The sequence below is a fragment of the Myxococcales bacterium genome, from assembly GCA_016706225.1.
Classification (GTDB): Bacteria; Myxococcota_A; Polyangia; order Polyangiales; family Polyangiaceae; genus JADJKB01.
The window spans coordinates 1,208,831-1,265,143 of record JADJKB010000003.1; the positions used below are offsets into that span (position 1 = coordinate 1,208,831).

The 56,313-nt window shown below is 67.1% G+C and carries 54 protein-coding genes (2 of these 54 only partly in view); 31 read left to right on the forward strand and 23 right to left on the reverse strand.

All coding sequences use genetic code 11. The features are described from left to right. Positions 1–116: the final stretch of an SRPBCC domain-containing protein gene (locus tag IPI67_06960; GenBank protein ID MBK7579931.1), read on the forward strand. 346 nt of this gene lie to the left of the window's left edge; 116 of the gene's 462 nt are visible here — the last part of the coding sequence; its start codon lies off the left edge, out of view; it ends in the stop codon at positions 114–116. A gap of 98 nt (positions 117–214) precedes the next feature. After that, on the forward strand, positions 215–715 hold the full coding sequence (locus IPI67_06965; protein ID MBK7579932.1) for a hypothetical protein: 501 nt from the start codon (positions 215–217) through the stop codon (positions 713–715). A 3-nt stretch (positions 716–718) separates the two neighbouring features. On the opposite strand, the gene IPI67_06970 is transcribed toward IPI67_06965, so the two are convergent. After that, on the reverse strand, positions 719–1,843 hold the full coding sequence (locus IPI67_06970) for a hypothetical protein (GenBank protein ID MBK7579933.1): 1,125 nt from the start codon (positions 1,841–1,843) through the stop codon (positions 719–721). A gap of 84 nt (positions 1,844–1,927) precedes the next feature. Here IPI67_06970 and IPI67_06975 point away from each other — a divergent pair, with 84 nt between their 5' ends. The 3 genes from IPI67_06975 (at position 1,928) to IPI67_06985 (ending at position 4,743) form a co-directional block, all read left to right on the forward strand. Further along, positions 1,928–2,440: a hypothetical protein gene (locus IPI67_06975; protein MBK7579934.1), complete on the forward strand. Its 513-nt coding sequence runs from the start codon at positions 1,928–1,930 to the stop codon at positions 2,438–2,440. A gap of 82 nt (positions 2,441–2,522) precedes the next feature. Next, on the forward strand, positions 2,523–2,984 hold the full coding sequence (locus IPI67_06980) for a hypothetical protein (protein ID MBK7579935.1): 462 nt from the start codon (positions 2,523–2,525) through the stop codon (positions 2,982–2,984). A gap of 13 nt (positions 2,985–2,997) precedes the next feature. After that, positions 2,998–4,743 (forward strand): YhfC family intramembrane metalloprotease, encoded by a 1,746-nt coding sequence (locus IPI67_06985; protein ID MBK7579936.1) that lies wholly within the window; start codon positions 2,998–3,000, stop codon positions 4,741–4,743. A 45-nt stretch (positions 4,744–4,788) separates the two neighbouring features. Here the strand turns inward: IPI67_06985 and IPI67_06990 are convergent, their stop codons facing one another. Next, positions 4,789–7,317, reverse strand: a complete 2,529-nt coding sequence (locus tag IPI67_06990) for an alpha-galactosidase (GenBank protein MBK7579937.1) — start codon at positions 7,315–7,317, stop codon at positions 4,789–4,791. A 150-nt stretch (positions 7,318–7,467) separates the two neighbouring features. Here IPI67_06990 and IPI67_06995 point away from each other — a divergent pair, with 150 nt between their 5' ends. Beyond that, positions 7,468–8,211, forward strand: a complete 744-nt coding sequence (locus IPI67_06995; GenBank protein ID MBK7579938.1) for a hypothetical protein — start codon at positions 7,468–7,470, stop codon at positions 8,209–8,211. 13 nt (positions 8,212–8,224) lie between these two features. Here IPI67_06995 and IPI67_07000 read toward each other — a convergent pair whose 3' ends face one another. The 4 genes from IPI67_07000 to IPI67_07015 form a co-directional block, all read right to left on the reverse strand. Then, complete coding sequence (locus tag IPI67_07000; protein ID MBK7579939.1) at positions 8,225–8,773, reverse strand: hypothetical protein; 549 nt, start codon at positions 8,771–8,773, stop codon at positions 8,225–8,227. 336 nt (positions 8,774–9,109) lie between these two features. After that, on the reverse strand, positions 9,110–10,393 hold the full coding sequence (gene preA / locus IPI67_07005; protein MBK7579940.1) for an NAD-dependent dihydropyrimidine dehydrogenase subunit PreA: 1,284 nt from the start codon (positions 10,391–10,393) through the stop codon (positions 9,110–9,112). Beyond that, positions 10,381–11,694, reverse strand: coding sequence for an FAD-dependent oxidoreductase (locus IPI67_07010; GenBank protein ID MBK7579941.1), 1,314 nt, complete (start codon positions 11,692–11,694; stop codon positions 10,381–10,383). The genes preA and IPI67_07010 overlap by 13 nt, the downstream gene beginning before the upstream one ends. Before the next feature lie 53 nt (positions 11,695–11,747). After that, positions 11,748–12,011, reverse strand: coding sequence for a hypothetical protein (locus IPI67_07015; protein MBK7579942.1), 264 nt, complete (start codon positions 12,009–12,011; stop codon positions 11,748–11,750). A 283-nt stretch (positions 12,012–12,294) separates the two neighbouring features. Between IPI67_07015 and IPI67_07020 the strand changes: the two genes are divergently transcribed. The 3 genes from IPI67_07020 (at position 12,295) to IPI67_07030 (ending at position 16,541) form a co-directional block, all read left to right on the forward strand. Then, positions 12,295–12,693, forward strand: coding sequence for an SEC-C domain-containing protein (locus tag IPI67_07020; GenBank protein MBK7579943.1), 399 nt, complete (start codon positions 12,295–12,297; stop codon positions 12,691–12,693). After that, positions 12,672–13,469, forward strand: a complete 798-nt coding sequence (locus tag IPI67_07025; protein ID MBK7579944.1) for an inositol monophosphatase — start codon at positions 12,672–12,674, stop codon at positions 13,467–13,469. The genes IPI67_07020 and IPI67_07025 overlap by 22 nt, the downstream gene beginning before the upstream one ends. A 105-nt stretch (positions 13,470–13,574) precedes the next feature. Then, complete coding sequence (locus IPI67_07030) at positions 13,575–16,541, forward strand: tetratricopeptide repeat protein (GenBank protein ID MBK7579945.1); 2,967 nt, start codon at positions 13,575–13,577, stop codon at positions 16,539–16,541. Between the two features lie 32 nt (positions 16,542–16,573). Here the strand turns inward: IPI67_07030 and IPI67_07035 are convergent, their stop codons facing one another. Beyond that, positions 16,574–17,314: a M15 family metallopeptidase gene (locus IPI67_07035; protein ID MBK7579946.1), complete on the reverse strand. Its 741-nt coding sequence runs from the start codon at positions 17,312–17,314 to the stop codon at positions 16,574–16,576. A 131-nt stretch (positions 17,315–17,445) separates the two neighbouring features. Here IPI67_07035 and IPI67_07040 point away from each other — a divergent pair, with 131 nt between their 5' ends. After that, positions 17,446–17,883, forward strand: a complete 438-nt coding sequence (locus tag IPI67_07040) for a group 1 truncated hemoglobin (GenBank protein MBK7579947.1) — start codon at positions 17,446–17,448, stop codon at positions 17,881–17,883. Then, entirely contained in the window at positions 17,880–18,830 is a 951-nt protein-coding gene (locus tag IPI67_07045; GenBank protein ID MBK7579948.1) for a hypothetical protein, read from the forward strand. The genes IPI67_07040 and IPI67_07045 overlap by 4 nt, the downstream gene beginning before the upstream one ends. A gap of 2 nt (positions 18,831–18,832) precedes the next feature. Here IPI67_07045 and IPI67_07050 read toward each other — a convergent pair whose 3' ends face one another. Next, positions 18,833–19,189: a PilZ domain-containing protein gene (locus tag IPI67_07050; protein MBK7579949.1), complete on the reverse strand. Its 357-nt coding sequence runs from the start codon at positions 19,187–19,189 to the stop codon at positions 18,833–18,835. A 32-nt stretch (positions 19,190–19,221) separates the two neighbouring features. Next, the gene (locus IPI67_07055) at positions 19,222–20,202 is read right to left on the reverse strand and encodes an alpha/beta fold hydrolase (protein MBK7579950.1); all 981 of its coding nucleotides are present in this window, start codon (positions 20,200–20,202) and stop codon (positions 19,222–19,224) included. A gap of 138 nt (positions 20,203–20,340) precedes the next feature. Here IPI67_07055 and IPI67_07060 point away from each other — a divergent pair, with 138 nt between their 5' ends. Both IPI67_07060 and IPI67_07065 read left to right on the forward strand, forming a co-directional pair. Beyond that, a complete protein-coding gene (locus IPI67_07060) occupies positions 20,341–21,573 on the forward strand; it encodes a hypothetical protein (protein MBK7579951.1) in 1,233 nt (410 codons plus the stop codon). A gap of 83 nt (positions 21,574–21,656) precedes the next feature. Beyond that, positions 21,657–22,688, forward strand: coding sequence for a hypothetical protein (locus IPI67_07065; protein MBK7579952.1), 1,032 nt, complete (start codon positions 21,657–21,659; stop codon positions 22,686–22,688). Between the two features lie 6 nt (positions 22,689–22,694). Here IPI67_07065 and IPI67_07070 read toward each other — a convergent pair whose 3' ends face one another. Together IPI67_07070 and IPI67_07075 are read right to left on the reverse strand one after the other, a co-directional pair. Continuing rightward, positions 22,695–22,886: a hypothetical protein gene (locus tag IPI67_07070; protein MBK7579953.1), complete on the reverse strand. Its 192-nt coding sequence runs from the start codon at positions 22,884–22,886 to the stop codon at positions 22,695–22,697. Positions 22,887–22,949: 63 nt separating this feature from the next. Continuing rightward, positions 22,950–24,005 (reverse strand): hypothetical protein, encoded by a 1,056-nt coding sequence (locus tag IPI67_07075; protein MBK7579954.1) that lies wholly within the window; start codon positions 24,003–24,005, stop codon positions 22,950–22,952. A 201-nt stretch (positions 24,006–24,206) separates the two neighbouring features. Here IPI67_07075 and IPI67_07080 point away from each other — a divergent pair, with 201 nt between their 5' ends. Beyond that, complete coding sequence (locus IPI67_07080) at positions 24,207–24,401, forward strand: hypothetical protein (GenBank protein ID MBK7579955.1); 195 nt, start codon at positions 24,207–24,209, stop codon at positions 24,399–24,401. Positions 24,402–24,410: 9 nt separating this feature from the next. On the opposite strand, the gene IPI67_07085 is transcribed toward IPI67_07080, so the two are convergent. From IPI67_07085 to IPI67_07105, 5 genes are all read right to left on the reverse strand, one after another. Further along, positions 24,411–25,607, reverse strand: coding sequence for an ABC transporter permease (locus tag IPI67_07085; GenBank protein MBK7579956.1), 1,197 nt, complete (start codon positions 25,605–25,607; stop codon positions 24,411–24,413). A gap of 3 nt (positions 25,608–25,610) precedes the next feature. Next, complete coding sequence (locus IPI67_07090; protein MBK7579957.1) at positions 25,611–26,456, reverse strand: ABC transporter ATP-binding protein; 846 nt, start codon at positions 26,454–26,456, stop codon at positions 25,611–25,613. After that, entirely contained in the window at positions 26,453–26,776 is a 324-nt protein-coding gene (gene tatA, locus IPI67_07095) for a twin-arginine translocase TatA/TatE family subunit (protein ID MBK7579958.1), read from the reverse strand. Before tatA ends, IPI67_07090 begins: the two co-directional genes overlap by 4 nt. A gap of 76 nt (positions 26,777–26,852) precedes the next feature. Then, positions 26,853–27,902, reverse strand: a complete 1,050-nt coding sequence (locus tag IPI67_07100; GenBank protein ID MBK7579959.1) for an amino acid dehydrogenase — start codon at positions 27,900–27,902, stop codon at positions 26,853–26,855. A gap of 210 nt (positions 27,903–28,112) precedes the next feature. Next, the gene (locus tag IPI67_07105) at positions 28,113–29,123 is read right to left on the reverse strand and encodes a hypothetical protein (GenBank protein MBK7579960.1); all 1,011 of its coding nucleotides are present in this window, start codon (positions 29,121–29,123) and stop codon (positions 28,113–28,115) included. Between the two features lie 62 nt (positions 29,124–29,185). Here IPI67_07105 and IPI67_07110 point away from each other — a divergent pair, with 62 nt between their 5' ends. Continuing rightward, on the forward strand, positions 29,186–30,712 hold the full coding sequence (locus IPI67_07110; protein MBK7579961.1) for a serine/threonine protein kinase: 1,527 nt from the start codon (positions 29,186–29,188) through the stop codon (positions 30,710–30,712). A 14-nt stretch (positions 30,713–30,726) separates the two neighbouring features. Here the strand turns inward: IPI67_07110 and IPI67_07115 are convergent, their stop codons facing one another. Next, positions 30,727–32,226: an AMP-binding protein gene (locus tag IPI67_07115; GenBank protein ID MBK7579962.1), complete on the reverse strand. Its 1,500-nt coding sequence runs from the start codon at positions 32,224–32,226 to the stop codon at positions 30,727–30,729. Between the two features lie 238 nt (positions 32,227–32,464). Here IPI67_07115 and IPI67_07120 point away from each other — a divergent pair, with 238 nt between their 5' ends. Continuing rightward, positions 32,465–33,841, forward strand: coding sequence for a hypothetical protein (locus tag IPI67_07120; GenBank protein ID MBK7579963.1), 1,377 nt, complete (start codon positions 32,465–32,467; stop codon positions 33,839–33,841). A 110-nt stretch (positions 33,842–33,951) separates the two neighbouring features. Here the strand turns inward: IPI67_07120 and IPI67_07125 are convergent, their stop codons facing one another. Next, entirely contained in the window at positions 33,952–34,323 is a 372-nt protein-coding gene (locus IPI67_07125; GenBank protein MBK7579964.1) for a hypothetical protein, read from the reverse strand. On the opposite strand from IPI67_07125, the gene IPI67_07130 reads away from it, so the two are divergent. Together IPI67_07130 and IPI67_07135 are read left to right on the forward strand one after the other, a co-directional pair. Continuing rightward, a complete protein-coding gene (locus tag IPI67_07130; GenBank protein ID MBK7579965.1) occupies positions 34,313–35,833 on the forward strand; it encodes a L,D-transpeptidase in 1,521 nt (506 codons plus the stop codon). The genes IPI67_07125 and IPI67_07130 overlap by 11 nt on opposite strands. 67 nt (positions 35,834–35,900) lie before the next feature. Beyond that, positions 35,901–37,130, forward strand: coding sequence for a hypothetical protein (locus IPI67_07135; protein ID MBK7579966.1), 1,230 nt, complete (start codon positions 35,901–35,903; stop codon positions 37,128–37,130). A 33-nt stretch (positions 37,131–37,163) separates the two neighbouring features. Here the strand turns inward: IPI67_07135 and IPI67_07140 are convergent, their stop codons facing one another. Next, positions 37,164–37,913 carry a hypothetical protein gene (locus IPI67_07140; GenBank protein ID MBK7579967.1) on the reverse strand — a complete coding sequence of 250 codons (750 nt, stop codon included), beginning with the start codon at positions 37,911–37,913 and terminating at the stop codon, positions 37,164–37,166. Between the two features lie 438 nt (positions 37,914–38,351). Between IPI67_07140 and IPI67_07145 the strand changes: the two genes are divergently transcribed. Beyond that, a complete protein-coding gene (locus IPI67_07145; protein ID MBK7579968.1) occupies positions 38,352–39,014 on the forward strand; it encodes a hypothetical protein in 663 nt (220 codons plus the stop codon). A 22-nt stretch (positions 39,015–39,036) separates the two neighbouring features. On the opposite strand, the gene IPI67_07150 is transcribed toward IPI67_07145, so the two are convergent. Further along, positions 39,037–39,936 carry a hypothetical protein gene (locus tag IPI67_07150; GenBank protein ID MBK7579969.1) on the reverse strand — a complete coding sequence of 300 codons (900 nt, stop codon included), beginning with the start codon at positions 39,934–39,936 and terminating at the stop codon, positions 39,037–39,039. Positions 39,937–40,080: 144 nt separating this feature from the next. Between IPI67_07150 and IPI67_07155 the strand changes: the two genes are divergently transcribed. Together IPI67_07155 and IPI67_07160 are read left to right on the forward strand one after the other, a co-directional pair. Beyond that, a complete protein-coding gene (locus tag IPI67_07155) occupies positions 40,081–40,881 on the forward strand; it encodes a hypothetical protein (protein ID MBK7579970.1) in 801 nt (266 codons plus the stop codon). Between the two features lie 43 nt (positions 40,882–40,924). After that, positions 40,925–42,019, forward strand: a complete 1,095-nt coding sequence (locus IPI67_07160) for a HupE/UreJ family protein (GenBank protein ID MBK7579971.1) — start codon at positions 40,925–40,927, stop codon at positions 42,017–42,019. 82 nt (positions 42,020–42,101) lie between these two features. On the opposite strand, the gene IPI67_07165 is transcribed toward IPI67_07160, so the two are convergent. Next, entirely contained in the window at positions 42,102–42,509 is a 408-nt protein-coding gene (locus IPI67_07165; GenBank protein ID MBK7579972.1) for a DoxX family protein, read from the reverse strand. Between the two features lie 22 nt (positions 42,510–42,531). Then, positions 42,532–43,500 (reverse strand): CPBP family intramembrane metalloprotease, encoded by a 969-nt coding sequence (locus IPI67_07170; GenBank protein MBK7579973.1) that lies wholly within the window; start codon positions 43,498–43,500, stop codon positions 42,532–42,534. A gap of 86 nt (positions 43,501–43,586) precedes the next feature. Here IPI67_07170 and IPI67_07175 point away from each other — a divergent pair, with 86 nt between their 5' ends. The 10 genes from IPI67_07175 to IPI67_07220 all read left to right on the forward strand — a co-directional run bounded on the left by IPI67_07175 (position 43,587) and on the right by IPI67_07220 (position 55,584). Further along, positions 43,587–44,375, forward strand: a complete 789-nt coding sequence (locus IPI67_07175; GenBank protein ID MBK7579974.1) for a hypothetical protein — start codon at positions 43,587–43,589, stop codon at positions 44,373–44,375. Positions 44,376–44,436: 61 nt separating this feature from the next. Then, positions 44,437–45,198 carry a biopolymer transporter ExbD gene (locus IPI67_07180; GenBank protein MBK7579975.1) on the forward strand — a complete coding sequence of 254 codons (762 nt, stop codon included), beginning with the start codon at positions 44,437–44,439 and terminating at the stop codon, positions 45,196–45,198. Positions 45,199–45,205: 7 nt separating this feature from the next. Continuing rightward, entirely contained in the window at positions 45,206–45,805 is a 600-nt protein-coding gene (locus tag IPI67_07185) for a hypothetical protein (protein ID MBK7579976.1), read from the forward strand. Between the two features lie 113 nt (positions 45,806–45,918). Further along, complete coding sequence (locus IPI67_07190; GenBank protein MBK7579977.1) at positions 45,919–48,090, forward strand: protein kinase; 2,172 nt, start codon at positions 45,919–45,921, stop codon at positions 48,088–48,090. Positions 48,091–48,117: 27 nt separating this feature from the next. Further along, positions 48,118–49,179 (forward strand): hypothetical protein, encoded by a 1,062-nt coding sequence (locus IPI67_07195; GenBank protein MBK7579978.1) that lies wholly within the window; start codon positions 48,118–48,120, stop codon positions 49,177–49,179. A gap of 134 nt (positions 49,180–49,313) precedes the next feature. Then, the gene (locus tag IPI67_07200) at positions 49,314–50,426 is read left to right on the forward strand and encodes an RNA polymerase factor sigma-32 (GenBank protein MBK7579979.1); all 1,113 of its coding nucleotides are present in this window, start codon (positions 49,314–49,316) and stop codon (positions 50,424–50,426) included. A gap of 10 nt (positions 50,427–50,436) precedes the next feature. Beyond that, positions 50,437–51,285: a 16S rRNA (cytidine(1402)-2'-O)-methyltransferase gene (rsmI, locus tag IPI67_07205; protein ID MBK7579980.1), complete on the forward strand. Its 849-nt coding sequence runs from the start codon at positions 50,437–50,439 to the stop codon at positions 51,283–51,285. 546 nt (positions 51,286–51,831) lie between these two features. Next, positions 51,832–53,439: a signal recognition particle protein gene (gene ffh / locus IPI67_07210; GenBank protein MBK7579981.1), complete on the forward strand. Its 1,608-nt coding sequence runs from the start codon at positions 51,832–51,834 to the stop codon at positions 53,437–53,439. Beyond that, entirely contained in the window at positions 53,439–54,083 is a 645-nt protein-coding gene (locus IPI67_07215; GenBank protein MBK7579982.1) for a hypothetical protein, read from the forward strand. The genes ffh and IPI67_07215 overlap by 1 nt, the downstream gene beginning before the upstream one ends. Before the next feature lie 16 nt (positions 54,084–54,099). Continuing rightward, complete coding sequence (locus IPI67_07220) at positions 54,100–55,584, forward strand: carbohydrate-binding family 9-like protein (GenBank protein ID MBK7579983.1); 1,485 nt, start codon at positions 54,100–54,102, stop codon at positions 55,582–55,584. 4 nt (positions 55,585–55,588) lie between these two features. Here IPI67_07220 and IPI67_07225 read toward each other — a convergent pair whose 3' ends face one another. Continuing rightward, positions 55,589–56,313, reverse strand: the 3' portion of a protein-coding gene (locus tag IPI67_07225) for a hypothetical protein (protein MBK7579984.1). 307 nt of this gene lie beyond the right edge of the window; only the last 725 of its 1,032 coding nucleotides appear in the window; its start codon lies off the right edge, out of view; its stop codon occupies positions 55,589–55,591.

Genomic DNA, 56,313 nt, shown 5'->3' on the forward strand with positions numbered 1-56,313 from the left:
GTACCGAGGTGATCATCACTCACGAACGCATCACCAGCCACGAAGCGCGGGTGCAGCATGAGCACGGGTGGTTCGGCTGTCTGGACGGTTTGGAGACGCTGGTCGGCGGGGGCTGACGCATTTCTGACTCGACCCACCGATTCGTTTGGGCTCTGCTGAGTTGAATCTGTGCCGCGGAGTCGACGACACCGCCGCACTGGGTCGGAGCCTAGTCATGGAAGACAGCTGCAAGGTCTGCGGGTCCGAAGCGCGGGGGCGGATCTGTCACTTCTGCGGGACGCTGGTCGGACGCCTCGAGTCGCCCGAGGCGGAGGCGGAAGTGATCGCGGAGCTGCATGTCGCCATCAGTGCGGCGAAGGACGACCCGGCGCGCGCCCGATTGCTCGCCAATGGTCCGCTTCCCGACGACCGGGACGTCCTGATCGACGCCGCGCTCCGAGCCAGCCATCTCGCCGACCCCAAGAGCTACGCCGACCAGACACCCCACGCGGCCGTCCGGCGCATCGAGGCCGTACGCATGAAGCTGCGTGTGCTTGCGCCCGGCGATCCGGTCGCGGAGCGGGCGGTCGCGGAGCTGGGCAAAAAGCTGGAGGCGTTCGAGGCGGATGAGGCGCGGGAACAGAGCGAGGGCAGCAAGTCCGTCCTGGTGTTCTTGGCTGTCGCCGTGGTGCTCTTCACCGGCGCTGGCGTCGTAGTTTGGCAGCTCTTGCGCTGAGCCTCAGGGCGGAGAGACACCCTTCGCCTGGTTCACGGCCTTGCGCGCGGCCACGCCGTTGGCCGCGCCCTGCGACGAAACGACGTCGAAGCCACCCTTGAACAGAGCCTCGAGCTCCGCCACCGAGGGCGCCGCAGCCTTGGTGTAGGTGAACGAGCGGACACCGGCTGGGTGCAGCTTGGAAGGTGTGAGCGTCGAGACGTCGACCGTCGGATCGAATTCGTACATGAACGCGCGGGGGTTCTTGATGGTGTTGATCAACGTGTCGACCTCGGTGAGGTTCGAGCCGATCTCGATCAAGTAGTAAATGCTGTCCGCGCCGGGGATGGTGGGGATCAACGTCTGGAGGTCGGACGTCGAGATCTCGAGGAACGCGTAGTCCTCGGCGCCCTGCGTGTGCACTTCGGTGATGGTGCGTGCGTAGTCCTTGCTCAGCTTCACGGTGAGCTGAACCACCATCTTGCCTTTCAGGTATTTCAGCACGTCGTCGAGACGCTGGAAGGTCTCGGTCGTCGACGGTAGGCGGTGACACCCGGTGATCTGAGCGGCGGTCATTTCCTCGATCTTCTTGCCGTAGCAGTCGATGGACTCGAAGATCTCGATCGGGCTCGAGTGGGCGATCACCGGCACGTTGTCCTTGCTGACCCGCACGTCGATCTTCACACCGTCCACGTCGGCCGCGTACGCGGCGGCGATGGCGGCGTTCGAGTCGTAGGGAGCACCGGTCAGGCTCCACGCGCCGCCGTGCGCGATCGCGAACACCCGCGGGCAGGTGGGATCCGTCCAGCAGATCTTGAGTGAGGTCTTGTGCGTGGCGGAGCCGCCGCCGGTACCGCCGCTGCCCGCTGCTCCACCCCCGGTGCCGCCCGTCGCGGAGCTGCCACCGCTCCCAGCGCCGCCCCCGGTGCCGCCGCCCACCGAGGCGTCGGGAGTCGAGCCTGCACTACCGCCGCTGCCCGAAGCGCCACCACTGGGGGTGCCCGCACTGCCTCCGCCACCCGCCGAGACGCCGCCGATGCCCGCGCTTCCTCCGCTCGCTGCGCCGCCAGTGCCGGGCGCAGTGTCTTCGTCCGCCGAGCCGCAGGCGGTGGCACACAGGATCAAACAAAACACGAGGGAGGGGCGCACGGCCCAAGGGTACCACGCACACGTGCACAGGCGACTCACGGCTCGCTGGCGAAAAACCGGACCGCGAACTATCCTGCTCGTCCGATGAGGGTGCTCGGGTCGGTGTTGGTTCTTGCGGCCGCGCTCGCGTATGGCTGCGGTGGCGACAGTGAAGGCGGCGGCAGCGGTGGCACCTCGACCGGCGGCAGCTCGACCGGCGGCAGCTCGACCGGTGGCAGCTCGACCGGCGGCAGCTCGACCGGCGGCGCCGCGGGCAGCGGCGGAGGCGCGAGCACGACCCCGTGTGGCACGTCGCTCGAGTGCAACGCGACGTCGGTCTGCATCGTGGACGAAATCGCGCCCGCTTGCACCGCGAAGCAGGGGGATGGTGGCGACGCTTGCCCACCAGGGCAGACCGAGAGCCAGTGCGGTGGCATCGGCTATCCGTGTTGTTGTGAGCCCCCACCTGCGCCCACGTATCACTGCGAAGACGCAGGCGGTTGCAGCTCGAAACCCGAGTGCGGCTGCCTGGGCTCCGTGTGTGTCAACGGTCAGATGTGTATTGGCATTGGCGGCAAGGAGCGCGAGTTCCACTGCATCGACCCGCCCGCGGCGTGAGGTCGATCGCATGTTGTCGGTCGTTGTTGGGTTCGTTTGGCGTCGCCGGCGTCCGGGCAGGCAGCGTATGAAAAGGAAACTCATGCTCCACTCCATCCGCCTCCGCGCGTCGACCCTGGGCTTGGTGCTCGCAGCCGCTCTCTTCAGCGCCGGCTGCGGCAAACGCGGCTTCGACAAACTCCCGGAGGAGCAGGTCGACGCAGCGCGGAAACACAGCGCCGAGGAAATGGGCACCAAGATCCTGAGCGCCTGGGCCAAGGACGAATACCCGCTGCTCGGCGAAGAGGCCGCGCCCGGTTTCCGCAGGGCCCACAACGAAGAGGACGCGCAGCGGGTGTCGGACAAGGCGCTCGAGAAGGACCTCGGCAACTTCAAGTCGATGACCTACGTCGAGACGGTCCGCTCGAAGGACGGAAAGTTCGAGGTCTACCGCTTCAAGGGCAGCTTCGAAAAATCCGAAGCGCCCAACGAAGTGCGGGTCGTGCTCGACACCCAGGGCAAACTCACGGGCTTCTGGATCAAACCCTGGAAAGATCAGATCTAGAAGCGAGGTGGAGGTGGGGAGTCCATTGACTGCGGCGCCGATCCAGATCGCGTACACGAATCTGTTTGCGGCGCTGCTGGTGCAGTACCCGCTGATGCTGCTCTTCCCGCTGGTGCTCGGCTTCCAGCTTCGAAAGCGCGTCGGCCCACGCCTGGCTCTGTTCTGGATCGGCGGCGCCACGTTCGTGGCGTCTCAGCTCGTGCATCTGCCGTTGAACTTCGCGCTCGGACTGCTCGGCCCGCCGCGCGGGGTGGCCCTCCTGCCGCTGCCGATCGTGGGGCTCACCGCCGGTCTGTCGGCGGGCTTGTGTGAAGAGCTCGCTCGCTACGCGGCGCTGCGCTGGGTGGTGAAGGACCGCGGCTGGCCCAGCGCTCTGCAGCTCGGTGCCGGCCACGGCGGGGTCGAATCCATCATCTTCGGCCTGCTCGCCCTCACCACCTTGCTCAACGTCCTGATCGCGCCCTACGCGGCCGCCCTCGGCTTGCCAGTGGACGATCAGGCGGTCTTGCGTCACGCGGCTCGCACCTACTGGGCGGCACCTTGGTTTCACCCGGTCCTGGCTGGCTGGGAACGGGTGTGTGCGATCACGTTCCACATCGGTGCCAACGTGCTGGTGATGCGCGCCGTGACCCGGCGACGCCTCGGTTACCTCGCCTTGGCGATCGTGCTGCACGCAGCCCTCGATGCGCCCGTGGTCTACGCGGGCGAGATGGGACTCTTCTGGCTCTACGCCCTGATCACGGCCGCGGCTGCGGGCATGTTGATGGTGAGCATCACGTTGCGAGACGACGGCGAGCACGGGCGCGCCCACGGCGGGAGCTTGAAACACCCGAAGAAGGCGCTTGCCCTGACCTTGACGGTCGTGGTTGCACTGCTTTTCGCCAACACCTTTCGCGCCGCGCCCCTGCCCGTCCCTGCGCCGCTGACTGGCCCCGCGCCGCCCGCGTCGCCGCCGGTGGGCATGACCATCCACCAACTGCCTACCGGGACCACACATCGTAACGCCGCGTTCGCCTATCGCGGCGGGTCCTTCGGCGACAAACGCGAGTTCGCGATGACCGCGGTGCTGGTCAAACATCCGCGCGGCGATCTGCTCGTCGACACGGGACTCGGGCGTAACGCCGACGCGCACCTTCGCACGATGCCGGCCTGGTTCCGGGCGATCACGCTTCATGTGCGCGAGCGCCCCGCCGCCGACCAACTCGCCGACGCGGGCTACGACAAGAAATCTCTGCGTGCGATCCTCATCACCCACGCGCACTGGGATCACGTGAGTGGCATCCCGGACTTTCCGGGCACACCCGTGTGGGTCACCGCGGAGGAGCGGCGATTCATCCAAGAGGGAGGCTGGATCTCCGCGCTCGCGCGCAGCTTCAGCGGGGTCCGGTACGAGGAGTATGACTTCGAGCGCGGCGCCTACCTGGGCTTTCCCCGCAGCCACGATGTCTACGGCGACGGCGCCATCGTGGTGGTGCCCGCACCGGGTCATACGCCGGGCTCAGTGATTGTGTTCCTGACGCTGCCTGAGGGCAGGCGCTACGCGCTGGTTGGGGATCTGGTGTGGCAGCTCGAGGGGATCTCGCTGCGTGAGGAACGACCCTGGCTCCAGCGGACGCTCGCGGACTCCGACGCAAGCCGCGTCCGCGAAACCCTGTCCAGAATGTCGGCGATCGCGGCGCGCTTCCCCGAGCTCGTGCTCGTGCCCGCGCACGACCAGCGCGGCTTTGCCGGGATGCCCAGGCTCGACAGCGCCAAGTGATGTGAACCAGCGGGCGTGACTCTGAGCCCCGGGCCCGCGATCCCATCAAGCAAAAAACAGCTTCAGGCTGACACGCTGTGACTTCTTCGGGGTGAGCCGGATGGTCAGCACTTCTCCGGCTCGGGTGACGACGGCATCACCGACCTCCGACTGGGTCAGGACGTCGCCGGTCGGCGCAAACACCCGGAACCGGTACTCGAACGGCACCGCGCCCGCCTCACCCTGATCCACATCGAAGACCAAGGTCAGGCTGCGCTCCGATGCGTCCCAGCTCTCCGAGACCAGATCCGTCGCGCCCTGAGTGAAGTGCCGGTTGTGTCCGAGAAACTGAGGGTGACCCGTCTTCTCTCGAAGGGCGACCAGCGCGTGTCCGTGTGCAGCGACCTCGACTTGAAGCGTGCCCTTCACCGTGCCCAGGAACTTCTCTCCCCAGAACTCGCTGGCGAGATACTCGCGCTCGGGTGACAGCCCGAGGTTCGTGAGGGGAACGCTGTTCGGTCGCGCGGCGTCCGGCATCTTCGTGGGTGTGCCGTCGCTCGTGTAATCGAAATTTCTTCCCCAGTTCAGGAGACCCAGTACCCACCAGCGGGCATCGGAGCCGGCCAGTGTGCCCTCGACAGGGAGCAACCACTGTTCCGGGTACATCCGCGTGAACAGGTCGAGCGGACGCGCTGAGGCCGGGTAGATGGGCAGCAGCTTGCGCCACACCTGGATCTGTTCCGGTGAGAGCCCGCGCAGATCCTCGCCGAACTTCACAATGGAGCCCGTGAGCCCGATGAACGAGCTGAGCGTGATGGCTTCGTCGAGCGTCACGAGCGGCTCCGGGTGGCCCGTGTCGGTCCGGAAGAACAGCAGGTCGTTGTGGGTGACCCAGACGCGATTGTGCAACCAGTAACGCCGCGCCGCGCTCTTCACCGACGACTTGAAATTGCCACCATCACCCAGCAGCGCAAACGGATCGCTCTCTTCCCAGCTTGGACCGGTATCCAGGGTCACCCGCATCGAGTCGACCACTCCGTAGTTCACCCCCATCAGTGCGATGCCCATGTAAAAGACGTCGTCACCGAGCACCTCGCGCACCTCGCGGATGGCGCGTTTGTACACCTCGATGCTGGTCAGCTTCGGGCTGTTGCGGGGGACGTAGGGCAGCGCTTGATAAGCAAAGTCGAGCTTCACCCAGCCCATGCCCCAGTCGTCTTTGTAACGGTGCAGGGTCTGGTTGAGCCACTCGACGCTGGCCGGGTTCGAGAGATCGAGCACGCGTTTGCCGGAACCCGGCGAGAGCAGCGCACCCACCACGTTGTCCTCGGGTTTGGCCAGCAGCTCCGGGCGCTCGGCGGCGAGGGTCGAGTCGAGAGCCACAGTGAACGCGCTGATCCAGAGCCCTGGGATCAGCCCCTTGCTCTTCACGCGCGCGGACCACGCGGGCATGCCCGAGGGGAAACGATCTGTGCGTGGGAACCAGTCACCGTCCGCGAGCTGATAACCGTCATCGACCTGGAAGTAGTCGACACCGAAGGGCGCAAACTCCCGGGCCATCACCTCGAGATTTTCGCCCATGCTGGTCTCGTCGATGTTGGTCCCGAGACCCCCGGTGCCGCTGGAGCCGGTCCAGCTGTTCCAGCCATTCGGGACACGGCGCCCCGCGCCGCGCTGGGTCCAGACCGTGAAACCCTGCCACGCAGCGATGGCATCGGCGTAGCGCTCGAGGCCGGTCTGTGGATCCGCCGCAAACGCGTCCAGGTAGAGCGGCTCGGAATCGACGGACTCTCCGGAGGACAGGAGCTTGCCGGTGAACTCGAGGGCGTTGTCGGCCCAGAGCTCGAGGCCTGCGCGCCCCTCGAACCTCGGCGCGTCGTCTTCGGTGTAACGCGTGCCCAGGGTCGGAAATGAACGCTCGACGCCGAGCGCCCCGGCAACGAACGAACGCCCGCTGTCGAGATCCAAGACCGCGTGGTTCCAGTTACTGACGACGTTCCCGCGGGACTCGATGGGGATGACGGCCGCAACCAGCGAGTTGCGATCCTCGTCCGGGTAGTGAAGCTTGACGTCGACGTCCGCCGCGACGTTCGCTCCATTGTCGAGGATGCGCAGGCGCGCCGGGTTGGCGCCGACGAAGAGCCCCGCGTCGGGCCCCGCGCTGACCAGCGGAGACAGCCGCAAGACCCGCAGCTCCGCGCCGGTTTCGTTGGTCAGTCGCAGCAGACTGAGGGCGATGTCACGCTCGGCGTCGAAGCCGAGGCGCCATTCCAGCACCACCCCCGAGTCCGCACAGCGGCGGCGAAACCCGCGCAGGTGAGCGAACTCGGGCGCGGTGCCGAACGCAGCCTCGTCGACCGCCCATTCCCCAGCGCAGCCCTGCGTCGTGACGGTGTGCTCTGCTCCACCGAGCTCGACCTGAGCCTCGGCCACCGCGCCGCGCAGGAGCATCGCGCCGCCCGACTCTCGCAGATCGAATGTGCCGTTGTGCCGTGGCCGCAAATCGAGGCGGCCTGAAGGCACGCCCACGTCGAGCCGCTCGTCTTCCCCGCAACCAGCCAGAGCCAGCGTGAAGATCAGGGCCGCGCGGCGCATGGGCATCCTCTCTCGGAGCAAGCGTGAGGGCTCGCCCGGTTTTGGCTTCCGCGAATCTACGCGAGATCGCCGAGCAGGTTCAACCGAGCCCCAGAGATACGCGCGTCTTTTCCCGGGCGATGAGCGGCGAGACATGCTGAGCTTCTCCCGATGAGACGACGACGTTTCCTGCTGCGAGCGGCGCTGACCGCCCTGCCGGCCCTGCTCGTCACCGCGTGCCCGACTACGGAACCGCAGAGCCCGCGCACGGTGAGTGGGGAGGCCGGCGTCGCGCCGACCCACACGGCCAGTGAACATCCATCCGAGCTCGACGCCTCGGGGTCGCCCGACGCCGACCCATCCGACGCGGGACTGTCCAAGTTGCCCGCGGCTTTCGCCAAGCTCGGCGGCAGCTGCTCGGTCAGCGACGCGGGCGGAAGCTCCGTCGAGCTGTGTGACGCTTCAGGTCAGGTCGTGGGGATCTCGGCCATGGTCGACACCGTCGATGGTGTGCCACCCGCAGGCGCCGAGGTGATCCGGGTGGAGCCGGAGCGCGAAATGAACCCAGGCCGCTCGCTAGTCGTCGCCCTCGAGCAGGATCGACTCTGGTTCCGCCTGGTCTCGTGCGGAGCGTGTCGCCGCATCATGGGCTGGTCATTCGTGGGTGAGCTGGCCAGGCTCTCCGACGCCCAGCTGCGGGACATCCAGCAACGCCTCGGGTTGCCGCTGAACGTCCCGGCGCTGCGCACGAGCCAGGCCTGGCGGGATGTTTATCGAGACCGTCCGCTGCCGGCCGTGCCGGACGGCTCCGCGCCGCACGCCAAACCCCTTTCGGCACCACCCGGCGTGCCGGGCGAATGCATGAATCCGCCACCTCACGTGCCTACGCCGGTGAAGTGCAAGAACCTGAAATGAAATGCAGTTGAGCCTAGCGCCCAAGACCCGTACCGGTGCGCCTCGCGATTGGCGGCCGAGCATCAACCACTGAACCACGTGGAGCGATCCGGCGCAGACCCGACTCGGGCATTGACCCGACCTCGAACTCTGCGAGTCGCCCCGCTGCGAACTCCAGATGTTTTGCGTGAGTGCCGAGGATCAAGAATCGTTGCTCGGAGCTGGTGGTCCAGATCGGCCCGTGTTCGTAGGCAACGTCGAAGGAACCCAGCTCGGATGCGGCGCCGACGAAGAAGGGATCGGCCTGCTCGTCATGGAAGATGATCCACGACGCTCTTGCCAGCCCGGGCACCGCCTCCTCGAGCACTCGCCGGGTTTGCAGGACGGCCAGCGCAAGGGGATTGGTTCGTGTCAACAGGACGAGCGGCGCGATCCCGTTGCCGGCCACCGCCGGCATGCGGCGGATGTGGTTCGTGAACCGTTCGACGGTCCAGTCTCGACCTTCGGTAATGCGTTGCAGATCTGCGCCGCAGCGGAGCAGGAGGTCCGTGCAGCGCTCGAGCACCGCGGAATGCGCAGGCAAACCGTGCGGGCACAGCGTGAGCCGAATTCGAGGCAGGGTCAGGCTTCAAGTATGTCGCAAAGCGGAGCAAGGTGAGCTGATGGGGATCAACTGGGTCCAGCAAAATTCGCGCCCGAGCGGCTCGCTCAGGGGCTCCTTGGGTCGGGTCTTCCGTCTGCAGCAACGGATCGAATCCGCAGTACTACCGCGCGCGTCGGAGTGGTAGGGGCCGCGCCGATCGAGTGCGACCCGATGTCACCGGCGAACTTCCGCAGCTATTTCAAAGTCTACCAGCGCTCCAGTGGCAAGGGCGCCAGGTGTCCGTGAGCGCGCCCTCGCAGCCCCGGACCACGAAGCTCAGTGCGCGCCCTTTTTTGGCCGCAGCGGCAACCCCTCGGTGACGTGCTGGTTCCAGGTCGCCGGGGCGAAGCCGTTGTCGACCGGCACCATGCTGATGCAGTCGGGCACCGGGCACACGATCTTGCACAGGTTGCAGCCCACACACTCACTCTCGTCGATGACCGGCACTCGCGTGGCGTCGCCGTTCGTCTCTTTGGACTGGTGAATGCACTGATGCGCGCCGTCGTGACACGCCACCACACACAGCTGGCAGCCGATGCACTTCTTGGCGTCGATCTTGGCGATGGTCTCGTAGTTGAGGTCCAGATCTCCCCACTCCGAGAAGGCCGGCACAGCTTTCCCCACCAGCTGATCCAGCGTGTCGAAGCCGTGGCTGGCCATGTACTCGTCGAGGCCTTCGATCATGTCCTCGACGATGCGGTAGCCCTTGAGCATGACCTCGGTGCAGACCTGCACGCTCGAGGCGCCGAGCAGCATGAACTCGACCGCGTCCCGCCAGTTGGTGATGCCGCCGATGCCGCTGACCGGGATCTTGAACTCGCCGGAGCGGGTGAGGCGCGCGAGCATGTGGAGTGCGATGGGTTTGACCGCAGCGCCACAGTAGCCGCCGTTGGTGCTGAGGGAGCCGACGCGCGGCTCCGGCACGAAGCGGTCGATGTCGACGGCGATGATGCTCTTGATGGTGTTGATCAGAGAGACGCCGTGCGCGCCGCCCTTCTGGGCCGCCAGGCCGTGGGGCAAGACATCCGAGACGTTGGGCGTCAGCTTCACGAGCACCGGCACCGTCGAGTACTCGACGGCCCAGGAGGTGATGCGCTCGTTGACCAGTGGTTCCTGGCCGACTGCGGAGCCCATGCCGCGCTCACACATGCCATGGGGGCAGCCAAAGTTGAGCTCGAGGCCGTCGGCGCCGGCGTCGATCGAGCGCTTGATGATGTCCTTCCACTCTTCCTGCGTCTCGACCATCAGCGAGACGACCACGGCGTGTTTCGGGAACTTCTTCTTGGTCTCGTAGATCTCGCGGAAGTTCACCTCCAACGAACGGTCGGTGATGAGCTCGATGTTGTTGAAACCGATGGCCCGCGTGCCCGAGTAGTTGATGGCACCGAAGCGGCTCGACACGTTCTGAATCGGCTGCCCCAGCGTCTTCCACACCGCGCCGCCCCAGCCCGCGTCGAACGCACGCTGCACCTGGCCGCCGGAGTTGGCTGGCGGCGCCGAGGCGAGCCAGAACGGATTCGGCGAGCGGATGCCCGCGCAGTTCGTGGTCAGATCAGGCATTTTTGCCTCCCAAGTGCGAGTGAATGGCCTGCGCCGCGGCCTTGCCTTCGGCCGCGGCGTTCACGACTTCTTTGCCACCGTTGCGACAGTCGCCGCCGGCGTACCAGCCCTTGCGCCCGGTGGCACCGTGTTCGTCGGTGACGACCCGACCCTTTTTGATCTCGATGCCCGAGTGAGGCAAGCTGCTCACCGAGCGTGGACTGACCGATGGCCATCAGCACGAGCTCCGCAGCCACGTTGAACTCACTGCCCGCGATTGGCTTCTTGTTTTCGTCCATGCGCACACACCGCGCGCGCTCGACCTTGCCGCTGCCCTCGAAGGCGACGGGCACGGCCTGGAACAACGCGGAGACCCCTGCCTCCCGCGCCGCGCTCCACTCGTGGCGGTACCCCGGCATCTTCGGCTCTTGTCCACGGTAGACGAGAGTGACGTTCGGCACACCGAGCACCATCAGCTCGCGCACACCATCGATTGCAGTATTGCCGCCGCCGATCACGAGCGCGTGTTTCACGCCTTGCAGCGGCAGCTTGCCGAGTTTCATGCGTTCGATCAGCTCGACGGCGCCGTGGATACCCGGCAGCTCTTCGCCTGGCACCCCGAGGCGGGTGTCCGGACCGAGCCCGACACCCACGAAGACGGCGTCGTGTTTCTTCTCGAGCTCTTCGAACGCGTGCGACTTGCCGATTTCGACGCCGGTTTTCACGTCGATGCCCCCGATGGCGAGCACCCACTCGGCCTCGTCGACCGAGCGATCTGCGCGCATTTTGTAGGGGGCGACACCGGTGGTGTTGAGGCCACCGATGACCTCTCGCTTTTCGTAGATGGTGCAGGCATGGCCCATACGCCGAAGCTCGTGGGCCGCCGCGAGGGAGGCCGGGCCTGCGCCGATCAGCCCCACACTCTTGCCGGTCGGCTTGCCAGCTTCGAAGAAGCGCCAGCCCTTCTCGTAGGCCTGGTCGGTGGCGTACCGCTGCAGCTTGCCGATCTGGATCGGCGGCACACCCATGGCGTTGTAGACGCAGTCGCCAACACACAGGACCTCGACCGGGCAGACCCGCGCGCAGCTCATGCCCAGGATGTTCGCGTCGAAGATGGTGCGGGCCGAACCCTTGACGTTCTCCGTGGCGATCTTGCGGATGAACTCCGGCACGTCGATGTGCGTGGGGCAGGCCTTGGTACAAGGCGCGTCAGAGCAGTAGAGGCATCGGTTCGCCTCGACCGCAGCCTGGTGCGGCGCGTACTCGTGCTTGAAGTCGCTGAAGACGCTCTCGCTCCGCTCGGTCGGTATCGGCTTCGACATCATTCCTCCCTAGTCGGAGATCCGCGCAGCATAGACGAAAAACATTTGCGCCATCATCCGCTGATCTTGCCCCACGGCAGCCCCTTCTTGGCGGCCACCTTGAAGCTGAAGACCCCCACGGTGATCAGCTCGAGGCGCTCCCGCAGGCACTCTTTGCAGGCAAATGCCGCGGCCCCGCTGCTCGACACCGAGGCAACGGCGTCAGCCTCGCCGCCGCACAGATCACAGCGGGCTACCACGCTCGGGTCCTCGGCCGCCTGCTCGTCGCGCAGCGTGCCGCGCGCGTGGACGCGGATCTCGATGGGGCTCTTCGGCATCAGTCTTCCTCCCGCACTCTTGCGCATAACACCACGAGAAAGCCGCCGCGCCGACGAAAATCCGGCCGGGACGGCTGGTGTGCTCGGGACCTGCGCGGCGAGCCGTGGGACAGCCCTTGTCCGGCGCCCGCATCGGTGGCATTGGGCGGCCACGGCTGCTCGGTCAGCCGGGAGGAGTGCGAGAGAGACCGTGCCTTGTGTCTGCGGAATTGGCGAGTCCACCGAAACCCACTGCTTGCCCGTGATCAAGGGCGAGAAGGGCGCCGACACGGCCGAAGCGCTGATGCGAGCGCGCTACGCGGCGTATGCCCTGGGCGAGGTGGACTTCGTTCTGAACTCCCACACGCCGGAGGCCGGCAAGGACGTCGACCGCGAGCAGACGGAGGCGTGGAGCAAGAGCGCCAAGTGGCTCGGGTTGGAGGTGCTGGCGACCGACGCCGGCGGACCGAGCGACGAGACGGGCACGGTCGAGTTCGTCGCTCGTTACAAGATCAAGAACGTCACGCTCGAGCACCGTGAGCGCGCCAAGTTCGAGAAGCGGGAAGGCAAGTGGTTGTTTGCTGACGCCGAGCAAATTGCCGGACCGCCCGTGAAGAACGAAGGCCCGCGCATCGGGCGCAACGATCCGTGCACCTGCGGCAGCGGCAAGAAGTTCAAGAAGTGTTGCGGCAAAGCCGCGTGACACCGGGACAGCTGGAGCAGATTGCGCTCTCGGTAGCGCGAGAGGCTGGAGCCGTGGCGCTGAGCGGGTTCCGCCGGCGCATGGACGTGGCGGAGAAGGGCATCCACGATCTGGTGACCGAGTTCGACCTGGCGTCGGAGCGGTTGATCCGCGCACGCCTCTCGGAGCTCACTCCCGACCTGGCAGTGGTCGGGGAAGAAGAGGGCGGTAACCGCGCCGGCGAGTGTGTCTGGTATTGCGACCCCATCGACGGCACGACGAACTACGCACACGGTCACCCGATCTGGTGCGTGAGCATCGGCCTGATCGAGGGGGAGCTTCCGGTTGCGGGGGCGGTGGTGGCCCCAGCCCTCGGCCTCGAATGGAGCGGGCACCGCGACGGACCGGCGCTCCGCAACGGAGAGCGGTGCAGCGTCAGCGATACCCGGTCCCTCGAACAGTCGCTGCTCGCCACGGGATTTCCGCGGGATCGCGGCCATGCGCCGGGCAACAACTTCGCAGCATTCACTCGGGTCAAGCAGGCTTGCCAGGGGGTCCGGCGCTGTGGCGCTGCAGCCATGGATCTGTGCTGGGTCGCTGACGGGACGTACGACGGATACTGGGAACGCAGCCTGAACCCATGGGATCTGGCGGCGGGATCGGCGATCGTTCTGGCGGCGGGTGGGCGCTTGTCCCACCTGAACGGCGGTCCGACGCGCTTGGCAGAAGGACACATGATCGCCAGCAACGGCCACATCCACGAGGCGCTCGCCGCCAGGGTGCTCGAACCCGCTTGAGCGCAGTTGCGCTCCCGTCATCTGGCCCCGGTCCTCAACCTCTGCGATCCTCTCGGTCTCGCGATGCCGGGTGGTAGCTCGAAAGACGGGTCTGACGACGACCCGATGGAGTCATCCAAACCCACTCGTGGGCCGCTGCCGCTATCGGACCACTATCGGCCGACGGTGCCCGCGCCCAAGGTCCCGCTGCCCGCCGCTGCGCACCAACCAAAACCGGCGCCGCGCCCGGATCGCGCCTCGTTCTCGGACGAAGATCCGACGGCGGTGTTTCCGAAAGCCGCGCGCTTGCCGGCAGAGGGCGACGCCTTGCATGGGCGCCGCGGGGCTCAGAGCGTGGAGACCAGAAAGCCGAGCTCTCCGCCTCCGAAGGTCTCCGCATCGCCGCCGCTGCGCGAACGGGGTCCCCCGCCGCCGTTCGGTGACGGCCCTCCTCCGATCCCACGCGACGACTCGCGCGCGTTCCGCATGAGTCAATTGCCACGCGGCGACGACTCGCGGCGCGACGACTCGCGCTCGTTCCGCATGAGTCAACTGCCGCGCGGCGACGACTCGCGCGCGTTTCGGATGAGCCAGCTCGCCCGGAAACGTCCAAAGGGGCGTCCTGGCGAACCCACGGTGCTCATGGTCGGTGCGCCAGAGACTCTGGGCGCGGCCATCGAGCCGGCCCTCGCGCGCCATCGAGTGCAGGTGATCCGCTGTCGCGCACAAGAGGTCTCCGACGCCGTCATCTATCTGGCCCCCGACCTCGTGGTCCTCGCCGGCGAAGCCGCGCAAGACTCGGGTCAACACATCTTGAGGGCGCTCTCGCTGTCCCCACAGAGCAGCGTGGTTCCGGTCGCGATCCTCGACGACAACACCGAGCTCGAGGCCCGGCTCCGCGCCTTTCGTCACGGCGCCGCGGCCGTGATCCCCCGCTCCGCCAGCATGGACGAGATGGCCGAGCGCATCGCGACCTTGGCGCGGGAGATCCCCGAACGCGAGACGGAGACCCTGGGCGACATCGGTGAAGCCACGCTGCAAGAGCTGGTCGAGGCGCTCGGGCACGAGCTGCGTACGGGCATCCTGAGTGTGCGTCCATCTGGCGACGGCTCGCAGGCCGTGCGCATCGTGCTCGGCGGCGGCCGCGCGTTGACGGATACCATCGACGACTTCGTGGCGCGCGTGAGGGAACACATCGTCACTGCCGAACCGCTGCAATACGAGTTCGACGAACGAGCTGCGGGCACCGTGCAGCTCCTGGGTTCGCTGGACGATGGACCTGTCGATGAACGTGTGGACGTCAAGGGCCTGCGCGTCGTGCTGGCCGATGACGATGCTGCGCGCGCCGATGCCGTGGCACAGGAGCTCCGCGAACGTGGCGTGGATGTGGTCGTCACCGATCTCGATCCGAGTGAAGTGCGCTTCCACCGCATTCGCACCATGGACCCCGCGGTGCTCTTGATCGGTGAACAGCAGGCCCACGGCGACGGCTACGAGCTGATGCGTCGCATGCGCCGCGACACACGCCTGCGCTGGGCGTCACTCCTGGTGGTGCGCTGGGAAGAGGTGTGGTCGGAGGAGCGCGCCGTGCCCGCCATCGAGCGCATCCTGGGCACACTCTCGGCGCTGGCCGAGCCCGAGCGTGCGTTGGCCGAGCGGGCCGACTCGCGCGCGGCCTTCGACACTCGCTTCGAGATCACCGGCCCTGCGCGCTTGATCCGCGGTCTTGCGGCGGCGACCACGGCCGTGCGCGCCACGATCCAGAATCCCCGCCTGCGCGTGCGCATCGACGTGTCGGAAGGACTGGTGGTGGGTGCCAGCGGCGAGGTGCTGCTGCCGGAGCAGCGGGATCTCTCGGGGCCCGTCGCACTCGCCGCGCTGATGGTGGTCTCCAGCGGTCGGGTCCACGTCGAACCAACGGAGCAGCCGGCAACGACCAACCTGATGACGACGCCGGACGTCGCGCTGAACATGGCGGACGCCGAGCCACCGCCGATTCCACCGAGCATGCCGATGCCGGCGGCGCAGGAGCGACCCCATCGCCGACGCTCCGAAAGGCCGCCGCTCTCGACGGCGAGCCGACGCAAGAGGAAGTCCCAGAATGCCCTCGGCACCTTGGGCTACGGCGCTGCGGGCCTGGTCGGCGTGCTCGTCGTCGGCCTGGTCGTCGCGCTCGCGATGAACAAGCGCGAGAGCCCGAAGCCGGCGAGCACGATGGTGGTGCGGGAGTTGGCACCCGCGACCAGTGCGAGCGCCGCGCCGAACTCCACGACCAAACGAGCCATGATCGCCAAACCGCCGCCGGTCACGATCCAGGAACCCGCCGCGATACCCCAGGAAGAAGCTGACGCGCTGACCCAGGCGCCGACCTGCGAGAAGCTGCTCGGCAACATGCCGCCGAGCCCCGGCGTCTACCCCGGTGCTGCCTACGACCAGGTTCGCGGCGCGCGCAAGGAGCTAGCCCGGGGCGACATGGACGCGGCAGCCGGCGCGTACTGTCGTGCGATTCGCTTCGACCCCAAGAACCAAGAGGCCCACGCCGGCCTCGCGCGGGTGTTACTGGGCCGTCGGGACGCAAAGGCCGCGGTGCAATGGGCGCGCGAGGCCGTGAAGCTGAAGCCCGAGGACTCGGGCGCACAACTCTTGCTCGGCGACGCCCTCGCATTGTCGGGTGATCTCGAGAAGGCCGCGGATCCCCTCCTGCTGGGCAACGGCATCGCCGTCTCGGACCAGGCCGGGCGCGAGAAGCTGGTCCAGGCCCAGCTGAAGCTCGGGACGGAAGCCGCGCGAAAGCAGGACAACGCCGCGGCCGAGCGCGCGTATCGGCGAGCCCTCGTTCTGTCACCGGAGCGTGGGGTGGCGGCAGCCGGCATCGCTCGGGCGCTGCTCGAGCAGGGACATTTCAAGGCCGCGGTCCAGTGGGGCAGTCGAGCGACTCAGCTCGATCCCAAGTCCGCGCTGGCGTTCGTGACGTTGGGCGATGCGCACTCGAAGAACGGCGACAAGAGTCAGGCGTCCGCGGCTTGGAAGAAGGCGGCGGAGCTCGATCCCAACGATCCGGCCGCACGCGCCCGGGCAATGACCAGCGAGTGACAGCGTCGAGCGCGCGACGCGCCGAACCAGCCTCAGCGATCTGGATCGCCAAGGTACTCGAAGTGCATGGTGTCTTCGAGCGAGTCGTGACCGAGCCAGTGAAACCCGTGCTGCTCGAACGCGCCGATCCAGCACGAGGTGAGCTCGGTCTTTTCGTAGACGCTCTTCTTCTGCCCCTGGCAGGCGCGATGGCTGGGCCACGGGTCGACGCACCCGCAGCACGGGTTGCGATCGGGATCGATGTCGATGGCGATCCCGAACATGTGGTTGGAGACCTCACCCCCACGATAGGTGTTCGCCTCGCGAAAGCCGCCGATGGCGCGGGGCACGTAGCGCCTGCCCTTACCGCTGCATTTCGTACGAATGGTGCGCTCGACACAGCGCAGCTTGGGTACGACCTTCTTGTGCAAGCGGATGCGCAGCCCCATGAAGGTCGTCTCCGCGGCCTGTGAGATGGCGCTGTGCTCGGCGTAGGCGTCCAGACCCGCACCTTCGACCCAGCCGTAGCGCTCCGCGCGGAAGCGCAGCGCCTTCTGGTGCACAGCCGGCCGGAGCTGGCCGTTCTTCATGAAATTCTTCCGCACCAAGAACGACCTGGGCTTCTCGCGCTTGCACGTCTTGCCGGACTTCTTCTTGCCGCTCGCACGTCGCGTCGCCTCGGCCCGGCGCGCGGTAGCGCCCTTCTTCGCCCCGGCCCACCCCGTTTCCGGTAGTGCGCTGACGAGCGCGGTGAGCACGAGGCCCCCGCACGCGAGGCGGCGAAAGATCGACATGGGCCGCAACACCTAGCGCAAAAGATCGCCGTCGGCCCAGGAAATCTGGTCCGAATTCTTGGCCCAATGCGCCTCAATCCGCCTAGACGGGGCAGGAGCCGAGCTGGGTGCTAGCGTTTCGCCGCGACGTGATGAAGCTTTACGAAGAGCTGGGGGAGGCGCGTCTGCGCGCCATCATCGATCGTTTCGTGGATCGAGTCGCCGACGACGTGATGATCGGCTTCTTCTTCAAGAACGTCGACCGCGCTCGGCTCAAACAGCGGGAATACGAACACGCGGCTCGGCATTTGGGTGCCGACGTCCCCTACACCGGACGCCCTCTGGACGTGGCTCACGCGCCACACCCGATCATGGGCGGGCAGTTCATGCGCCGGCTCGTACTGCTGAAGACCACACTCGAGGAGCACGCGGTGCCCGCTCACATCATCGAGCATTGGATCACTCACACCGAACGACTGCGCCCGCTGGTCACGCGCGACACGGACGGCGAGTGCCACCCCGGTGTCGCCGCCGAACGCGTGCGCGAGCACTACGCTTCTCTGGGACTCGAAAAGAAGGAAACGTCATGAAGAGAGCCATGCTGCTCGCGGGGATCTGTCTCTCTAGCGCCTGCACCACCGCCGGCTCCAACTGGATGGCGCAACCGCTGCCCGACGAAGAGTTTCCGCCGCCGTCCACCGGCGCGGGGGGCAAGGGTTCGAACCCGAAGAGCCCTGCGACGAGCCCTCGCGGCACGGAGATCCTGACGGGCGACGACTCGGAAAAAAGTGGAAAGAACCTGAGTGACGAGCCGCTGCGCGCCGTGCGCCAGCTGGGCGGCAAGCTCGAGGGCAAGGTCCTCGGCAAGTTCCGCAACACCTACTACGACTTCCCGAGCGAAGCCGATCACAGGGGGCCGTCCGTCGCGCTGAAGAACGCCAAGTGCGAGACGATCAAGGAAGTGCCCAAGGGCTTCTACGAGGCGGTCTGCGTGCAAGGCAGCGGAACCCTGACGGGAGGTCAGACGGTGAGTTTTGCCAAGCGCGACTGCGAGTGCGCGGCGGTGTGCAGCAAGACCAACCAGAAGATCTGCTTCGATGCCCTGGACCCGAAGCAGTTCCCCTACGGTCGCGGGGCCACGGGCGCGCCCATCACGCCGCTCTTCACGGTCGCCGTCGACAGCGACGTCATCCCACTCGGCACGACCATCTACATCCCGGAGCTCGACGGCATGCCCCGGGACGCGGAGTCGTCGGGGCTGCACGACGGCTGTTTCCTGGCTCAGGACCGCGGGCTGCGCGTGAAAGGGAAACACGTCGACGTGTTCACCGGCGGCACGGGCATGACCCGGCTGTGGAACAAACTCGCGCCCAGCAACGATGGCGTCACCGTGGTGCTCGAGAGCCCGAAGTGTGCTCGGGCCAGCAACGACACGCTCACGGCACCCGCGGCCGCGCCGGCTTCGGACTCCGATGACACAAAACGCGAGAAGAGACGCTCGAGGTCGAAATCGAAGAAGATCGGGACGGACGAGTGAGCTCAGTCCTTGCCGTAGATCTTCGCCTGCTGCGCCGCCAGCTCAGTGAAGGCTGACGCAAGCTCGGGGCTCTCTTCGTCCAGCGCCACCGCGACCTTGCTGCGCCAGAGGGTGTTCTCGTCCGCGGTCAGCGCGTCACGTCGCACCACCTTGCCCGACACCGAATGTGCGCCCCCTTCCATCAGGAAGACCGCAAGCTTCACGGCCTGACCGACCTCGAGCGACGCGCGGGTCAAGAGCAGAAGTCCCGTCGCGCTCCCGTCATGCGTGATGGCGGCTTTGACTGGCCCTTCGCCGGTGTCAATCTCGGCGCCAATGTAAGCGGAGTGTCGTTGGGCAATGCGACGTTCGTCGGTCATGGCTGGCGGCGAAACTAACACACTCGCGGTGCTCAAGCCGCGGTCCGTCTCAGCGCTCGGCGGAGCGCGCCACCCACGCGAACCAAGAAACGCACGACGGCGCCTCGCCGCTCGAGGGAGGCGGGCACCTGAAGCAGCACCGGGCGTGGGGGCTCGGTGCGCTCGTCGAAGAAACGCCCGACCTCGGCCGCAAAGGCTGTGGCGCGGTCCAGATGCGGGAAATGCCCGACCCCCGGGTAAGTCAGGAGCTCCGCACCCTCGAGGCATTGCCGAGCACGAATGCCATGGTGGAGCGGGATGATCGGGTCGTGCGTGCCCCAGTGCAGGGCGAGCGGTGGCAGGCGAGGCACCTCGTGGATGCGATCCCAGGTCGCGAGGTACTGACCGAATACGTCCACACAACCGGACACCGTGCGGGTGAAGGCCCGGGCGCTGCCGGGTGCGGAGTTCATCCAGGCGAGGCGGTCGATCTCCTCGGGCTCCGGGTTGCCCATCTCGCCCGCCGCGAAGTTCATCATCGCGCGCGTCCCGAGGTTCATGGCCACCGGTGCGATCAACGGCCCGAGCACCGGGAAAGCAGCCAGCCGCATGCCCACGCCCACTTCGCGCCCCAGACCTCCCGAGGCAACGAGCACCAGCCGCTCGATGCGCGGGGAGTTTTCCAGGAGCAGCCACTGCGCAATGCCCCCGCCAAACGAGTGCCCAACGACCCGCACCCGCTCGACTCCGAGGGAGTCCAGGAATCCGTCGAGGGTGCGGGCGTACCAGGCCAGTGTGTACGGGGCGTCGGGGCGACCCGACAGTCCGTGGCCCGGCAGATCCGGCATGAGGACCCGATGCCTTGCGGCGAGCAGGGGCACGACACGTCGCCAGGTGCGATGCGAGTCACCAAGCCCGTGCAGCATGAGCAGCGGTGGACCCGAGCCCAGCTCACCCCAGGCGATCGACGTGCCCCCCACGTTCGTTGTCCTCGCTACGCCCAGCATCCCAGTCGGGTCGACGTGCATCGGCATCACATTGTGATACATCGTGACACGTTCCCGCGCAAGCTCTGGGCCGGTAACCCGGTGGCAACTCTAGCTCCTGGACCGGAAAATGTACGGAAAACTCCCGCGAAATCGGGTGGCACCGGCTGTGCAAACTCCGGGGTCATGATGACCCGAGGATTGATCGTGCTGGTGATTGGAGCAGCGGGGTGTGGGGGACGAGCTTCCGAGGACAGCGGCCCTCCCGCGACCCCGACGACCGTTGCCCCGAGCCCCGACCGCGCACCCACGGAGCTGCACCCAGCCCCGCAGCGCTCCCTCATCTTCGGAAGTCAGCATTCGTGTCGGGTGGATGCCGAGCACGCGCTCTGGTGCTGGGGTGAGAACTACCAAGGGCAGCTCGGTGTCGGCACCGCGGGCCACGGCAAGCTCGGCGACGAACGCACACGCCCGACGCGGGTGCCCGGTCTCACCAATGTCGTGCGCGGTGACGCCAGCGCTCACCACACCTGCGTCGTGACCGACGACCACCGCGTGCAGTGTTTCGGTTTCAACGGTGAAGGGGAGCTCGGGCAAGGCGCTGCCACGGGACTCGAACAGGATCCGGCTGACTACTCACCGCGCGTCGTCCAGGGCTTCGACGACGTCGTTGACGTCGGGACGGGAAACGGTTTCACGTGCGTGCTCGCCAAGAGTGGCAAGACCCACTGTTGGGGCACCAACTCCGCGGGACAGCTGGGCGCGGGGTTCAGTTCACTCACGGACTCACTCCAGCCCGAGCTCGTGCTCGGCGTCGAAGCCAAGGCACTCGTCGCGGGTTGGGATCACACCTGCGCAGTCCAGTCGTCGGGAAAGCTCGTGTGCTGGGGTACCGGTGACGAGCTTGGTGCCGGCGTCGCGGTCGAGTCTTCTGCGCTGCCCCTCGACGTGAAACTCGACGCGGTGCTCTTCGCTGCGTCGGGAGTGAACCACGTGTGTGCGGTCACCGAAGACGGCGCGCTCTGGTGTTGGGGGTGGGGAGCCGACGGCCAGCTCGGGGTCGACACCGAGCCGGACACGACGCTGACGACGCCAGTGATGCTGCCGCTGACGGGCGTCACCCAGCTTGCGCTCGGGTTTCAGCACAGCTGCGCGCTGGACGCCGCGGGAGCCGTGCGGTGTTTCGGGCAGAATTCCCGAGGTCAGCTCGGAGTGGGCGCACAGCTCCAAAAGAGCGCCAAAGCGCTCCCGGTCTCGCTACCGGAGCCGGCGCTGGAGCTCGCCGCCGGTTGGGATCACACCTGCGCGCTCGGCGTGAGCGGGCGTCTGTATTGCTGGGGCGCAAACGACCGCGGGCAGCTGGGGATCGGCACGATGAGCGAGGGCGAGGCGATTCCGCTCGAAGTTCTGTTCGAGTGAGGGCCGACAACATGCGGCGGCAGCTGCGCCCATTCTGCGCACGGCGCTGGCACTGGCCCGCGTGCTAAACTTCGCGGCCCAACATGGACGCCGTGATCAAGAGCTCACTGCTGTTCGCCGGCCTCGCGCTGGTCTTTGCTGCTCCCTCCGCCAGGGCGCTGTCCCAGAGCAAACACCGCAGCCTCAGCGACAGCGCGTGCCGCGCCCAGAAGCTCCCGACCGAGTTCTGTGATCAGGTGGGCGCTGCCGCGTACAACGTCGACCACTACGAGTGGGAGGATCTCTCCGCACACGCGCAACCGGAGGTCGGTGAGTCCAAGTGTCAGGCCGCCAACGGGACGATGCTGCGCATTCAGGGCCTGGCTCAGGAACTCCGGACGCTCGCGGCGACCCAGACTCAGTACGACCCGGCCCTGGCCGTGGCACTCGGCCGTGCGCTCCACACGTTGCAAGACAACTGCGCGCACAGCGGCATGCCGAACAACGAACACGCTTGGTTCTCGCTGTCCGACTCGTGCCTCGATACCACGCTGAGCCCGGACGTGCAGGACGCGGCGCTGGCCTGCGCAAAGGAACAGACGAGCCTCGCGTTCCAGACCTTCAAGCAGAACATCAAGGTGCTCGAGCCTCCTCAGCCTGACAACGACCCGCCGAACAACAATCAGAACCCCGGATACTGGCCGCCGCGCGGCGGGGTCTGCGACTTCTTGAAGGGCGCACCGGACTGGGACGGTGTCGACCGGCGCTGGAACAACGCGGTGGTGGTGCCGGCACTTCTCGATCAGTTCGTGACGACCATCGCCATCGACCCTGCCGCGCCGGCAAAGGACGTCTGCGCGGGCGGCGAGGGCAGCCTGGAACCCACGCAGATGACGTCGGCCGTCGATACGTCGTCGCCGACCGAGTGGTGCACCCACATCAAGCTCTACTGCGCTGGCAAGGCGGATGGCACCGATGAGGCCCCGCCCTGGGAAGACGCCACGGCACCATCATCCAGCGCCAGTGACAGCTCTGGCGGCTGTTCGACGCAGGGCCAGGGCCCCGACAGCCCAGCGACGCTCGGCCTCCTCGCCGCTGCTTTCGCCCTGCTCAGCGCCCGCCGCCGCCGGCGCTGAGCCGCCTCACGGGTGGCCCTGCCACCAGTCGGTCTCGGAGCGCGGATCCATGAAGCTCCCGCTGTCGCGGACGGTCACCAAGGTCTCGGCGCCGCACGCACTACCGATGACGTCACCGCCATGCAGCGCGGGCATCTGTTTGCGCCCAGCCGCGTCGTCCGCGTCGTACTTGGCTCGCAACGCCGGGGCTGGGCACACACCAACCTCGCATGCTCCGGAGGGTGAGCGACGAGCAGTCAACGAGTCAAGCGCGCCGGTTCGTCACCCCGAGCTCGTCGAGCAAACGCCCGATGCGCCGAAACTTCTCGGCCCTGCCGAACTGCAAGAGGTGCCCGCCGTGCCAGCTCTCCATCGGCGCACCGAAGTGATGCGCGATGCGGCGGGCGTGGGCCACGGGGTGATGCGATCGGCCCGGGCGGCAACGACCAACATACGCTCCCGCGCCACCAGGGGCGGGCGTGCAAGCGGACTCACCACACGATGTGCGTCATCCAGCGCGCGGTGCTCGAGCTCGGTCTCGTGAGGCGAGGAGCCGAGGCGGCCCTGATCACGAGCGAAATCTGCCAGTGACGCCAGGGGGATGATGGGAACGGCAAACGCAAGCTGCGCCTCGACCGTCGCCAGCAGTGACGTCGTGTAACCACCCAGGCTCATCCCCATTACGCCGACCGAGGGATGCCCGCGCTCGAGGAGCCAAGCCACCAGGTCCCGCAGATCGCCCATCGCCTGACGAAACCCCTCATTCGAGAGCCGTGGATCGCTGCCCGGGAATGGCGGCGGTTGACCCAGGCGGCGCGCCGAGCCGCGCACCGCGTGGAACGGCAACACCGGGAGCACCGCGTCGACACCGATGCGATCGAGCCACTCGATGGGCCAGACTCGCTGCTCCAGATCGTATTGGCCCGCCATGTAACCGTGGATCAAGAGCGCGACCGGACGCGGCTCGGGGCCAAAGAACCCGCGGGCAGCCGCCACCCGATTTTCGGCGTGCCGCGCGAAGCGCTCCAGCATGCTCGCATCGAAGGGCTGATAGTCGCTCGGCCACGACAGATCGACGACTCGATGCCCGCCCGCGCTCCAGCGCACGACCCGCTCTGCAGGTGTGATGCTGCGCGGGTCGCGGAAGTACTCCGGGTGATCGTGCGGGTAGAGCTTCGTGATGGCGCCGAGGGCCTCCATCCGCTCGCGATGACCGAGGGACTCCGCCCGGCTCTTCCCTCGTGTGCTCTTCCTGCCGGCGGTCGCGGCGAGCGTCGCGGCGCGATCGACCGCAGCAGCGGCACCTCCGAGGAGGCGTTTGGCGGCCCGCTGGATCACGCCGGAAAGCTACACGACGACGGGGTTAGCGGCACCCCGGGGCCCGCTGGAGCCCGGGCGAGTCCGGGGATTTCCGCGCGTATTTCCCCAAACCCTGCCCGTGCCGAGGGAGCCATGCTACGGCGTGCCTCTCATTCGGGGTCCCCACCCTTTCGGGATCGCCATCACCCAACGGAGCTCCGAGGCAACCGGAGTTGGAGCATGTCTGACAGCGATAAGAAGCGACGCTCGGGTCGCAGCCGAGACAGCGAGAGCGCGGAGTCGAAGCCCAAGAAGAAGAAGGCCACGCAGGCCGAGCCCAGCGAGAAGCTACTCTCGCCGTGGGGCCCCCTGATCTGGCTGCTCATCCCGCTCATCAGCTGCATCGTGTACGGCGTCGCGACCCGCGGTCACTGAGCTGACTGCCTACGCTCTCCAGCCGAACCGCCGATAGACGAAGCTCGCCAGCGCTACCCAGCCGAGCGAGAGGAGGCCGGTGAAACCGAGCTCCAGCCAGGGACCGGTGCCGGTCACGCCGGAGAACGCGACGAGCAACAGCGTCGGACCGTGTCGTTCGAGCAAGAACCAGGTCACGGGCTCGAGCGCGTTGTCCTTCGCAGTGACCATCAGCACGCCGGTCGCGAACAGGTAGCAGAGCGCGGCGAGACTCGCACCGCGTTGGGTCTTGGACACTGAGGCCAGCGTGAACCCGATGGCGACGGAGCCGAGGGCGATCACCGCGACCACTGCCCAGAAGAAGGGGCGAACCCAGGCCGACGGCACCGCGATGCCGCCAACGAGCGTGGCCAGCCCGAACGCAAACACGAAATAGAAGCCGAGCCGTGCGAGCACGATCTCACTCGGTCTGGCTGGTGAGAGTGCGATGGCCGACGCCACGCCGCGCTCACGCTCTTCGGAGGTCATGCTCGGAAGCAGGAAGATGCCGACGAAGAACAGCGACAACAGCACCAGGCCCATGGCAACCGCCTCGCGTGCGCCGGCTCCGCTGATTGTGCGGAAAGGCGAGCGCTCCACATCGAAGCGCGGCACCCGGGTTCCGGTCGGATCGACTCGTTCGCGAAATCGCGCATGCGACTCCCGGAGCGCCCAGGCGTCGTCGGTCCCGTCGATCCCGTCGACCTCGCGTTCGACGAGGGCTCGCGTCGTCGCGTCGAGATCGGAGGCGGTCAGAAAGAACCGGCGTGACTCACGCCACACGAAGGACTCACACCACGCGGCCGCCGCGGGATCCCCCGATGGATGCCAGGTCCAGAGCTTGTAGCCACCGCTATTTTCGTCGGGCCGGAGCTGAATGCCGACCGAGCCGATGGGATAACGGATGAAGCCGGGTCGGTTCTGAAGCGAGCGGAAGCTGATGCGGTCGCGCAGCCCGCGCGGGACATGCGAGCGCAGATGCGCGACCCAAGCGTTCTCGTGCCAGACATCGATCACGCAGCGCGACGCCTGACCTCCTGGCATCACTCCCGAGAGTGCCCGGGCTCCGGCGAATGACATCAGCACTGCGGTCACCACGATCAGCAGCACCATGCCCACACTGCCGCGGTGGGCTGCGACCCGCCTCAGCTCCTTGAGCAGCAGCGCGCGGAGCACGATGACGCGCACGTCTCAGGCTCCCCCTCGGGCCACGATGTCGATGAAGGCCGCCTCGAGATCTTGAGCCTGGCTGCGCAATTCGACCACTCGACCGGCGCGGATCAGCTCGGCCAGCTCGGCGCGAGCCGCAGCATTGCCGAAGTCGAAGCTCCGCTTCTGTCCGTCGCCGAGCACGGCGTCGACCCTGTGCTCGGTGTACGCCTGTTTCAGCTCCGCGGGTGTGCCTTGCGCGATACAACGACCGCGGGAAATGACCGCCATTCGCGTGCAGATCTCGTCGACCTCCGCCATGTCGTGAGTCGTGAGCAGCACCGTCTTGCCGCTGGCGGACAGCTCTTGCAAGAGCCTCCTCACCAGCCGCGCGGAGTGAACGTCCAGGTTGGTCGTCGGTTCATCCAGGTAGATGAGCGTCGGCTCGTGCAGAAGAGCGCGCGCGATCAGCAACTTCTTGCGCATGCCCTGAGAAAACCCGCGCACCGCCAGGTCAGCGGCGTCGCCCAGCTCGACGCTCGAGAGCACCTCGTCGACGCGACGACGAGGGACACCGTACAGATCCGCGAACAGCTCCAGGTTCTGCCGCGCGCTGAGCTCTTCGAAGTGGTTGTCGCGATCCGGCACGTAGCCGAGCCGCGGCTTGACACTGGCAAGGTCACGCTCGAGGTCATGCCCGAGGGCAAACACCCGCCCGCTGCTCGGCCGCAGTTGGCCGGTGAGCACCCGCAGGGTCGTGCTCTTGCCCGCGCCGTTCGGGCCGAGCAGACCGAACAGCTCACCCTGAAGAACCTCGAGGTCGAGCGCGTCGACGGCGACGAAATCGCCGTAGCGAACCGTGAGCTGCTCGAGCCTGAGCGCCGTCACGCCCGCTTGGACTTTTTGCGCGGACGAGCTTCTTCTTCCTCGTCGTCCGCCTCGTCGTCCTCGTCGTCTTCCTCGACGACACGACGCTTCGCCTTCAGCTTCTTCCGCGGACGCTCGTCGCTGGCCTTCAGGCGCTTGGATTTCGCGTCGCCGCTGTCTGCGTCGCCGTCCTCGTCACCCTCGTTGCCCTCGACGCCCTTCTTGAAGTTGCGGATGCCCTGACCGAGGCCCTTGCCGACCTCGGACAGCCGCTTTGGCCCGAAGACCAAGAGCAGGATGACGATCACGACCACCCAGTGGACGAGGCTGAAAGATCCCATGAAGAGCTGCCTTCGTGTAGCAGCGGGGGGCCGCCCTGCCAAGAGGAGCTGCCCCGAAAGCCGCCCGACGCTCGGGTCAGCCCGCGCTGACCCTGCCCAGGCGTTCCTCGGCCATCATGTCGGCGATGATGTGTGTGGGTTTCATCGCGCTCTCGGCGCGCTCGGCGATCTCGTAGATGGTGTCGAAGATCTTGGTGACGCGGGCCCGGCTCTTCGCCGCATCGTAACCCTCGAGCTCGGTTGCGACGTTGATCAACCCGCCGGCGTTGATGGCGTAGTCCGGCGCGTAGAGGATGCCCCGCTGCATCAGATCGTCGCCGTGGCGTGGCTCGGCAAGCTGGTTGTTGGCGGCGCCCGCCACGATCTTGCAGCGCAGCTTGGGGATCGTCGTGTCGTTCAGGGCGCTGCCCAGGGCGCACGGGGCCAGCACGTCGCACTCGGAGCCGAACAGGGCGTCGAGCGGCACGATCGCCGCGCCGAACTCCCGCTCCGCGCGCTCACTCTTGAGCGGATCGACGTCGGCGACGGTCAGCTTGGCCCCGAGACCGTGCAGCTCTTTGCACAAGTGGTAGCCGACATGGCCGACACCCTGCACCGCCACGGAGAGGCCGCTGATGTCGTCGCGTTTCATCACGAACTTCACCGCGGCTTCGATGCCTCGGCGCACACCGAGCGCGGTGAACGGGCTCGGATCACCCGAACCGCCGTTCTTCGGAGCTACCCCCGTCACGTGTTTGGTGACCGTGCGGATGACCTCCATGTCCTCGAGGCTGGTCCCGCTGTCTTCGGCGGTGATGTAGTGACCCGAGAGCTCGTTCACGAACTTGCCGAACGCCTGGAACAGCGCGCCTCGATTGAAGTCCGTCCTGGGCTTGATGATCACACTCTTGCCGCCGCCGAGCGGCAGCCCCGTGATCGCCGCCTTGTACGTCATGCCACGCGCGAGCCGGAGTGCGTCGATGATCGCGGCCTGTTCGTCGTCGTAGTGAATGAATCGACAGCCACCGAGTGACGGGCCGAGCCGGGTGTCGTGTACCGCGATGATCGCGTTCATGCCGGTGGCGGCATCTCGCTTGAGGTGCAGCTCGCCGAAGCCGTGTTGAGACAGCAGGTCGAATACGCCCATGGGTGGCGGTCTCCTTCTCGAAAAAGGTCGGGGGGGGGCGCGCAGCCTAGCAAGACGACCCCGGGGCTCGAGCATGATTTCCGACCTGCTCCGCGGCTTCCCGCGGGAGCCGCCGAGGGCGCTAGATTTTCGCGAAATCGGCGGCTGACGGCGCTGCCGCGACCGCGCCGGGTTGCAGGCAGCGTTGGCGGAAGAACGAGCGACGCAGGCTCAGAATCGGCCGTTGATCAGGGCTCCCGCCACGTGGGGCCCGAGCGCGGGCGCGACACGGAGCGCGGTGGGCCGCTCTTTGGTCGGGGCAGACAGCAGCAGGTAACCGCCGGTCGCCAGCGCCGCCACTCCCACCCCCCAGAAGGCGACGCCGAGCGTGGTGTAGGTCTTCCCCTTCTTCTCCTTGCTGTCGACGTCGTCCGCGCGGTCCGCGGGGCACTCCGTCTGCGCCGGACAGATCGCGTCGAGGTCGTCGATCAGGTCCCCGCGCAGCTTCCACATGTAGAACCCTCCGGCGGTCGCCAGGACTCCGCCGCCAATGAAGAGCCAGGGCACGACGGACGCGCCGCCGGCGTCGTTCGTTGCATCCTTGTCTGGCGCCGGGCTCGGCGCCGGTGCCGCGGGAGTTGCGGGCGGAACGGGCGGACGAGTCGCTTCCGCGGGCGACCCCGGTGCGGTCAGCTCCACCCGCGCACGTTTCCCTTCGCTGGCGCTGAAGCTCTTTTCGAGCGGGCCCGTTGCGAACTCGGCGACGAGTTTGTGCTGACCCGGGTTCACGGGGATCGGCGCATCGAGAGCGACGACCGAGAGTGAATTGCCATCGAGGCTGAGTGTGGTGGGCTTGGCCGCCCCCTTGATGCTGATCTCCAACATCGGAAGTCGCGCCCGCAGGGCCGACAGCTCGTTCGCCGCGGCCGTCTCGACCTGCGTGTTGCCTTCGGCCTTGGCGCTCTCGACGGTGCGCTCCAGGCTGACCACGGCTTCCACCAACGCACCGGTCTTCATTTCACAAAGCCCGACGTGAAACGTGATGGCCGGCGTCCTCTTCACCTCGGCCGCCCGGCGGAAGCGCTCCAGCGCGGCTGCGAAGTCGGATTTCTCCTCGAGTGCCAGGCCTTCGGTGAACCACTGTTTTGCCGCGGCGATCTCCGAGGCGGACTGCGCCCCGACGGAACCGGGCCGCACGACCAGGAGGCCGAGCACGAGAAACGCTGCGGGGAATTTGCGCATGGGAGCCTGGCCGGGAGCTTACCGGAACCACGGCCGCGTTTCTGCGCTAGATTGGCGGTCTGTTGAAGGTCGGGGCCCTCGTCGCTGGCAAGTACCGGATCCTACGCCGCCTGGGCGAAGGCGGCATGGGCAGCGTGTGGCTTGCCAAGAACGAGGTGACGGAGCGCGACTTCGCCATCAAGTTCCTGCATCAGGTCGCCGACCGGCCCCACACCGCTGACCAGCTCAATCGCTTTTTCCAGGAAGCAAAGGTCGCGGGCAAGCTCCGCCATCCGAGCATCGTCGAGATCTTCGACGCCGGCACCGAGGCGAGTCTCGGGGACGCGCCGTATCTGGTGATGGAGGTCCTCGATGGCATGGGCCTCGATGAGGCAATCCAACGTGCGCACGCGCTCCCGTTGGGAGTCAGCCTCGAGATCATGGGTGAAGTGAGCCGGGGGCTGGCCCTCGCCCACCAGAAGGGCATCATCCACCGCGATCTCAAGCCCTCGAACGTCTACCTGCATCGGAGCGGCTCCGGGGCTGTGGTGGCCAAGGTGCTCGACTTCGGGATCAGCAAGGTGTTGGTCGACGACGCGGGGAAACACATCACGGCCATGACCCGCACCGGCGCCGTGCTCGGGTCGCCGCTCTACATGAGCCCGGAGCAGGCAGCAGGGGACCGGACCATCGACGCCCGCAGTGACGTACACGCCCTCGGGGTCATGCTGTGGGAGTGTCTGGTGGGCAGACCCCCGTTCACGGCCGACACGTACGGGCTCTTGCTGGTCGAGATCATTCAGGGCGAGCGCCCGGAGCTCTCCCGGGTGCTGCCTGCGGTGCCACCCGACGTGGCTGCGGTGGTCCGGCGCGCGTTGGCGCGCGACCGTAACCAGCGCTTCGAAAACGCTGGCGCCGTTGCCACCGCGCTCGAGGCCTCGCTGTCCGCGCTTGGGCATGTTCCCATGCTCTCGACGCGGGACGGCGCCGAACAGTTCTTCGCGCTGGTCGGCGAGGACACGGGCGCCACCGTGCAGGAGGGCACGACCACGACGGCTGCGCTCGAGGTGCCGTCGCAGATCGGAGGCGTCGAACCGACTCCGGCGGTGGCCGCGCAGAGTGAGCAGCGGGAGCCCGCGATCCTGCCCGCGGCTGCGCTGGAAGCGGCGCCGCTGTCACGAATTCCCGGAACGCGCTCGCCGCTGCCGGCAATCGCAGGGGTGATCGCCTTGGTCCTGGTGGCCGGCGGCGGGGTCTTCTTCGCAACCCGAGCGAGCTCGAACGGTGAGCCCGCGCTCGCAGAGCCCGGAGCGAGCGCGCCCAGCGTGGGTCTCGATCCGGGTGCGGGTTTGCTCACGGCGCCGAGCGGACCGCGCGAACCCGACGTGGCGCCCGTGGTGTCGAGCGAGACACCCGCTGCATCGGTGATCGCCTCCGCGCCCGTGGCGCCTGCGCCGCCGCCGAAACAAGCGGGCGTGGCGACCAAGATCAAGCCGGGGACGAAACCCGCCGAGACCAAACCCGCCGAGACCAAACCCGCCGAGACCAAACTGAAGCCCGGAACAAAACCGGATCCGGTTCATCACGGCGTGACGAGCTCGGGGCTCTGAGCCTTCGAGCGAGCTCAGCCGAGCTTGGTGAGCCGCTTCAGTAGCTCCGGCTTCACGACCTTGCCGACTGGGTTGCGGGGAAAGTCGTCGAGCACGATCACACGCTTTGGAACCTTGTACGACGCGATCCGCGCCTTGGCGAAGTCGCGCAGCGTCTCGCCGGCCAGCTCGGCGGCGCGGCCCTCCCGCGCGATGACCGCCGCCACGGCGATCTCACCCCAGGTCTCGTCGGGCAAGCCGACGACCGCCACGTCGGCGACCGCGTCGTGCTCGCGCAGCACTTCTTCGATCTCGAGCGCGGACAGTTTGTATCCGCCGCTCTTCAGGATGTCGACCGAGGTCCGACCCAGGATCTTGACGTACTCGGCCTCGAGAAATGTGGCGGTGTCTCCGCTGCGAAACCAGCCGTCGGAGAATGCCTCGCGGGTCGCCGCGACGTTGTCGTCGTATCCAAGGAACACACTCGGGCCCTTCAGCCAGATTTCACCGGATTCACCTCGAGGTGCGTCGCTGCCATCGTCCCTGACGATGCGCAGCAACATGCCGGGCAGCGCCGGTCCCGCACTGCCGGGAACCCGCTCGCCGTCGACCGGGTTGCTGCTGCCCACACCGATCTCGGTCATGCCGAAGCGTTCGAGCGGGTAGTTGCCGGTGAGCTCACGCCAGCGTTCGCCGACCGTGGCAGGCAGCGCCGCCGAGCCGCTGGTGACCAGACGCAGGTTGCGAGCGCTGTCCGCCCAGCGAGTCCGGGTCACGGAGTCCGCCGCGTCGAAGGTGTCGAGCAGCTTCTTGTGCATGGTCGGCACGCCCATCAACACACTGGCGTGCGCGAGCTCCTCCCACAGTCGGGGGCCGTCGAATTTCTCGAGCATGCGAGTGGTGCCGCCGCCCAGGAGCGACGTGAGGAGCGCAATGCCCAAGCCATGCAAGTGGTGGAGCGGCAGACAGTGCAGGAGCACGTCATCGGCCGACCACTGCCAAGCGCTGCCCAAGAGCCGCGCCGTCGACTCCAGGTTTTCCTGCGAGATGAGCGCACCCTTGGGTTTGCCCGTCGTTCCACTGGTGTAGAGGATGACGGCCGCGTCGACCTCGTGGCGCACCCCGTCGCCGGCGCCGTCTGCGCCGTCGCGGAGCGCTTCGATGTGCAGCACCGGCAGCTCACCCTGATAGCCCGCCACACGGGCGGCGGTCTCTTCGCTCACGAGCAGCGCAGCGGCACGGCTCACCTCGACGAACCACGCCTGCTCGGCGTCCGGGTGCAGGTGGCTGAGCGGTACCGCGGTGGCGTCCGCAGCGATGATGCCGAGAAATGCCTCGAGCCAGCGGGACCCCTGAGTGACGAGCAGGGCCACCCGTTTGCCCCCGAGCCCGCGCGCGCGCAGCTGGTTTGCGACGCGGGTCACACGCGCGCCGAGCAGTCCGAACGTCACCCGCTCCCGGTCATCGATGATCGCAAGGTGGGGTTCACGCTCACGTGCGAGCTCGAAGAGACGCTGTACCAGCGGGCCGGACATGCCAGGGCTCGTAGCACGACCCAGAGCTCAGCCGCAGCTGTACTGATTGAAGATGGCGTCGGTGACGCTCGTCACAGTTCAGGGACTGGACGTCAGTGAACGTCGGGGCGCTGATCCTGGCGTTGGGCGAGCATGAGTCGGCGCGTCACGCACTCCGCGATCGGCGCAGACGCCGCGCAAAATCCACTCGGTGCGCCGGCGCTTGACTCCGCCCCGCCCGAGCCTGTCCCCTGTGCCGATGCGCGTGAAGTTCGGCTCACTCTCGCTGCTCACCCTGCTCCTCACCGCGACCGGACCGGCCTTGGCTGCGCCGACGCTCGTGCTCGACGACCCGCTCACTCAAGCCAAGAGCAGCGGTCAGACCGTCAATGGTGGCAGCTTTGGCGCGGGAGGCTGGACGCGTGACAGCTTCGAATCACAGATCATCTACGATCTTGGCGCGAGCGTCACGGCGGGACGGCTCACGTTCGAGATGAACGGGGTCAACGGGACGAACCACGGTGCGGGAGGGTTCCCCGACTGCCGCGCGATCTTCGCGGCGGTCGACAACAACGGCAGCGGCAACATCGACGACCCGGGCAACGAGAGTGTGCAGTTCTTGTGGGCCTGGGCCATGGAGGAGACGGACTACTGCAACGGCGGCCCGGGCGGGCTCGAGCGCACGAACAAGATGAAGTTGCTCGTGCACACGGGCGGCTCCGACGAGCCCGGCGAGCCGATGAGTGACCCGCTGGTGTGGGACGAGACCAAGTTCTATTCGTACGAGATCGGTTGGGACACGAGCCACGCTTGGCTGTTTCGCGATGGCGTCACGGTGCTCGATCAGATCTATCCGGCGGCGCCGAACATCTTGGCCATGCGCTACATCTTCCTGGGCACGGTGAAGCGCTACAAGTCCGGGGTGAAGAACGCGACCTACCGCAACCTGAAGCTGTGGGACGACGGGGGCCCGAGCCCGACGGACGGCGGCGTCCCGACGGACGCCGGAACCGACGCTGGCGGCGCGTGCCTGACGGCGGGCGCGCTCTCTCCGACAAACGGCTCTGGCACGCAGGCGAAGCTCAGCGTCACGTATTCGAGCTGTGAGGGGGCGAGTGCTCTGCGCGTCGTGCAGCTGTGGGTAGGGGACGAGGTGAAGGGTGGCGCGCCGGCCGTGAGTGTGAGCTACGAGGCGGGGCAGCTGCGGCTCGACGGCAGCGCCGAGAGTTGTGCGCCCGGAGCGAGCCAGGTGCTCACTTCCAGCTACGGCTCCCTCGACTGCGCGACGACGAGTGTGAGCGCGCAAGGGAATGAGCTCCTGGTGTCCTGGGCTCTCAGCTTCGATGCCAGCAAGTTTTCCGGCAACCACCAGGTGTTCGTGGACGCGAAGGGCGGCAGCGGCACACCCGAACCGCGCCTCGGTTGGACGGCGCTGGGCACGTTCACCGTGGGCAACTCGTTGATCGACGGCGGCAAGCTCGACGGCGGGGCGGGTTCGAGCGGCGGAACCTCGCCGGCGGCGGAGGACTCGGGCTGCGGCTGTCGGTTACCGGGCAGCAGTGGGCGCGGCAGCGGCGCGCTGGGGTTGCTGGGAGTGTTCGGGGTTTGGTGGTTCGCGCGGCGCGGTCGGGGGTGAAGGGAAGTCGCCCGCATGAGCTGGCCCGGCGGCGGGCCGACCGGCGCGGGCGCTGTTCCTGGGAATGGCGCGTTGACGAGCGACTGCCGTCCCCCTCCGCAACCGAGCTGCTACGCCTTCCGCAGCGGAGCGCCGGGCACATCCCGATGCGGATCGTAGGTCCGCTCGGACCACTCGCTCACCTTCATCAGCGCCGAGACGTCGGCGTGATGGAAACTCGTAGGGTGCTCCTCCCAGCGCTGGCCACAGTGCCGGCACTCGAAGCGGTTCGCGGCCGAAGACGGCGGCAGCAGTTCGAGTGTCGCGGCGAGCTCTGGGCTGTCCTGCACCAAGCCGTGCTGCAAAAAGGCGCCGTGGTTCGCGCAAACGCAGGGCTTGGCGTCGGGCATGCTGTCCATTGTTTCCCAGGATTGCGGCGGTTTCAAAGCGTCTTTCTGGATCACCTGCGCCGAGCGCGAGACAATTCGCAGCATGCGTTGCATGGGATTCGCCGGGGCGGTCTTTGCCGTTGCCTGTGCGGCGAGTCACGACGCGGCGAAACCATCACCTGCGGCGGTGAACCCGACGCCTGCTCGAGCCACGGCAAGCGGCGCGCTAGCACCACGGATTGAGCGGGCAGAATCGACGGACGCGCCACGCCAGCTCGACGCCGCAGACTATTTCGGAGACGGCTACCCGCGAGGAGGGCTGCGTGCGCCAGGCAGCGGGGTGGGTTCGTTGGGTTACGGCACGTGGATCCAACCCAGGCCGCACTCGGGCACCCTGCCACTCGGCAGCATTCGTGTGGGTGGGAGCGTCGCGCTGCTCGATCCCGCGCCGGTGCGCGGCGGAGGCAAGTGCGCGCGCTTCGTTCGGGTCGAGCGCGGCTACGTGTGCGTGGGACCGCGCGCGACCTTCGACATGCAGTCGCCCTTCCTGCAAGCCAGCCTCTGGACGGAGCCCGCACCCGGCGTCATGCCGTACCAATATGCGTTGAGCGTGGGCACACCCATGTTCAGCCGGCCCGTGCCCGCCGAGAAGATGCGCTGGAAGCTCGGCGCGCGAGAGCGGCCGCGCATGTCCGGCGCCGAAGCCGGTCACGACGAGCTGGCCGAGCTGTCACCCATCCTGCCCAACGGACCCATGCCGGATTTCTTGAAGGACGGCGGCAAGGCGCCGGGGCCCCGCGGTGAGCCGGAGGGAACGTTCCTCCGAAACTTCCCGGCGGGGAACATGCTCGCGTTCACGCGTGCGTTCGAGGCCTTCGGCGAGACCTGGGTGCTCTCCACCGATCTCAGCGTGGTCCCCGCGCGCGGGCTCAAACGCTTTCGAGTCTCGGAGTTCCACGGCGTCGAGCTCGGCTCGGCGGTGGAGCTGCCGATCGCCTGGATCCGCAAGCGCGAGCGCCCCAAGTGGCGGAGAGGTACCGATGGTTTCGAACCGGCCGGCGAGAGCTGGCAGCCGAAGACTCACGTCGCGCTGACGGGCCGCGAGGAGGTCAGCAAGAAGCGACGATTCCTCGAGACCCGTGAGCCTGGGCTGTTCATCGAAGACGGTGACGCGACGCGGGTCGAGGTGCATCCGATGCCGCGCGGCGCGGAAAAGAGCCGCGGCAAGTGGATCCACGTACGAGTGAGCCTCGGCACATTGACCCTGTACGAGGGAGCGCGCCCGATCTTCAGCACGCTGATCTCACCCGGCAAGCTCAACCCGACGCCATTCGGCAGGTTCTACATCGAGAGCAAACACCACTATTCGAGCATGGGCAGCGGCCGGAGCGCCTTCTGGATCGCCGACGTGCCGTGGACGATCTACTTCAAGCGCCCGTTCGCGATTCACGCGACGTACTGGCACGAAGACTTCGGTCAGAGGAAGAGCGGCGGCTGCATCAACGTCTCGCCCCTCGACGCCAAGCGGGTCTTCGACTGGGTCGAGCCCCCACTGCCCGCCGGCTGGGACACGGTGCAAGGTCAGGGCATGGGCGGCGGGACGTTGGTGGTGGTGGAGAGCTGACGGTTCAATCTGTGCGCGCGCGCGGACTGCGCTACCCACACCGCTCCGAACCGCTATGCTCGGCCCCGTGCTGCCTGCCCATCTCGATCTCGCCGCGCGCAACGCTCGGGGTCTGGCCATCCACGGCCGCAGCCTCGGTCGCAACGCAGACGCCTCCGAGCGCATTGCCCGCGCTTGGCCGCACTATCGAGTGCTGAACCCACAGGGCGCCAGCGGCGCGCGCGCGGAGAAGGAGGCACTGAAGACCTTTCGACACATCGATCCACAGGGCTCGCCCGAGTGGCCGACGGAGGTCGCGGCGCGCTGGCTGCACGCGTTCGTTTCGGGAGTGAAACCGTTCGGGCCGGATGCGGAGATGAAACGCGCGCTGTCGGTCGCGACCGAACCGACCACGAAGAGCCTGACCGAGTTCGTCACGTCGACCTTCGCCACCACGCGCCCCTACGTGTTTCAGCACGCCGACGCGCTCTGGCTCCTCGAAGCGTTCCTGGGCACCGACGTCGTTGCGGCCGAGGTCGCGCGGGTCATCGCGAGCTCCAATGACGATCCCTGGGGGTTCACCAATCCAAACCAGCGCGCCATTGGCGTGCTCGGCGCGTATGGCTGGGTGCTGCTGCGCGCCACGCCGTCGGTCATTGAGGCGGCGATCGCCGCGATCCGTGCGCGACGCCGACAGGTGACCTGCATCACGCCGTTCACCCGTGCGGTCGACTTCCTGCTTGGTGACGCGGAGCCGGACGTCGCGGATGAAGCCGAGAGCAAGCAGCTGGTGGTGCACGCGAGTGAGAGCTTGGCGCGGGCGCGCATCGCCTTGCCGTGGGTGCTGTACGTCACGAGCCCGCAAGACACCTGGGCGACGGGCGTCGCGCCGCACGCGCGCGCGCTCGCTCGACTGCCGGCCGAACCGCGCTGGCTCATGGGGCAGCTGGTGCAGGCCTGGGAGCCGTTCGCGCATCCGTTCGCGGACGCTGTGCGGGATGCGGAGGCGTCGCAACCGAAGAAGCTCAGCAAGAAGCAGCTGGACGGAGAGGTTGCCGCGTTGTTCGAGCAGCTGGTCGCGGAGCTCACGGCGGTGCGGGGCAACGAAACCAAGGAGACGGAAGCTTTCGCTCGCGCAGCAGTCGAACTGGCGACATTGCGGGCAAGAGCCGGCGATCCGACGCCGGATCAGCACCTGGTTCACATTCTTGGCGTTGACGGCTGGACCAAGCGGGTGAAGGCACCAATGGTGCGGCTCGAAGCGACCGCCTCGGAGCTCGATCGTTGGTGTGCGGCGGTCAACGCGGCGCTGGCGTGAGCTTCAGCCGGGAGCGGCGCGCCTTCGCGACCATCACGGCGCGACACAGCAGCACTGGTGACCGACGTAGGTGTACGAGTTCGAGCCGATGATGAGCTTGCTCTTGGGCGTCTCGGAGCAGCTCACTTCTTGGAATTTGTAGGCGCCGGAGATGGGGCTGAACTGGTACCTCACGAGGCCCGCGACGGAGCCCGCGCCCGCGTCGGCACCGGCGTCGTGCACCAGGCTCTTGTCACCGAAGCCGTTCGAGACCTTCGTCTGGCAGGAGGCTGCACACGCCATGGGTTTGCCATCGTAGGTCGAGGCGGCGCAGATGTCCGTGCACGAGCGCGGCGTCTTGGGAGTCTTGTAAGCGCCGCTGTAGTTGGTGACGAGACCACACTGCCCGCCGACACAATCCGTCGGGGACGAAGTGGCGGGCTCGGTGCTACCGGGATACGACACGTCGGCGTCCTTGCACTCTGCCGAGGTGCTGCACATTGGCGGGGCGCCGCCACTTCCGCTACCGCCTACGCCTCCGCTGCCTGCGGCACCACCGCCTGCCGCGCCGCCGAAGCCGGCCGCGCCGCCCAGCCCACCGCCGGCCGCACCCCCCGCGCCGCTCGTGCCGCCGGTTCCGCCGCTTGCACCGCCCTGGCCGCCCATCGCCGACGAGCCGCCGGTGTTTGCGCCTCCCGTGCCGCCGCCACCGCCGCCGCCGTCACTGCCGCAAGCCATTGCCAGAGCGCCGGCGAGAGCGAGCGCGAGGATCGGGACGAACCGATGAGCTGGGCGGAGCGGCATGTCGGGAGCATACGCGGAACCAGGTGGTGATCTCCCCGCGGGTCGGTTTCCCCCTGCGCCAACTTGCAGCGCCGTCGGCGCACGGATGCCATGTTGGCGAGCGAGTCGGACCCGCGCTTGCCCGTCGAAACAGGCCTCCTCACGATCGGGCGGCACAGCGTCGTCATACTGCGAGGTAACCGGGGTCCAGCTTGGGCGCGGCATTGGGGAGCGCGTCGTCTCCCAGATACTAAGCATGACAAGCAATTTGTGGAGCGAGGATCGGCGCCTTCGGCGTCATCGTGGCGCTGGCGGGGGAGCTGGTAGGAGGCTCATGCGACGGATGCGAAGGGTAGCCGCCACAGCGTTATCCAGCGTTCCGGAGCCAGCGCGCCCGGCCACACCGCCACAGGTTCCAGCGCAATCGCCAGCTCCCGTCATGCTAGGCTCGTCGCGTCAATGAGAGGGTGGCCGTCAAATCTCGCGTTTGGCGCGGCGTTCGTGCTGACGCTGGCCTGCGGGCGCGGCGCTCACGCGCAGTCGAGCGCCGCGGCCGGCGCCATGGACGACTGGTTCACCGGTGAGCAGAACGAAGCCTACGTGTTCTTCGGGCTGGGTGTGGTCTCCGCGGGAACGGGCTCGTATCTGCTCACGCGCGGCACCGCCTTCTCCCGTGGCGCGGGCTACACCGCCCTCGCGTTCGGCGCCGTCGAGATGCTGTTCGCCACCACGTACTCCCTCGGGCTCGATCCAAAACACGACGAGCTGAAGAGTGATCTGGACGCCGATCCCGCCAAGTTCCTGCGCGACGAGCGCAAACGCATGTACGCCATCGCGGATCGCTTCGTGCTCTACCGCTACAGCGAGCTCGGCATCCTCGCCGTCGGCGCGGGCATGGCCAGCTACGGATTTGCCGCGAAAAAACCCACGCTCGCAGGCATCGGTGTGGTCGCCGGCGCACACGCCGCCCTCGTGCTCACCCTCGACTACTTCGCCGAGTCCCGCGCCAACCGCTACATCAAGGCGCTCGAGGGCGTTCGCCCCGAGGCGAGCTCACTGCCGCTTCAGACCTCGCGACGCGGTGTCGGCTTCTACGCCCCGGTGATGACGGGCACCTGGTAGAGCAGCGGCGCCCCGACCGCGCTCACGCCGCCCCACTCAACCGCCGCTCGTGCCAGAGCAACATCTCGAGCGTACCGACCTCACGCAACCACGGTTGGTTGTGCGGCCCCTTGGGGACCGACAGCTCACTCTTCACACCGAGCTTGCCCAGCTCCTTCGCGAACGCTTCGTTGGCCTTGCGATATGGATCCTCACTCGAGGTGCCCGCGCGGATCGAACGCGGCCCAACCTCCTTGACGAGCTCCGCGATGCGCTTTGCGTAACGCAACGCCGAGGGCACATTGAACGCGGCCTGCACACCACCAAACGTCCCGAACAGCTTCGGCTTGCGCAGAAACACCTCGACACCGACGTAACCGCCCAGCGAACACCCGTCGAGCCCGGTGTGCTCCGGCCCCTTCAGACACGGGACCTTGGCGTACACGGCGGGCAGCAGCGTCTGTTCGATGAAGTCGGCATACCGATCCAGCGTCTTCGGCGCCGGGCCCACCTTGTGCGGGTTCGGCGTGACCGGACACACGAGCACCAGCCCCCGGTAGGAGCGCTCGGCCAGCGCAGCGTTCACCTTCTCGATGGCCGCGTCCGAGAACCACGGATTTTTCGGGTACAACTTCTCGACGGGTGGGCGGCGCAGCCGCTCATGCGCGCGAACCGCGCCGTAACGCTCGCCCCAGGCGTGAATGCCGAGCAGCTCGTTGCCCGTTTCGCCGAGTCCGTGCAGGAGCACCAGAACCGGCAACTTCGTGCCCGCCGGCAGGTGCGCAGGCGCGAGCACCAGCGCCCGCCGCGCGATGCGTCGGTCCGCGTCGAGAGTCAGATCGTGCTGAGTGAAATCCGCCGACACCGGCGTCGCGGCGCGCGCCGGGAGCACGAGGCTCCCTGCAGCTGCGCCCGAGAGTCCGAGGAACGATCGACGTTGCACCCCCAATGACTAGCGCGAAGCGCCCGCCGAGTCAGGTCGCACAGGTGCGGGTGCGCCGAGTCGATGATAGGCTGCGTCACCAATGGGGCTCGGGTCGATGAGACTCGGCGCGAGCCACTGACCCCCGAACCTGGAGCTTCGATCATGCGCACCCTCTTCTTGACCTTGTTGCTCGCATCGCTCGGCGCGTGCGGCGGGAGTGAGACTACGAACGAAGCGACCGGCGGGTCGACGAGCGGCGGGTCAGGCGGGTCGACGAGCGGCGGTGCATCGAGTGGCGGCTCCGCAACCGGAGGCGCCGCGGGCTCGACGAGCGGCGGCTCGGCCGGCGCGGCCGCGAGCGGCGGGTCAGCGGGTTTGGGCACCGGCGGAACGAGCAGCGGCGGCACCACGGCGACGGGCGGCGCTGGAGGCACCGGCGGGGCCACGGCCAGCGCGGGCTGCCAGCCGCTGTGCGACTCCATCACGAAGGCCGCGTGCAAGAACGGTCCGACCATGGCGGGCTGCCTCTTGACCTGCAAGGCGCTGACCTCGACCGCCAAGTGCGACCCGACGGCAAACGCCTACTTCGCGTGCGTGAAGAGCAAGGGCGTCACCTGCAACGCGGCCGGCGATCCGGTCTCTCAGACCTGCGGCGTGGACTACTTGAAGGCGATCGGCTGCGCGGTGAACGAAAACCCGAACCCCGCCATCGTTGCACCGTGTTCGACCTATTGCGGCAAGGTGGTCGCAGCAAAGTGTCCCGGCAACGGCGACAGCGCGGAGTGCAACACCAACTGCAAGTGGCTCGGCGCAACGGGAACCGGTTGTGACGACGAGTGGGGCGCCTACCTGACCTGTGCCAACGCCGCGACCGTCAGCTGCGTCCTCGGTTTTGCGGTGGCCCAGGGCTGCGGTGCGAAGTTCACCGACTACTCGAAGTGCATCAACGCGGCGGGCGGCTGACAGCTCTCGCTTCCGACGCCTCCGGTGATTAGGCTGCGCGGCGATGCTGCGAGCACTGCTCATGGCGGCGGCGTTCGCGCTGACTAGCTTGTGTGCCTTCACGAGTTCGGCGCACCAGCTCGGCCGCAGCTACTGCAGCGTGCAAACCGTGCCCGGCGGCCTCGACGTCACGGTCGAGACCAGCTTCGAGCACCTGGTTCCGGTGCTCGGACTCTCCAGCTTGCCGAGCGACGAAGACGTGCGCAGCCTTCGCCCTCGCATCGACGAGGCGCTCGGCAAGGCCGTCAGCGCGCGCAGCCCCAAAGGCGCGTGCACGGTCAGCACCAGCCCCGGAGAGCTGGTGACGACCGAAGGCCTCCGGGCGATCTCCGTTCCGCTCCGCTTCGTGTGCCCACCCGGGCCGGTGGTCTTGCGCAACGTCTGGCGCCTCGACGTCGATCCCGGCAGCGAGGTTCTGTGCTCCATCGACGGCTCGGCCTGGGCCTTTCGCACCGGTGCCGAGGAGCGCGACGTCGGCACACCCCCGAGCCTGGCGGAGGTCCTCGTCTCTTTCGTCAAGCTCGGCGTTCACCACGTGCTCTCCGGCATCGATCACATGCTGTTCGTGGTGGCGCTCTTGCTCGCGGCAGCCCGCTCGAGCCGTGACAAAACCCTGCTGCGCGGCCTGCGCGAGGTGGCGCTGGTGGTGACCGGATTCACGCTGGGGCACTCCGTCACCCTGGTGAGCGCCGGGCTCGGTCTCGTACAGGTCGAGCCCCGGCTGACCGAGAGCATCATTGCGCTCAGCATCGTGGCCGTGGCGGTCGAGAACGTGGCGCGGCGGGAGATCCGCTGGCGCGCGCTCACTGCGACGGTGTTCGGTCTGGTCCATGGCTTCGGGTTTGCCAGCGTGCTCGCCGAGACGGAGCTGCCGCGTCGCGGTGCCGTGTTTGCACTGCTGACGTTCAACGTCGGCATCGAGCTGGGACAGCTGGCGGTCGTGCTGCTCGTGTTCGCTCCGCTGGCTTACGCGGCCCGTCGTGCCTGGTACGAGCGGCGGGTCTTGTGGCCCGCCTCGACGCTGATCGCGCTTCTGGCCAGCGTGTGGCTCGTGAAGCGGGCGTTCGGGCTGAGCTTTCTGCCCTGGCTCGGGGGTTGACTCACTGAAGCGTCGTGAGCTCGAGGCGCGGCACGCGGGGACAAATACCACGGGCGCGAACGGGCGCTCGCGTGCAACGCGCTCACCGCGCTCCAGCATCGGCGTCCACTTCTTTTCGAGTAGCCCACCACGCCCAGAGCCCAAACAGCAGCTGGAACGGCAGACGCAGGTAGAGCGCGGCGGGATGGAGGTCCGGATATCGCTCGACATGCAGCGCCATGTTCAGGTTCGCGGGGAACACCGCCACCAGCAGCAAGATCAACCCGGCTCCCGCCAGCGCGCGCGTGCGCGGCACGAGCACACCCACGCCACCCAAGATTTCGAAGACCCCACTCAGCATCACGAGCGCGCGGTGTGCCGGCAGGTACTCCGGCATGATGGCGAGATACGGCGCCGGATTGAAGAAGTGGTTGGCACCTGCCAGCACGAACGCAGCGGCGAGCAGGAGCAGCGCGAGCCGACGTGGAAGACCCCGCGGAAGGCTCAGCATCCTGGCTCCCGCCACTCACTCATCAGATCCACCAGGATGGCATCGGCTCCCGCGTCCCGGCGAAGCTCGCGACGAGCACGCGACGCTCGCGCCAGAGCAACAACGAGCCCGCGACTGCGAGCGCAAGCCCCACGAGCATCGGCACGACGTCGAGCTCTCGCTCCGTCAGCGCGGTCGAGTAGCGCACGGTGAGCACCACGGTCGTGTTGTAGACCAGGTGCGCGATCATCGAGGTCGACAGCGTGCCCGTGCACAGCCGGGCCGCCGCGAACGCGACGCCGAGCACGATGGTCCCGGCGATCTGCGTCGGCTCCAGGTGGAACAGGCCGAACAAGATCGAAGGCACGATCAACCCCAGGGCAAAGCGCCGCTCGAAGGGGGCAGTCAACAGCCCGCGGAACAACGCCTCTTCCACCACCGCCGGCATCACTCCGAGCGCGAACACCAGGAGCACGACACCGGACCCCGACGCGCTGCGGGCGGCGTTCACGACCACCTTCGAGGCGGTGATCTCGTTCGAGGTCAACCGGTGCATGAGCTCACCCATGATCTCCGCGACGGGCGCGAGCCCGAACACCAGGAGCAGGGCGCCCAGCACACCGAGCACCGAGGGCCGCCCGAGCGGGAGCGCGATGCGGCGCGGAGTCTTCAGCACCCAGAGCCAGAACAGCAGACTGCCGAAGACGGCGACCTCGTTGGCGATCGTTCCCCAGGCGATCCAACCCGGGCTGCTGACGAGCGGCGAGGTCGCCGGATCGCCGAGGACCTTCAGCGGATCCTTGCCGTCCGCGACCACCCAGGCCGCAGCCACGGCCGCCACCCCGAGGCCCGCGACGATCAGCGCTACGGCGGCCGTCAACCAGATGAAGAGGGCTTGCAGCGGAGACGGAATTCGCGCTGCGGCGCTCGGTGTGCTGACCGATTGGTTCGGCGCGGGCTCCGAGGGCGGAGCCGGATGCACCGACAAGGGCTCGCTGTTCGGGCTCTCCACCGAACTGCCGAGCCTATCACCCTCGCCCGGGAGCCTGCCCCTTTCGTGCCGAATAGGTTGGCCTCGTGTATCGTCCAACCCCGGTCATGATTCGGTTCAGGCACTTGATTCTTCCCTTGGTCCTCGCGAGCGTCATCGGCGCCTGCGGCAGCTCGAAGTCCCGCGCGGGAAACATCTACGCTAGCGAGGAGGACTTCTGCCAGCAGTGGGGCAAGGCGGCTTGCAACACCAAGGTCGTCAGCGCGTGCAGCGCGGCCAGCGTCGAGAGCTGCATCAGCAAACAGCAGGAATACTGCCTCGGCCTGGTGCCACCGTACTACTCGTCGAAGAACGCCAAGGTTTGCATCGACAAGGTCAAGGCAGCCTACGCCGACGCCAAGCTGACCGCCGACGAGGTTGTGATCGTGCGCGACCTCGGCGAGCCCTGCGACAAGCTCAACAAGGGTCCGAAGCTGCAGGGAGACCCCTGTGTCGCTTCCGACGAGTGTGACTCACTCCAAGATCAGGTCTGTGTTCGCAAGCCCGGCGCGCCGGACGGCACATGTCAGGTTGCCAAGCTCGTGGGCGGCGGCTTCCCGTGCACCGCCGTCGATGAGCTGTGTGACGTCGGCTTCTATTGCGACGGCTCCAACTGCATCGCGAAGAAGGGCTCCGGCCTCACGTGCAGCCCCGACGTGCCCTGCCTGGAAGACTTTCTCTGCCTCGGCCCCACCGGCGACATGAAGTGTGCCGCGAAAGGCGGGCTCGCGGTGACCTGCACGAACGACGACCAGTGCAAGAGCGGCATCTGCGCGAAACCCGCGACCGGCTCGGGCAAATGCGTCGATTCAGTCGTGCTCACGCCGACCGATCCCGTCTGTCAGAGCCTGGGCTGAGGGCGGCGCTCGCCCGAATCGCCTTGCCAGCAGCCCGCCAGCGTCGTTCAAATCACAGCCGATGACTCGTTCGGCCCTGTCACTCTTGGCGCTGGCATCGCTCGGTCTGTCGGCTTGCGACGACCCACCGCCGAAGAAGAACCCCTTCGAACCACCGCCCAAAGAGACGGTCGAACCGCCGAAGGACGCGGCACTACCAAAACCCGTGGGCCCGCCCGAGCTGGGCATCGACGACCTCGGACCGAAGGTTGGTTTCTCCCGCGTGCTGCTCGACAAACCCGAGGGCCGCGACAAGCTCGCCGAAGAGCTGCGCCAGGTCAAATCGCACTTCGAAGGCAAAGAGGCCACGCTGGTCGTGATCCGGAAAGCGAAGCTCACGTGGGTCACGACGATGCTCGCCGAGCTCGCGAAGATCGGCGCCAGCAAGGTCATCGTGAAGACGGAGACCCGCGCGGAGTATCCGGGTGAGCTCGCGTTCACGCCGGAGGCAAAGGCCCCCAAGCCGGAGCCGTGCGCCGTGGTGGCAATGATCCTCGAGGATCGCAGCGCGGCGGTCTGGAAGATCGCCGGGGGCACCGCCATCAAACGCGCCAAGGGCCTCGCTGGGCCCGATCTGTCGACGACCGGCGACACGATCGAACGTTTTGCCAAGGGCTGCAAAGGGTCGAACATGTTCTTCGTCTCCGCCGACGCATCGGTGGAGTGGGGCCTCGCCTACGATCTGGCCGCATCGACCCGAAAGCTCGAGGACGTGAAGTTCGAGACTCTCGTGCTACTCGACAAGACGCCGACCGCCGGCCGCAAGGTCGAGCTCTCGAAGTGAGACAGGAATGAAGCTGCGAACGCTGTTGCTCGGACACCACGACGAACACTCGATCCCGCGCATCGGCGCGACGCTCGACCGCATGGACCACAAGAGTCGGCTGTACACGACCGAGAGCGCGACCAAAGAGGACATGGTCGCGCTCTGGGAGCTGATGAAAGAGCAGCCCGTCGACGCCGACCATTTCGTGCCGTCGGGTGTCGACGCCATGAAAGAGGTGATCCATCACGGGAAGAACACGCTCCCAGCGTTCACCCACTTTCAGAAGCGCTTCTGCCGCGCCGATGACGATTCGGGCGACGTGTACGGCTACAACTTCGGCAGCACGCTGTGGCTGACGGGCCCGGGCTACTTCGTGGCCCACGCCGCGAAGGACGAGAAGGACCCACCCAGCGAATATCTGGTGGACTACACCCGCATCCCGCCGAAGAAGCCCGACGCTTGGCCCGACATTCGCGACAACGAGGGCGGAATCAGCGCCCTGGTCTATGGTCGGATGAAAGACTACATGCGCAAGGTCTCGGACCACGTCTCGATCGGCAAGGCGTACAAACAGGGCAAGGCGATCGGGGCCTATTTCATGCTGTGCCGCGAAGATCCGGCGTGATGCTGGCTGAGCGGCCGAGCGCCGCGCGTGTGCTTCGATAAGCGAGGGCTCGCGCCGCGCCGTTGGGGCGCTAAACTCAGCCGACACGCGAATTTCGGAGTATCGTCGAAGCAATGGCGGGAACTGGCACGGGTGCAAAAACCCTGGGACGTTACGAGCTGATCAGCGAGGTCGCGAAGGGCCAGCTGGGACCGCTCTGGGCGGCACACCCCACGGGGGAGGACAAGACGCCGGTCCTGGTCCGGCGGGTGTCCACCACTGCGCCGACGACTCCGGACGAGATCGACTCGCTGTGCGAAGGCGCATGGTGGATGCTCGAGCTGTCGGACCCCGGGCTCGCGCGGGGCATCGACGTCGTCAAGACCGAGGGGGAGCTCGGCGTGGTGATGGAGTACGCGGAGGGCGAGGTGCTTCGGTCACTGCTGCGCCTGGCGAGCTTCAAACGCCGGCCCATTCCCGTGGGCGTCGCCGTTCGTGTGTCGCTCGACGTGCTCGAGGCGATCCAGAGCGCAAGCAATGCCGCCCAACCCCACAGCAACGGCCAGAGTGGTTTCGTTGCCGGCGGCATCGTGCCGGACAGCGTGCTCGTCGGGCGGGACGGGCGCGCCCGGCTGCTCGACATCGGGGTCTTGGGCCCGGCCTCCCGCGTGGGAACCATCGCGCGCCACCCTGAAATGGCCTCATACGCCGCGCCGGAGGTGCTCGAAGACGCGACCAAGTCCGATCTGCGCGCCAACCTCTACGGGGTGGGTGTGATGCTCTGGGAGATGCTCTCGGGCAAACGCATGTTCGTGGGCTCGACGCATCAAGCCGTGGTCGACAAGGTGAAAGCCGGCGGCATTCAGCGCCTCGATGCCCAGAAGCCCGTCGGTGGGGATGCCATCTCGACGAGCATCGCGGACATCGTCGCGAAGGCCATCGAGGTGAGCGCCGATGCGCGCTACGCGTCGCCGAAGGAACTCACGGAAGCCCTGCTGGCAGCAGGCGAGGTCGCGACCCACGAACAAGTGTCCGCCCTCGTCGAGGACTTCGCGGGCAACACCCTCGCGGCGCGCAAGAAGCTGATCGAGAAGGCCATCAGCGGCGGCGGCGGCAGCGCGAAAAAAGAGGCGCCAGCACCGCCCGCACGAGTCCCCCCGCCCAGAGATGCGGCCGGCACGGGGGACCGACGTCCCCCGCCCCCTCAGCGGCCACCCCCGTCCCCCGGCAAAGCAACGCTGATTGGCATTCAACCGCTACCCGATGCGGCGAAGTACCTGTCGGAGAGTGGTAGCAAACCCGACGCCGCAGCGGTCCTGCCTCCGCCGCGACCTCCGCTGGAATCACTCGATTCGGAGGAGCTCGAGTCGGTGTCCAAGGTGGAGCTGCTCGAATTTCCGAGCAGTGAAGCGCCTACCAAACCGAACCCGGACGCCGGCATCTTGGCGGCCCAGAGCGCCGAACCCGAGCACATCAAGACGCAGTTCTTGGGCACGCCGGCGCCGGACGCCAGCGACGCGCTCGCGGTTGCCGCGGCCGAGCCGGGCTCTCCGGGTCCGCCGCCCGCAGCGGGTTCGCCCAAGCCGCCCGACGCCGTCGCTGCGGTGCCGCCGCCGCCAGCAGCGCTGACAGGCAGTGACGACGTACCCGTGTCGATGGACATCGATGCCCTACAATCAGAACCGCACAGTCCGGACAACGCGGCCAAGGGGCTGGACTGGGCGGCGATCGCCGCCAAGGCGCCCGAGGGCGAAGAAGCCGGTGCCGAAAAGAAAGACGAGAAGCGCGACGAGTCGGCCGTGGCCTGGGTGGGGCCACCACCGGGTACGCCGCTCGACGACGCCCCGCCGGGTGCGGATGCCGAAATCGACGAGCCCATTCCATCCATCGTTCCGGAGCGCGTGCAGCGCATGCGCAAGGGCGTGGCGATCGGCATTGGTGGACTGGTCGGACTCTTGCTCATCGGTATCTTGATCTCGAAGCTGGGCGGAAAGGACGAAACCGCAGCAGCACCCACGAGCACCGCTGCGGCAGTCGAACCGCCGAAGAAGGAAGAGCCCAAAGCCGAGGAGCCAAAGCCCAAGGCCGAAGAGCCCAAGGCCGAAGAACCCAAGGCCGAAGAGCCCAAGGCCGAAGAGCCCAAGGCCGAAGAGCCCAAGGCCGAGACTCCGAAGCCGGAGCCCAGGCCCGTGGTCGCCAAACCCACGACCAAGCCCGTGACGGTCAGCAAGCCGACGACGACCCCGAAGCCCACGACCAAACCCAAACCAAAACCGAAGCCCAAGTTCACGCCTTCGGGGATCTGACACGAACAGGAGTCAGACGAGACCATGATGCGAAACCCGATCTCGATTGCGAAGCTCCGCGCCACCGTCCTCTCCGCAAGCATCCTCCTCGGCTGCATCGGCTCGAGCACAGTGGCTCAGGCCCAAGGCGCGCCCCCCGAGAGCGCCACCGCCGAGCAGAAAAAGACGGCGCAAAAGGCCTTCGAACAGGGACTGAAAGCGGCGAAGGCGAAAAAACACGACGACGCGTTGGCGGCCTTCAAGGAGTCCTACGGTGCCGTCGCGAGCCCGAACTCGCATTTGATGGTGGCGCGCGAGCTGGTGGAGCTCGGTCGCTTGGAAGAGGCCTGGGCCGAATATGAGGCGACGATCGCCGAGGCAGACGCTGCGGCACAAAAGGATCCGAAGTACGCGGACACCGCGACTGGCGCCAAGAACGAACAGAAAGATCTGCGCGGCAAGCTCGGGTTCTTGAAGCTGGACGTGGGAAGCCCTGGACCCGGGTCGCGAGTGACCGTCAAGGGCAAGGAGATCCCCCAGGCAGATTGGGGCAAGCCGATCGCCGTTGCACCTGGCCCGGTCCGCGTCGAGCTCGTGGCGACCGACGGCAAGGAAATAGTGCAAGAGGTCAGTGCCACCGCTGGCACCGAGACTCCGGTCTCGTTGGCTCCAGCGGCTGCGGCTCCGGCTGCGGCTCCGGCTGCGGGTTCTGGAGACGCTTCCGGCAAACTCGAGGCGTCGACCAGTGGCGGCGGGCCGAGCATGCGAACCTGGGCGTACATTGCCGGTGGCGTTGGCGTCGCAGGGCTCGCGACCTTCGGCATCTTCGGCGCGATGAACAACGCTAAACACAGCAAGCTCGAAGACGAGTGCAAGAACGGCACGTGCCCCTCGAACCTCCAAGAAGAGCGCGACGCGGGCAAGCGCTACCAGACGATCGCAAACGTCGGTCTGGTCGTTGGTGTCGTCGGCCTCGGGACCGGCACGGTGCTCTATCTGGTAGGCAACAAGAAGACCGAGAAGACTGCGGTCCTTCCGAAGAAGCGCGGACCGCGCGTCGATTCGGTAGGCGTTGGTTACCAGTCCGTGCTGTTGACGGGCTCGTTCTAGCCGCCCCAACAGCGGAGGGCGTGTCCGTATTCTCGGACGAACGGACAGCCCGACGGAATTCTGCGAGCGACGCGCTCGAGCCTTGACGGCTCCGGGTACGGGACGCAACCTGTCCCGTCCCTCGGGGCCCGTCGATGGCAGTGCGCAAAAAGAAGAGCCAAGCTCGCTCCAAAGAGCCGAGACCAAGCGAAGAGCGAGAGGCCGGCGACGAGGCCGGCGACGAGGCCGACGGCTCGGACGACGCGGACGATGAGGGTGACGACGGCGACGGCGACGGCGACGGCGACGAAGAGCTCGCAGGAGACCCCGACGACGAGGCCTTCGTGGACACGACCGCCGAGGCCGTCGAGGACGTGCCCGTGGTCACGAAGGTCGATCGCGAGTCGTCGCTCGCACGCCTCGACCCAATGGCCATCTACATGCGGGAGGTCCAGCGCCACCCGCTGCTCAGCGTCGAAGAGACGCACGCTCTCGCGGTGAAGTACTCCGAGACGCAAGACGTGGACGCAGCGGCGCGACTGGTGACGGCGAACCTGCGGCTGGTCGTGAAGATTGCCTACGAGTATCGGCGCGCCTATCGCAACATGATGGACCTCGTGCAAGAGGGGAACATCGGGCTGATGCAGGCGGTGAAGCGCTACGACCCGTACCGTGGTGTGAAGCTCTCGAGCTACGCAGCCTGGTGGATCCGCGCCTACATCTTGCGCTTCATCCTCAACAACTGGCGCATGGTGAAGATCGGCACCACCCAGGCGCAGCGCAAGTTGTTCTTCAATCTCAGCAAGGAGAAACAGCGCCTGACCGCCATGGGCATCGAGCCCACCCACGCCGAGATCGCCAAGCGCCTGGACGTCTCCGAGTCTGACGTGGTCGAGATGGACCGGCGCCTGGCGCGCTCCGACGCCTCGCTCGACGCAAGCGTCGGCGACAGCGAGGGGCGGCAGACCTCGCGCATGGATCTGCTGCCCGCGGCGTCTGCCGGCCCCGACGAGCGGGTGGAGTCGAGTGAAATTCAGGAGCTTTTGAAGGAGCACCTGGCGGAGTTCCGCAAGACGCTCAAGGACAAGGACGTCGCCATCTTCGACAAGCGCTTGATCGCCGACGAACCGCTGACGCTGCAGGAGCTCGGCAACGAGTTCGGGGTCTCGCGAGAGCGGGTGCGGCAGATCGAGGCTCGCCTGACCGGCAAGCTGCGCGCATTTCTGAAAGAGCGACTGGGCGACGCCGTCGGCGTGGGCGGCGCCTGAAGTCACGCGCATGACTGGCAGCGCGCCCGGCAGGCTCGTCCTCGTGGGGACGCCCATCGGAAATCTGGGGGACATCACGCTGCGCGCCGTCGAGGCCTTGCGTTCTGCGGATCGCATCGCCGCCGAGGATACGAGGCGCTCGCGCAACCTGCTCACTCACCTCGGCATCACGGGCAAACCTCTGGTGTCGCTCGACGCCAATGCGAGCCCGCGCAAGCTCGACGCCCTGCTCGAGCACATCGCGCGGGGAGAGTGCGTGGCATTCGTCACGGACGCCGGCATGCCCGCAGTGAGTGATCCTGGGACCGAGCTGGTGAGGGCCGCGCGAGCGCGAGGGGTCGAGGTCACGGTAATTCCGGGGCCATCGGCGGTGACCACGGCCGTGGCGCTCTCGGGCCTGGTGGACGCGGCCTTCTTCTTCATGGGCTTTCTTCCGCGTCAGGGCCCCAAACGCACGACAGCCCTCGATCTGGTGGCGGGGACCCCGGAGCCCGTCGTGCTGTTCGAGGCACCCAACCGCACGGCGGCGACGTTGGCGGCGCTTGCCGAGCGCATGCCAGCGCGGCGCGCAGCGGTCTGCCGGGAGCTGACCAAGTTGCACGAGGAAGTGCTGTGCGACGAGCTCCGAACCCTGGCGGCCGACGAGCGCGAGTACCGCGGCGAGGTCGTGATCGTGCTCGCCCCGGTGGAAGTGAGCAGCGCCGCGGACCAGCCGAGCGACGAAGAGCTCGACGCACGAATCCGACGCGAGCTGGAAAAAGGTGGCTCGGCGCGCGACGTCGCCGACCTCTTGACCGACTGGAGTGGCCGCCCGCGCCGGGCAGTCTACGCCCGGGTCACCGCACACAAGCGCGGTTAGCTCCCCTCGCGCTGGGAAAGGCGCCCGGCAACGCGGTCGCTACGTCCCTGGGCGCTTGCCCTTCGCCTGTCCCTCGTCCCGTGTGAAACGTCTGTGGCAGACCCGACACGCGTAGCGCGACGCCTTGGCCTTCGGTGGGCGCGCCTGGACCTCGCCGCAGTGCGGGCAGACCAATCGCAAGAGACCCGTGGAAGCCAGGAATACCGCCACCGAGTCAGGGTAGCGCCGTCCGACCCAGGGTCCAGGTCGGGGCGCGCATCGCAGTCATTTTAGTTGCCACCGACCTGGACCGCCGAGTGAAATGGGCGGCTTTGGAGGGTCGATGCAGGGAGGCAGCGTGCAGATCTGCTGCCCATGAGCGGACCGCCCGCGCGCTGAGCCCGCGTCGAGTTCGTCGGCCGCTGGCCGTGAGGCTCCGCGACGCGCCGCCCCCGGTCCCTGGAAGCCAGCGGGCACTCCCAATCGCCCCCGGCAAAGCGCGGAAACTCCGGGGAAATCCGGGCGCTCCGAGCGACCGTGAACCTGTGCTAAGACGCTCGCTCCACCGTGTTCGAAGCGCTGACCAAAGGCTTCCGAGAGGCCAAGAACCGTCTCGCTGGGCTCGCCGAGCTCAACGAGAACAACATCAAACCCGCGCTCAACGAGATCCGCCTCTCGCTGCTCGAAGCCGACGTCGAGATCGGCGTCGTCAAACGCTTCCTCGCGCGCGTCGAGCAGAAGGCAGTCGGACAGACCGTCCAGACCCGGGTCAAGCACGGCGCTGACACCCACCGCGTGAGCGCGGAGGACCAGTTCGTCAAGATTTGCCACGACGAGCTGATCGAGATGATGGGCGCCGACGACGAGCCCGTCATCTGGGCCGACAAAGGTCAGCGCACCGGCATCATGATGGTCGGCCTGCAGGGCTCGGGCAAGACCACCACCGCGGCCAAGCTCGCGCGCTGGTTCGAGAAGCAAGACAAGAAACCGATGCTCGTCGCCGCCGACATGCAGCGTCCGGCCGCCGTCGAGCAGCTGCAGGTGCTCGGAGGCCAGATCGGCATCCCGGTCTTCAACATCTCCGGCGAGTCGCCGCTCGAGATCTGCACGAAGGCCGACGAAGAAGCCAAGAAGCTCGGCCGCGACGTCATCATCTACGACACCGCCGGCCGACTCGCCATCGACGAGCCGCTGATGCAGGAGCTCGCGGCGATCAAGAACGCCGTTCGACCCCAGAACATCTACCTGGTCATCGACGCGATGATCGGCCAGGACGCCGTGCAGACAGCCAAGTCGTTCAACGAACGCCTCGGTATCACCGGTGTCGTCTTGACCAAGCTCGACGGCGACGCCCGCGGTGGCGCGGCGCTCAGCGTGCGTGAGGTCACCGGCGCCCCGCTCGTCTTCACCGGTGTCGGCGAGACCCTCGACAAACTCGAGCCCTTCCGCCCCGAAGGCATGGCGAGCCGCGTGCTCGGCATGGGCGACGTGGTCGGTCTGATCCAGGACTTCGAGCAGGTCGTCGACCAGAAGAAGGCCGAAGAAGACGCCCTGCGCATGATGCAGGGTGAGTTCACGCTGGAGGACTTCCTGAACCAGGTGAGGATGATCCAGCAGATGGGCTCACTCAAGGATCTGGTCGAGAAGATCCCCGGCATGGGCGGCATGCTCCCCCCCGGCGTGAACCTCGACGACAAGGAGCTGGTCCGCATCCAGGCCATGATCCAGTCCATGACGCTGCAAGAGCGCAAGGATCCACACGCGCTGATCCGCGAACCCGGACGCGTCAAGCGCATCGCCAAGGGCTCGGCTCAACCCGAGCAGGGCGTGACGGAGCTGATTCAGAAGTTCCTGTTCATGAAACAGATGATGGGCGGCATGGGTGGCGACATGGGCATGCTCGGGCGCATCCCGGGCATGAAGAACATCGCCGCCGCGCGCCAGATCAAGAAGGCCATGAAGGGCGGCGGCATGCCAGGCATGGGTTTCCCGGGCATGGGCGGCATGCCAGGCATGGGTTTCCCGGGCATGGGCATGCCCGGCATGGGCATGCCCGGCATGGGCGCCCCAGAGCCGCCCAAGATGCGGCAGTTCACCAAGGCCGAGAAGAACGCAAAAAAGTCGGACCGCAAGCGCGAGCGCGCGGCTCGCAAAAAGCACAAAGGGAAGAAGTGATGTTGCTCGTGCGACTCGCTCTCGGAGCGATGCTCTCGTGGTCTCTGGTCGGTTGCAGCCAGCCCGAACCAAAACAAGATCCCGCGTCGATCGACACGAACCTCGCCGCGTACGTGCTCGACGAGGTGCCGAGCGACGTGAAGAACCCGACCTTCGTCGACTTCGAGAGCAAGGTTCAGCTGATTGGCTGGGAGATCGAGCCGACGGGCGTGATCGCACCCGGGCAGCCGATGAAGCTCAAGCTCTACTGGAAGAGCTCCCAGAAACTCAGCCCCGGTTGGAGCCTATTCACCCACCTGGTCGCGCCGGGTGGCGCCCGGATCGACGCCAACGTGAACGGCATCGCCTTCGACGACATGGGGCCGCTCCGCAGCCGCACCGGCGGCAACTCCATGCAGGCGCTCCCGCCGAGCGCGTGGCAGCCGGGAAAGATCTACGTCGACATGCAGGACCTGCAGATGCCACAGCAGGTGCATGTGCCCGAGGTCAGCATCGTGGTCGGTGTCTGGAAGGGCCAGAGCCGGCTCGACGTCATCAGCGGTTCTTCGGATCGTGAGCGACGGGCCATCGTCGTCAACGTGAGGACCGGAGTGGTTCCCCCGCCGCCGGCCGTACGAGCCGAACGGCCACAACAGAAATCCTGAGCTCGGAGGCTCCCGCATGCGTCGCTTCGAAACGACCCTGGCCGCCCTGGTCGCCACGTTCTGCCTTGCCGGTTGTGTCGGCGGCTCCACCGACACCAGCAAAGAGGACAAAGAGCGCCTGAAGGCCTACGTGCTCGACAAGGCACCGGACGACATGCCGGTGAAGCTCAACATCAACTTCGACGGCAAGGTGACGCTGATCGGCGCGAAGATCACGCCGGCCGGTCAGGCCAAGCCCGGTACGCAGGTGAAGGTCACCATGTACTGGCGCGCCGACAAGAAGCTCGAGAACGGCTGGAACCTGTTCACCCACGTGCTCGACGGTTCCGGTGAGCGCGTCTTGAACATCGACAACGTCGGACCCATTCGCGAGTGGAAGGGCGACAAACAAGCCCTGTCACCCAGCCAGTGGGAACCCGGCAAGGTCTACGTCGACGAACAAGATTTCACCGTTCCGAACAACCTGAAGACCGACAAGGTCCAGGTCACAACCGGGATCTGGCGCGAGAACGACCGGCTCAAGATCGTGAGCGGCCCCGCAGATCGGGAGAACCGCGGCATCGTCGCCAACATCGCGACCGGCGCGCCGGCCCCGACCACACCCGAGCCGAGCACCCGGGTCCCCGCAATCAGGGTCGACAAGGTCAGCGACGCGAAGATCAAGCTGGACGGTAAGCTCGACGAACCGGCCTGGGCCACGGCCCCGAGCACCGGACCCTTCGTGGACGTGCAGAACGGTCGGCCGAACCCCGGGTTTCCGGTCAGCGGCAGCGTGAAGCTGCTGTGGGACGATCAGAACGTGTACCTCGGCTTCGACATCAAAGATCCGGACGTGATCGGCGGCTTCGACAAGAAGGAGAAGGATCCGCACCTCTGGACGAAGGACACCGTCGAGATCATGGTCGACCCCGACGGCGACGGCGACAACAAGGACTACTACGAGATCCAGGTCAATCCCGAGGGCATGATCTTCGACTCGCAGTTCGACGACTACAACTCGCCCAAGAAGGATCCGGATGGACCGTTCGGCCACCAGGAGTGGGACGCCAAGCTGAAGAGCGGTGTCGTCGTGAACGGCACGCTCGACAAGCCGGATGACAAGGACCAGGGCTACGTTGTCGAACTGGCCATTCCGTGGAAGAGCTTCGGCAAAGCAAAGAACACTCCGCCGAAGGTCGGCGACATCTGGCGCATGAACTTCTACGCGATGCAGCAGAACAACGGTGTTGCCTGGAGCCCGATCCTGAAACAGGGCAACTTCCACAGGGCGAGCCGCTTCGGCCGGGTGATGTTCGCAGACAAGGGCTACGTGCCGCCGGTGCCGTTCGGCGCCGCCGCGCCCGTGCTGCCCATGGCCACACCGCAGATGCCGCTGCCGCTCGGCTCAGGTCAGCCGACCGGGCTCGGCGGCAACGTGCCGCGCCTGCGTTTGGCGCCCGGCATCGTGCGCGCGCCGTCACCTGTGGCGCCGCCGCCTCCTCCTCCCAAGCCCCAACCTTGAACGGTCAGCGCCCCAGGTAGAGCCCGCGATCTGCGCGCGCTCCGCCTTCCCGCTCCGGCGCGCGATCCCCGTTGATGGGTTTGTCGTGCCAGAACTCCCAGCTCTGGTCACGGTAGTTCCACGACAGCACCGTGAAGCGTGTGTCCGTCACGTGCACCACGGCGAAGCTCCACTGCTCGTGTTTGGTCGCACCGACGTTGTACACGTCCACACCCTCCCACTGATAGCGACCCGAAGCATGGTAGTGCCCGTGGAACAGGCCCACCACGTTGTACCCGAATAGAACCCGCGCCAGGTCCGCGCGGTAGCGGCCCTCTCCAAACCAGTTGTTGTCCGACCACGGACCGCGCAGCGGGAAGTGAAAGTAGATCACGACCGGGCGCTCCTTGCCGACGCGCGTCAGGTCCGCCGAGAGGAACGCGAGGGCTTCGTCGTCGGGCGCCTCCCCCAGGTTCACCACGCGCAGATCGTCCCAGTCGAACGCGTAGCGTGGCGCGCCGTGGCGCTCGGTGATGCGGTCCAGCGTGTACCAGCTGTGGTGTTTGTCGTGGTTGCCGTAGGCCTCGAACACCGGGAAGTGAAGCTCGCCATCGTGACCGTCGAGCCCGTACAGCTTCACGAAGTGCCGCCACTGCCAGGGCTCTCCGTTTTCGGTCAGGTCACCGGAGATCAACACACCCCGAGGCACCCCGACCTTGCCGCCGAGCTCGCCTGGGAGCGCACGACCGG

What these genes read in the sequence shown, in the direction of transcription:
- IPI67_06995 (MBK7579938.1), top strand. Translation starts at nt 7,468, where the DNA reads ATGAGACGACGACGTTTCCTGCTGCGAGCGGCGCTGACCGCCCTGCCG.
- IPI67_07010 (MBK7579941.1), bottom strand. Translation starts at nt 11,694, where the DNA reads ATGTCGAAGCCGATACCGACCGAGCGGAGCGAGAGCGTCTTCAGCGAC.
- preA (MBK7579940.1), bottom strand. Translation starts at nt 10,393, where the DNA reads ATGCCTGATCTGACCACGAACTGCGCGGGCATCCGCTCGCCGAATCCG.
- IPI67_07125 (MBK7579964.1), bottom strand. Translation starts at nt 34,323, where the DNA reads ATGCAACGCATGCTGCGAATTGTCTCGCGCTCGGCGCAGGTGATCCAG.
- IPI67_07065 (MBK7579952.1), top strand. Translation starts at nt 21,657, where the DNA reads ATGGACGCCGTGATCAAGAGCTCACTGCTGTTCGCCGGCCTCGCGCTG.
- IPI67_06965 (MBK7579932.1), top strand. Translation starts at nt 215, where the DNA reads ATGGAAGACAGCTGCAAGGTCTGCGGGTCCGAAGCGCGGGGGCGGATC.
- tatA (MBK7579958.1), bottom strand. Translation starts at nt 26,776, where the DNA reads ATGGGATCTTTCAGCCTCGTCCACTGGGTGGTCGTGATCGTCATCCTG.
- IPI67_07120 (MBK7579963.1), top strand. Translation starts at nt 32,465, where the DNA reads ATGCGCGTGAAGTTCGGCTCACTCTCGCTGCTCACCCTGCTCCTCACC.
- IPI67_07015 (MBK7579942.1), bottom strand. Translation starts at nt 12,011, where the DNA reads ATGCCGAAGAGCCCCATCGAGATCCGCGTCCACGCGCGCGGCACGCTG.
- IPI67_07045 (MBK7579948.1), top strand. Translation starts at nt 17,880, where the DNA reads ATGAAGAGAGCCATGCTGCTCGCGGGGATCTGTCTCTCTAGCGCCTGC.
- IPI67_07175 (MBK7579974.1), top strand. Translation starts at nt 43,587, where the DNA reads ATGATTCGGTTCAGGCACTTGATTCTTCCCTTGGTCCTCGCGAGCGTC.
- IPI67_06990 (MBK7579937.1), bottom strand. Translation starts at nt 7,317, where the DNA reads ATGCGCCGCGCGGCCCTGATCTTCACGCTGGCTCTGGCTGGTTGCGGG.
- IPI67_07050 (MBK7579949.1), bottom strand. Translation starts at nt 19,189, where the DNA reads ATGACCGACGAACGTCGCATTGCCCAACGACACTCCGCTTACATTGGC.
- IPI67_07155 (MBK7579970.1), top strand. Translation starts at nt 40,081, where the DNA reads ATGCGCACCCTCTTCTTGACCTTGTTGCTCGCATCGCTCGGCGCGTGC.
- IPI67_07215 (MBK7579982.1), top strand. Translation starts at nt 53,439, where the DNA reads ATGTTGCTCGTGCGACTCGCTCTCGGAGCGATGCTCTCGTGGTCTCTG.
- IPI67_07020 (MBK7579943.1), top strand. Translation starts at nt 12,295, where the DNA reads ATGCGAGCGCGCTACGCGGCGTATGCCCTGGGCGAGGTGGACTTCGTT.
- IPI67_07040 (MBK7579947.1), top strand. Translation starts at nt 17,446, where the DNA reads ATGAAGCTTTACGAAGAGCTGGGGGAGGCGCGTCTGCGCGCCATCATC.
- IPI67_07055 (MBK7579950.1), bottom strand. Translation starts at nt 20,202, where the DNA reads ATGCCGATGCACGTCGACCCGACTGGGATGCTGGGCGTAGCGAGGACA.
- IPI67_07145 (MBK7579968.1), top strand. Translation starts at nt 38,352, where the DNA reads ATGAGAGGGTGGCCGTCAAATCTCGCGTTTGGCGCGGCGTTCGTGCTG.
- IPI67_06975 (MBK7579934.1), top strand. Translation starts at nt 1,928, where the DNA reads ATGAGGGTGCTCGGGTCGGTGTTGGTTCTTGCGGCCGCGCTCGCGTAT.
- IPI67_07030 (MBK7579945.1), top strand. Translation starts at nt 13,575, where the DNA reads ATGGAGTCATCCAAACCCACTCGTGGGCCGCTGCCGCTATCGGACCAC.
- IPI67_07195 (MBK7579978.1), top strand. Translation starts at nt 48,118, where the DNA reads ATGCGAAACCCGATCTCGATTGCGAAGCTCCGCGCCACCGTCCTCTCC.
- rsmI (MBK7579980.1), top strand. Translation starts at nt 50,437, where the DNA reads ATGACTGGCAGCGCGCCCGGCAGGCTCGTCCTCGTGGGGACGCCCATC.
- IPI67_07130 (MBK7579965.1), top strand. Translation starts at nt 34,313, where the DNA reads ATGCGTTGCATGGGATTCGCCGGGGCGGTCTTTGCCGTTGCCTGTGCG.
- IPI67_07100 (MBK7579959.1), bottom strand. Translation starts at nt 27,902, where the DNA reads ATGGGCGTATTCGACCTGCTGTCTCAACACGGCTTCGGCGAGCTGCAC.
- IPI67_07105 (MBK7579960.1), bottom strand. Translation starts at nt 29,123, where the DNA reads ATGCGCAAATTCCCCGCAGCGTTTCTCGTGCTCGGCCTCCTGGTCGTG.
- IPI67_07115 (MBK7579962.1), bottom strand. Translation starts at nt 32,226, where the DNA reads ATGTCCGGCCCGCTGGTACAGCGTCTCTTCGAGCTCGCACGTGAGCGT.
- IPI67_07165 (MBK7579972.1), bottom strand. Translation starts at nt 42,509, where the DNA reads ATGCTGAGCCTTCCGCGGGGTCTTCCACGTCGGCTCGCGCTGCTCCTG.
- IPI67_06980 (MBK7579935.1), top strand. Translation starts at nt 2,523, where the DNA reads ATGCTCCACTCCATCCGCCTCCGCGCGTCGACCCTGGGCTTGGTGCTC.
- IPI67_07220 (MBK7579983.1), top strand. Translation starts at nt 54,100, where the DNA reads ATGCGTCGCTTCGAAACGACCCTGGCCGCCCTGGTCGCCACGTTCTGC.
- IPI67_07060 (MBK7579951.1), top strand. Translation starts at nt 20,341, where the DNA reads ATGATGACCCGAGGATTGATCGTGCTGGTGATTGGAGCAGCGGGGTGT.
- IPI67_07185 (MBK7579976.1), top strand. Translation starts at nt 45,206, where the DNA reads ATGAAGCTGCGAACGCTGTTGCTCGGACACCACGACGAACACTCGATC.
- IPI67_07190 (MBK7579977.1), top strand. Translation starts at nt 45,919, where the DNA reads ATGGCGGGAACTGGCACGGGTGCAAAAACCCTGGGACGTTACGAGCTG.
- IPI67_07200 (MBK7579979.1), top strand. Translation starts at nt 49,314, where the DNA reads ATGGCAGTGCGCAAAAAGAAGAGCCAAGCTCGCTCCAAAGAGCCGAGA.
- IPI67_07180 (MBK7579975.1), top strand. Translation starts at nt 44,437, where the DNA reads ATGACTCGTTCGGCCCTGTCACTCTTGGCGCTGGCATCGCTCGGTCTG.
- IPI67_07080 (MBK7579955.1), top strand. Translation starts at nt 24,207, where the DNA reads ATGTCTGACAGCGATAAGAAGCGACGCTCGGGTCGCAGCCGAGACAGC.
- IPI67_07160 (MBK7579971.1), top strand. Translation starts at nt 40,925, where the DNA reads ATGCTGCGAGCACTGCTCATGGCGGCGGCGTTCGCGCTGACTAGCTTG.
- IPI67_07035 (MBK7579946.1), bottom strand. Translation starts at nt 17,314, where the DNA reads ATGTCGATCTTTCGCCGCCTCGCGTGCGGGGGCCTCGTGCTCACCGCG.
- IPI67_07140 (MBK7579967.1), bottom strand. Translation starts at nt 37,913, where the DNA reads ATGCCGCTCCGCCCAGCTCATCGGTTCGTCCCGATCCTCGCGCTCGCT.